Consider the following 57671-nt stretch of genomic DNA (forward strand, 5'->3'; position numbering starts at 1 on the left):
AGCATATACGTACATCTCCATCCGCGTATTACGTCAATTAAGATACGTATATACTAATGTTTATTTTGTCTAAGTGCTGACAAACGTTTTCCGCCTTTCACAGGAAACGTTTTCTTTACGGTGAGAGGAAAAAAGCGACACGGATCAAAGAACACTAATATTTTGTGATGGGCGTCATGTTTATGGATAAGTGATCACAAAAATGATAATGACATTGTGCTGTTTTCGTGAAACATTCGTTATGGAAAAACATAAAAAACTCAATGGGATTTGCCTCGATAACACTGCCCGTTGGTTACCTGTGTAAGCATATTTGCCATAATTCGCATCATCGACGCTAAACATGGTACATATTAATACCTGGCAACCACCACTCTGGCATTCTACTTTATAAACCGGAAACCGCCTCATCATCAATCTGCGGTTAAAAAGCGCCTGGCCTTTATCACCGAGCCCCTCGCCGGCCAGTCGTTCCGCCAACACCGGCCTATGCGATAAATAATGCAGCTCGAAACGAAAACCGGGAGCCTGATCCTGACTTCACTGCCCCCCTCCCGCAAAGTGAGTGGATACGTTACCGTCTTGATGGCGAGGCATTAGACGCATTTGCTGTGCCGGGAACGACTACCGGCTAACCGTTGGTTATATAAGTCAAAGATGATGCTCCACATATTTTCCTCCCCAATATCGCCTCAAGGTATAACACCGCAACAAAAAAATTATTCCCTCACAGCGGATTGTATCCATTAGCTTTTCGGTTCATTTGTTCCGAATGATTAATGGCGAGTGGTACCGTGCGGGTTGCTCAATGCCGATGCCTGGACTAAGCCTGGAGAAGTTTTAACCTGTCGATTCAACTTACCGGGAGATTCTTCATGAGCAAACTTGGGATTAATGGATTTGGTCGTATTGGACGTTTGGTGCTGCGTCGGTTACTGGAGGTCAATAGTTCATTAGAGGTCGTGGCCATTAACGACCTCACCTCACCGAAAGTGCTGGCCTATCTGTTAAAGCATGATTCTAACTACGGCCCTTTCCCATGGAGCATTGATTTTACTGAAGATGCTCTGATTGTTAATGGCAAAAAAATTACCGTTTATGCCGAAAAAGAGGCTCAGCATATACCGTGGAAATCGGTGGGCGCCGACGTTATCGTCGAATGTACCGGCTTCTATACGTCAGCAGAGAAAGCACAGGCGCACCTGACCGCCGGGGCGAAAAAAGTGTTGATTTCCGCGCCAGCAGGCAATATGAAAACTATCGTGTATAACGTTAACGATGACACACTGGCCGCAGACGATACGATTATTTCCGTCGCCTCCTGCACCACCAACTGCCTGGCCCCGATGGCAAAGGTGCTCAACGACGCTTTCGGTATTAAAGTGGGAACCATGACCACCATCCACGCCTATACCGGTACCCAGTCGCTGGTTGATGGCCCGCGCGGAAAAGATTTGCGCGCCTCGCGCGCGGCGGCGGAAAATATCATTCCGCATACCACTGGCGCGGCGAAGGCAATCGGCCTGGTCATCCCGGAGCTTAGCGGCAAGCTGAAAGGCCATGCCCAGCGCGTACCGACCAAAACAGGCTCAGTCACCGAGCTGGTATCGGTGCTGGAGAAAAAGGTCACGGCCGAAGAGGTCAATCAGGCGATGAAAAATGCGGCGACCAACAATGAATCGTTCGGCTATACCGAAGAAGAGATCGTCTCGTCGGATGTTATTGGCTGCCATTTCGGGTCAATTTATGACGCCACCCAACTGGAGGTTGCAGAAGTCGGCGACCTCCAGCTTGTGAAGACAGTCGCCTGGTATGATAACGAGTATGGCTTTGTCACTCAGTTGATTCGCGTACTGGATAAGTTCGCGAAATAACATCACAGCGGATAGCGCCAGCTATCCGCTATTGTCCACGCAATTACGCCTGCAAATAGACCACCTGGGTTTGCAGATACTCATTCAGACCGTGCCGCCCGTCAGCGCCGCCAATCCCTGATTTGCGCCAACCGGCGTGGAAGCCCTGCATCGCTTCAAAGTTCTCGCGGTTAATATAGGTTTCGCCAAACTTCAGCCCTTTTATCGCCTTCATGGCGACATTCAGATCGCGGGTATAGATTGACGATGTCAGGCCATAGTCGCTGTCGTTCGCCATCGCCAGCGCCTCTTCGAGCGTGTCAAACGCGATCACCGGCAATACCGGCCCAAACGTCTCTTCATGAACAATATCCATCTCCTGGCGCACATCCAGCAGCAGCGTCGGCGGATAAAAATAGCCCTTACCTGCCACGGCCTTGCCGCCAAGCACCACCCGCGCCCCCTGAGCGACCGCCTTCGCGACCTTCTGCTCAACGCGATCCAGCGCAGCAGCGTTAATCAACGGCCCCATGGCGATATCGTCTCGTAAAGCCGGATCGCCGAACTGTACCTCTTTTAATGCCTCACCCAACCGGTTAACAAAACGATCGTAAACGCCTTTTTGCACATAGACGCGCTCGACGCAGTTACATACCTGCCCGCTATTGATAACCCGTGAATCCACCACCGCTTTTACCGCCAGTTCAATATCCGCGTCATCCATCACAATCGCGGGCGCTTTTCCGCCGAGCTCCAGGCACACTTTGGTGATATTTTTCGCCGCTGCCGCCATAATTTTCTCGCCAGCAGCTACGCTACCGGTCATGCTCACCATCGCGACTTTCGGGTTCCCCGCCAGTTCCTGTCCAACCGTCTCACCGCGGCCCAGCACCAGGTTAAACACCCCTTTCGGCAAGCCGATGTCATGCACGATTTGCGCGAAGGCGATAGCGTTATTCGGCGTGAACTCGCTCGGTTTAATCACGATGGTATTGCCGGTAATCAGTGCGGGAGCCAGTTTGCGGGCAATCAGGAAAAACGGGAAGTTCCACGGCAGAATCCCTGTCGTCACGCCCAGTGCGCGTTTGAAAAGCAAAATATTTTCGCCCGGACGATCGCTCTGGATGATCTCCCCTTCATAGCGCCGCGCCCATTCGGCCATATAGTCGAGATAATCGGCAGTAAATGAGACTTCAACCGCCGCCAGTTGCTGAATTTTCCCGCCCTCGGCAACAATCAGCGCAGCGATCTCATCAGCCTGTTCACGAATACCGGCAGCGATTTTGCGCAACCATCCCGCTCGCTCAATGGCAGGCAGAGCTTCCCAGGCTGGCTGTGCTCGCTCAGCAGCCAGAATCGCGCGTTGCGCATCTTCCGCGCTGCCATCGGGGATCCGCGAAAGCAACGCTTCGGTCGCCGGATTGATGACATCAATCCATGCATCAGCGCGGCCAGGTTCAAACTGACCATCAATGTACATAGGGTGTTGAACGGGTGCTGTCATGATCTGCTCCTGTGGCATTATTGTTTTTAGCAAGTGAATTTAATGTTAAAAACTATCGCCTGACAGGCAAAGAGACAGTTCGACGACTTGCTTTTGTGAGACATTTCATAAAAACAAGCAAACCAGAGGCTGAAAAGCGCGTTATTGAATAACACGCAGTGCCCGTTTGCGAGGGTCCTGGTGGAAACGGGCAAATAGCAAATGCGGCTGGATGATGGAATGCGTTCACATGGTCGCGTTTGAGGAAAGACAAGGCGTATCCTCGAATAGTGTGCGCCTTTTTCTCTCCACGACTGTTTCTTGTTCAGATTGCCGGGAAACAGATAACGTCTGAACCGCATTAGCACCGTTCAGAAAAAATCCCTTCGCCGTTTAACCCAACTGGCGCGCACTCAGCGCATCGGATAACAGACTGTCGTCGCGCAGCGTCTGCCACGCCTGAACAATATGCGGAGGAATATCAACATGGACGATAAACCCCTTACCCAGCGGACCATAACCCTGCGGATCATCCGTCAAACGCGGTAGCTCGCCAAGAATCAGCGACAGATAGCGACCAACCGGCCACAGCCCCTTATTCTCACCGCTGAAAGTTAATCCACTTTCACCATTGCACAATATCGGTGAACAGCCCGGCGCGCTGTACCACCGTGGCGCGGCCTCCTCTCCTTGCCAGACGCGGGCAAACGTCGCCATCGTCCTGCGCTGCATTGTCGGATCCTGAATGACAACGCCCGTACCATGAGCTACGCCCCTCTGCTCCAGCATATATCGGGTAAAGCGCGCGTTCTCTCCGCAGTGGGTGGACTGGTCTTCCACCACAATTCGCTCCAGCGGAATATGCCAGAAGCGATGAGCGATATCGGCAAGAATACACGCCTCAGCGCGACCTGATACCGGTAACTGACAGTAGCGTGGATCATTTAACACTGCGTTATATAAAAAAGCGGTGGAGTGACCGATACCGCCGCTGATCAGCAGTGGAACAGCGCTACGTGCTGCCAGTTGGCAGGCAAAATCAATGGTCGGGATCACCGCATTGCCTGCCAGCACAACCACTTCTATTTGCGCCTCCTGAGGCAAATCATCCTGCGCCAGCCACGCCCCAAGCTGGTTTGCCGCCATTAATGTCGCCTCAGGCAAGGCTGGAAAATATTCTGACATTCCTTCTCCTGTTTCCTTCATTTCACGCTTCAGTGAGCGAATATCATCATAAACCGCCGAAGACATTTGAGATCATAAACGGCAAATCGACGAAGAATACGTTCACCTCTCCTTTTGCAACATAGTCAATACACACAGATAGCATTTTATTCACTTTTTGAAGGAGCTCAATATTCTGATAAATAGGTGAAAATCATCTCTGTATCGGTTTTAAGGCCGCAAAATGCATATTCACCCACAAAAACACTGCTCTTATGATTTGTTATGCATAAACAACCTCGCTCTCACGTAACGGCGGTATATTCTGCATTTTCGTCAAATTCCATTCTATTAAATTGGTGATAACCTTCCGTTTACAGAGTTTATGTCTATCTCTTTCCGCGACCAACAATATAATTACCACAGTAAAACAGGACTCTTATGGAAAAGTTATCTTACGCTTCTGAAAGTAGTACATCGCCCTGGACCACCTACCTGCGCCAAATCGATCGCGTCGCGCCCTACCTGGGCGATCTCGCATACTGGATTGAAACGCTGCGCCACCCTAAACGTGCGCTAATTGTTGATATACCAGTACAAATGGATGACGGAACCATCCGTCATTTCGAAGGTTATCGCGTCCAGCACAATCTATCGCGTGGGCCGGGTAAAGGGGGGATTCGCTACCATCCGGATGTGGATCTGAATGAGGTGATGGCGCTTTCCGCCTGGATGACCATCAAGTGCGCGGCTGTCAATATTCCTTATGGTGGTGCGAAAGGCGGTATCCGCGTCGATCCGTTCTCATTATCAGAAGGTGAACTGGAACGTCTTACCCGCCGCTATACCAGCGAGATCGGCATCATCATCGGCCCGCAAAAAGATATCCCGGCGCCAGATGTCGGCACCAACGGCAAAGTAATGGCCTGGATGATGGATACTTACTCCATGAATCACGGTACCACCATCACTGGCGTGGTGACGGGTAAACCTATCCATCTCGGTGGCTCCCTCGGCCGGGAAAAAGCCACCGGTCGCGGCGTATTCGTCACCGGACGTGAAGTCGCGCGCCGCAGCGGTATCGAAATTGAAGGCGCGAAAGTGGCGCTGCAAGGTTTTGGTAACGTCGGTAGTGAAGCCGCTCGTCTGTTTGCTGACGTCGGCGCACGCATCGTCGTCATTCAGGACCATACGGCGACACTGTTTAACGAGGGTGGCATTGATATGACCGCGTTGACCGCCTGGCAGGCTGAGAACAAGCAAATTGCCGGTTTCCCGGGGGCACGTGAAATTGCGAAAGAAGCGTTCTGGACCACGCCAATGGATATTCTGATCCCGGCGGCGCTGGAAGGCCAGATCACGCGTGAACGGGCGGAAATCATTAGCTGTAAACTGGTGCTCGAAGGCGCCAACGGCCCGACCTATCCGGAAGCCGATGACGTACTGGCTGAGCGCGGCATCGTGGTGGTGCCGGACGTAATCTGTAATGCCGGTGGCGTGACCGTCAGCTACTTCGAATGGGTGCAGGATATGGCCAGCTTCTTCTGGAGCGAAGAGGAGATCAACGCCAAAATGGACCGCATCATGACCGACGCTATCGTTCACGTGTACGAAAAAGCGGTTGAAAAAGCGTGCTCTTTACGTACCGCCGCCTATATTGTGGCCTGCGAACGGATCCTGATGGCGCGTAAAGATCGCGGCATTTATCCTGGATAACATTCCCATGATGAAGCTGATGACAAAACCGCATTAAATATTATGCCGCATTTCCGCCAGATAGCGGACCACCATTCAGTACGCGCTCCCCCGGTAAGCACGATTGACTGCGCCACCGGGGGAAACCGCAGCTTACGCCGTAATCTGATCCATCGCCTGCAACACGCGCTTGTCAGAAATCGGGTACGGCGTGCCGAGCTGTTGTGCAAAGTAGCTGACGCGCAGCTCCTCAATCATCCAGCGGATTTCTTTGACGTCGTCGTCATCACGGCGGGCTGGCGGCAGCTTGTTAATCCACTGCTGCCAGGCCTGCTGCACGCTTTCAATTTTCAGCATCTGCGCCCTGTCACGGTGCGGATCGACCGCCAGTTTCTCCAGCCGTTTTTCAATCGCCTGCAAATAGCGCAGCGTATCGCCGAGGCGCTTAAAGCCGTTACCGGTGACAAAACCGCGATACACCAGCCCGCCCATTTGCGCTTTGATATCAGACAGCCCCAGCGCCATCGTCATATCCACGCGTCCTTTCAGACGTTTGTTGATCGTGAACACGGCGGTCAGGATCTGCTCGACCTGCTTCGCGATATCGACAACGGTGTCGTTCAGCTCGGCGCGCACCTTCTCATGCAGCGCGGCAAAAGCCTCTTCCGTCCATACCGGGCCGCCATTGGCGTCAATCAGCTTGTCCACGCCGCAGGAGATGCAGTCGTCAATCAACTCCAGCACTTTGCCATACGGGTTAAAGTACAGACCGAGCTTGGCTTTGTTCGGCAGTTTTTCGTGCAGATACTTAATCGGCGACGGAATATTCAGCAGCAGCAAGCGGCGTAAACCGCACCACATTGCCTGTTGCTGCTCCAGCGGATTGTCAAACAGCCTGATGGCGACGCTATCACGCTCGTCTACCAGCGCTGGCCACGCCTTCACTTTGTAATTGCCGCGTTTCTGCTCATAGCTTTCCGGCAACTGACCGAAACTCCAGATGTGCAGCCCACTCTGCTCGATGCCGTCATCAGCCACCGCCGAGAGCGTCTCCTGGACTTTCCCTTTCAGCGTATCCTTCAGATCGTGCAGAGAACGTCCTTCCTGCAACTTCTTGTTTTTGTCATCCACCACGCGGAAAGTGATCTTCAGATGATCGGGCACCTGATCCCAGTGCCAGTCTTCGCGATCTACCGTCACGCCGGTCATCCGCCGCAATTCGCGCTCCAGCGCATCCAGCAACGGTAGCTCCAGCGGCGTTACGCGACCCAAAAACGCTTCAGCATAGTTTGGCGCCGGAACAAAGTTCCGTCGTACCGGTTTCGGCAGCGATTTAATCAGCGCAATCACCAGCTCACGGCGCAGACCTGGAATTTGCCATTCAAACCCGGACTCTTCCACCTGGTTTAACAACGGAAGCGGGATATGGACGGTGACGCCGTCGGCGTCGGCGCCCGGTTCAAACTGATAGCTCAGCCGCAGCTTAAGATTTCCCTGGTGCCAGAAGTTCGGGTAATCCAGCTTGCTGATTTTTTCCGCGCCCTCTTTGATGAGCATACTCTTTTCAAAGTTGAGCAGATCCGGCGTTTCGCGGCTGACTTTTTTCCACCAGTTGTCGAAGTGACGCGCGGAGATCACGTCATGACTGATGCGCTGGTCGTAGAACTCAAACAGCGTCTCATCATCGACCAGAATGTCGCGACGGCGCGATTTGTGCTCCAGTTCTTCCACTTCCGCACGCAGCTTCAGGTTGTCGCGGAAGAAGGCGTGGCGCGTCTGCCAGTCGCCCTCTACCAGCGCATGACGAATAAACAACTCGCGACACAGCGCCGGGTCGATCTGGCTGTAATTCACCTTACGCGCGGCCACTATCGGCAGACCGTACACGGTCACTTTCTCCGTCGCCATCACCGCGCCCTGCGCCCGTTCCCAGTGCGGTTCGCTGTAAGAACGCTTAATCAGATGCTGGGCAACCGGTTCCACCCACTCGGGATCGATGCGCGCCGCAATGCGCCCCCACAGGCAGCTGGTTTCCACCAGTTCTGCGACCATCGCCCACTTCGGCGGCTTCTTAAACAAACCGGAACCCGGGAAGATGGAGAAACGGGCATTGCGCGCGCCGGTATACTCCTGCTTGTCGGCATCTTTCATCCCGATATGCGACAGCAGCCCGGTCAGCAGCGCGATATGCACTTCACGGTATTGCGCCGGTTCGCTGTTTACCGGAATACCCAGTTCTTTCACCACCTGGCGCAATTGGGTGTAGATATCCTGCCATTCGCGCACGCGCAGATAGTTCAGGTAATCAGTGCGGCACAGGCGGCGGAACTGGTTCGACGACAGCGCTTTCTGCTGCTCGCCGAGGTAATTCCACAGATTCACAAAGGCGAGGAAGTCAGACTCTTTATCATGGAAACGACGGTGTTTCTCATCGGATGCCTGCTGTTTATCCATCGGGCGCTCACGCGGGTCCTGAATAGACAGCGCGGAGGTGATGATCATCGCCTCACGCACGCAGCCGTGTTTCTGCGCTTCCAGCACCATCCGCGCCAGACGCGGGTCTACCGGCAGCTGCGACAACTGGCGTCCTGAAGGCGTCAGTTTATAAGCCGTTTGCTGCTCATCGGTCGTAATCGCCCCAAGCTCTTCCAGCAGACGCACGCCGTCCTGAATGTTGCGTTTATCCGGCGCTTCAACAAACGGGAATGCGGCGATATCGCCCAGCCCCAGCGCCGTCATTTGCAAAATAACCGAAGCCAGGTTGGTACGCAGAATCTCCGGGTCGGTAAATTCCGGGCGCGACAGGAAGTCATCTTCCGAATACAGGCGGATGCAGATCCCTTCCGACACACGTCCACAGCGGCCTTTACGCTGGTTAGCGGAAGCCTGTGAAACCGGTTCAATCGGCAGCCGCTGCACTTTGGTACGGTAGCTGTAGCGACTGATGCGCGCAGTGCCGGGATCGATAACGTACTTAATGCCCGGTACGGTCAGCGAGGTTTCCGCCACGTTAGTCGCCAGCACGATACGACGCCCGCTATGGGCCTGGAACACGCGGTTCTGTTCGCTGTTGGACAACCGCGCATACAGCGGCAGCACTTCCGTATGGCGCAAGTTCAGTTTATTGAGCGCATCGGCGGTATCGCGGATTTCACGCTCGCCGCTCATAAAGATCAGGATATCGCCGGGACTTTCACGCCCCAGTTCATCCACCGCGTCAAAAATCGCCTGAAGCTGATCGCGCTCAGTATCGTCCGCTTCTTCGACAATCGGACGATAGCGCACTTCAACCGGGTACGTTCTGCCGGAAACTTCAATGATCGGCGCATGGTTAAAATGACGCGAGAAGCGCTCCGGGTCGATGGTCGCGGAGGTGATGATGATTTTCAGATCCGGGCGACGCGGCAACAGCTCTTTCAGGTAGCCAAGCAGAAAGTCGATATTCAGGCTGCGCTCATGCGCTTCATCAATGATGATGGTGTCGTACTGCATCAGCAGCCTGTCCTGCTGGATTTCCGCCAGCAGGATACCGTCCGTCATCAGCTTGACCATCGTGTTGTCGCTGACGCGATCGCTGAAACGGACTTTATAACCGATGCAGCCGCCCGGTTCCGTTTGCAACTCTTCGGCAATACGGTTGGCAACGGTTCGCGCCGCCAGACGACGCGGCTGCGTATGGCCGATCAGCCCTTTAATACCGCGCCCCAGCTCCATACAAATTTTCGGCAGCTGCGTGGTTTTACCCGAGCCGGTCTCCCCCGCCACAATCACCACCTGGTGGTCGCGCACGGCTTCGAGAATTTCTTGTTTTTTCTGGCTAACCGGCAGGTTTTGCGGATAGGTGATATCCGGCCGGGCGGCTTCGCGCAGCAGGACTCTCCCTGCCGCATGGTTAATTTCTTGCGCCATCTCCTGAAGAATCGCCTGTTGGGCTTCAGGATTTTTAACCTTCTTCACCCCATGCAGGCGACGAGCAAAGCGTGACTTATCGCGCAACATCAGGCCATCAAGCTGCTTCTGGATCTGTAAGAAGGTGAATTTTTGTTGTTCGGTCATAGCGTTATCGGGCAGTATGCCGCCGGAAAAAATCTCTTTTAAAATAGTGCGCCAGCGTACCATATCCGCGCATTTTGTGCCTTATTCAAAAATATTGAATAGTGAGTTCGATTTATTGCGCTTTCTCTGTGGCATGATTGTGAATACAGTGTCAACAAGCACCAGGGCATCGGCCCGTCTATCACATTAAAAAGGAAACACCCATGAGCAAAGTATTAGTTCTGAAATCCAGTATTCTGGCAGGGTACTCTCAGTCTGGTCAGTTGTCTGACTATTTTGTTGAACAATGGCGTGAAAAGCATGCACAGGACGTTATCACCGTACGTGACCTGGCTGCAAACCCGATTCCGGTACTGGATGGTGAACTGGTGGGTGCTCTGCGTCCGAGCGATGCGCCGCTGACTCCGCGTCAGCAGGAAGCGCTGGCGCTTTCTGACGAACTGATCGCTGAACTGCAGGCGAACGATGTGATTGTTATCGCTGCGCCGATGTACAACTTCAACATCCCGACTCAGTTGAAAAACTATTTCGACCTGGTGGCGCGCGCTGGCGTGACCTTCCGCTACACTGAAGCCGGCCCGGAAGGTCTGGTGAAAGGCAAACGCGCGGTGGTGGTCACCAGCCGCGGCGGTATCCATAAAGATACCCCAACCGATCTGGTCACGCCGTATCTGTCCACCTTCCTCGGCTTTATCGGTATCACCGACGTGAACTTCGTATTTGCGGAAGGCATCGCCTACGGCCCGGAAGTGGCGGCTAAAGCGCAGTCTGATGCGAAAGCGGCTATCGATAGCGTGGTTGCAGCATAAGATTTTCACTCCCACCGCCCGGTGGGAGTTCCCTCCCCCAGTTCATCACGCCTTTACGTGTCACCTCGTAAAATCAACACTCGCTCCCACACGATAAAATTGCAACTTATACCATAGCGGCACTCCCCAAACCCGCACACATGCCGGTCACGGATGGCAAAATTTACCGTTGTTGAAAAACCATGGACAGGTACCATGTACACATACTGGTGTACATGGTACCTTAGTAAGGAGGGTTCTCGTGTGCCATGCCATTGAATTTATCGAAACGTCACTATTTACCCGCCAGATAAAACAGCTTGCCACCGATGATGAGCTGCGGGCACTACAGAGAACGCTCATCGGCGCCCCGGATACTGGCGATATCATCCAGAATACTGGTGGGCTACGAAAAATGAGAATGGCGACAGGTTTACAGGGAAAACGCGGCGGCATACGGGTGATTTATTTCCGGGCAACCCGCGAGATTATCTATCTGGTTCTGGCCTACCCGAAAAGCACCAAGGATAGCCTGACCGCAGTTGAAAAAGCCGAACTCAAAAAGTTGACCAGGCGACTAAAAAATGAGGTTTAAAATGGGTTATTTTGACGAGCTTAAAGCGTCTCTTGAAGAGGCCGTCGATATCAAAAACGGAAATAAAACACCTGCCCGGGTCGCTCGCTATGAGGTCGCTGATGTAAAGGCGATCAGAGCGCAGCTTAACATTTCCCAGGCTGAAATGGCGAAAGCGCTGGGAACCAGCGTGGATACCATTAAAAGCTGGGAGTCCAGGCGACGCAATCCGACAGGTCTGGCGGCAAAAGTGCTAGCGGTTATTCAGGACAACCCTGCGTTCTTTCACGAACTGGCCGGGCACTAATCGCTGAAGCCGACGCAGAGACCGCAACCGTTCCCCGCATTTGACAGTATGAACAGTTGCAGCGTCGAACGGTATTGAAGCCATCGCTGAGCTCAACGACGAATGCCACAGCGACGCCGGGCTGACAATTTTTCTGTCATAACCTCCCGCAACCGGATTTGAAAACAGCGTTCGGACGTAAGTTCTGTTGGGTCGCCATCGCGAAGCAGCGGCAGTAGCAGGCGGAACAGGCTGATAAATGTTTCATACATTGCATTCTGCTTCGTAAGATGCCAGCACTCTTCAATGCGGGCGCACAGTACCGCCAGAATATTTTTTGCATTCCGGATTGTCTGTTTTGCCCGGTGACGGCTAACGCCTTACCGGGCCTACTGGGCAGATGTCGCGCCACCCGCCAGACTTGTCGCCACTACCGCGGCCAGACCTGCGGAAATTCATCGGCGATCAGCGGCTCGCCGTCGCGTAAAGTCAGCCCCGGAAAGGGCGGCGATGTCACCCCGCCGCGGTCGGCAAAAGTGGCGTCGTCCCCTACCCAGCGCGCGGAAAAGACCCGTCGCGAACGAGCGGTTGAATTGCCGTTTGCACCGTGCAGCGTGCGGAAATGAAACGCCACCGCATCGCCTGGCTCCAGCGCCCAACTGACGATATCGTAATCTTCCTGATGGGCATCGATATCCGGCAGTTCTTTAAAGCGCGTGTGGGAATAGAGCTTTGAACCGTTAAACCGCGTCGGGCTGAACGCCTCATCCCACAGATGCGAACCGCGAATGCAGCGCAGCGAAATCTCCTCCGCCACCGGATCGAGCGGGATCCAGAAGCTCACGTTCTGCCGCCCCTCCACGCAGTAATAGGGCTGATCGTGGTGCCATGGCGTCACCGTGCTGCCGCCGGGTTGTTTAACCAGCGTGTGTTCGTGGAAAAACCTCGCCGTCCGGGAACGCATCAGCGCCGCGGCGATTTCCGCCGCCGGAGAGTGAAACACAAAATCAGTAAACTCAGGGATCCGCGCCCAGTTGCAATAGTCCTGAAAAAACGGCGCCGAACCGTCCTTCGGGATTACCGTTCGCGCATGACCATATTCGCTGGGGTTCGCCATCAGTTCGGCGACGCCGTTCGACAGGCTCTCGACCCACGGCGTAAATACGCCTTTCAGTAACACCACGCCATCCGATTGCCAGAGGTCGATAGTCTGTTGATCAATACACGCAGAGTGCTGGTTTTGCATAGTCGCCATCCTGTGTTGATAAATCAGGTGAGAGAATCGTGAGGGTCGGCACGCATCCACGCGCACAGGTTTTTCAGCATAGCCATGCAACTTTCAGCCTGTGCGATACTGAGATACTCGTCCGCCTTGTGGCCCTGTTCCATACTGCCCGGCCCGCAAATGAGCGTCGCGACGCCCGCCTCATCAAACAGGCCGCCTTCGGTACCGTAGGCCACCGTCGTGAAAGCGTCGTTACCGCACCATTGCGCCAGCCAGCGGGCAAAGTCTGACTGCGGATCGCTCAGCAGTCCCGGATAGTGGCTCAGCGGCTGGAAACGAATATCGCTGTTCAGGGCCACCTTACGCATCGCGGGAAGTAGCTGTTCGCTGGCATAAGCGTGCAACGCGTCGGTCACCCTCTGCGGATGCGTACCGGGTAAATAACGAATTTCAAAGTCGAACCAGCAGGACTGCGGAACGATATTCAGCGCCGCGCCGCCGTGGATAGTTCCCACCTGCAGCGTGCCTGATGGCGGAGAAAAACGGCTGTCCTGCTGCCGGGCGAGGCTTTCGCCCAGCGTATCCAGCCGGCTAATCAGCTTCGCCGCATAGCTAATCGCGTTGACCCCTTCCGGGGCGTAAGCCGAATGACAGGCATGGCCTTCCACGCAGCAGCGCATGGCGAGCTTGCCTTTATGACCATAGACCGGGCGCATTTCGGTCGGTTCGCCAATAATACACAGCGCCGGTTTTTCCGCCGATGCGCGTAAAAAATCCACCAGACTGCGCACGCCCAGACAGCCAACTTCTTCGTCATAGGAAAACGCCAGGTGCAGCGGCATCCGCAGCGGCGCGGCGAGAAAGGCGTCCAGCGACGTCAGCACGCAGGCGATAAACCCTTTCATGTCGGCGCTACCCCGTCCGTAGTAACGCCCGTCACGCTCGGTAAGCGCAAACGGCGGCACCGTCCACGCCTGGCCATCCACCGGCACCACATCGGTATGACCGGAAAGCATCACACCGCCAGAACCCGACGGGCCAACGCGGGCATACAGGTTCGCCTTGCGCCCTTCGTCATCGTAAAACAGCTGCGACGTCACGCCACGTTCGCGCAAAAAATCGGCGATAAAGGCGATCAGCGCCAGATTCGATTCGCGGCTGGTGGTATCAAACGCCAGCAAGCGTCCGAGGATCTCACGCAGGCGACTACTCATCGCCCGGTACGCCATAAGATGGCGCTTCGCGTGGGTCCAGAGCGCGGGTAATATAAGCTTCCATTTGCGGTTCATACGCCACCCACAGCGCCGCCAGTTCCGCCACCGGATTCTCTTCAGCCCAGTCCACGCGTAAATCCACAACCGGCCAGGCGTAATCTTCCACAATCTTCAGCGCTGCGGAGTGTTCCGGCCCGGCTTCGCCCCCCGCATCAATTCCCGCCTGCAAAGCGGCAATCAACCGGCTGGCCAGTTCGCCCGTTGCGCTTTCAAATGCTGTCGTCATGGCACGAACGACCTGCGGATTCGCCAGCATATTGCCCGCCGCCACGCAGTTCTCGCCCTGCGCGACCTGCCATGTTCCCAGCGTATGCTCGCCGCTGAAAACGGCGCTTTCGCCGCTGGCGTCGATCACCGTAACCTGGCGATAGTCGCTGAACCGATCGTCGCCTAACGCTTGCTTCAGCGCCTGTTCAGAAGAGCGCCCCGCTTCCAGCCCGGCGAGGATCTGCGGGCCAAGCGCGGGCAGCGTAATGTTCTGGCTGGACACCGCGCCTATGCCCGCCAGCAGCCACGGGCAGCGGGCGCCGACGGCAATGCTGGATGAGCTAATCGCGATACCCAGTTGACCTGACTCCGGGCACAGCGCAGAGATAGAAATAGTCATTACGCCCCCTTCTCATTCCAGTCATCGGGGATCACCGCCGTGACATCAATTTCCATCAGCCACTGCGGCTGGGCGAGGGCCGATACCACCACGCCGGTCGATATCGGAAACACCCCTTTTAGCCATTTACCCACTTCCTGATACACCGGTTCGCGATAGCGCGGGTCAATCAGGTAGGTGGTGGTTTTGACGATATGCGTCAAGTCGCTTCCGGCTTCTTCCAGCAACTGCTTGACGTTTTTCATCGCCTGTTCCGCCTGGGCGCGAGGGTCGCCGAGCCCGACCAGATTGCCGGCAAAATCGGTGCCCACCTGGCCGCGCAGGTAAACGGTATTTCCTGCGCGTACTGCCTGGCACAGATCGTTGTTGAGCGTCTGATTCGGGTAAGTTTCTTTGGTGTTGAACATCCGGATACGGGTATGTGTTGGCATATTTTGCGTCCTCAAATCAGGCGTTAGACCAAGGTTGGTAATGTTGATACTGGCGCTGAATGGCAATTTGGTCGGCAATATATTTCGCATCGTGCCAGACGCCCCAGATAAAGGTTGAACCGCGACGGGAAAGCCACGGCAGCCCGAGGAAATAAACACCGGGTTCGCTGGAGACGCCGCGATGATGCTGCGGACGCTGTTGTTCATTGAAGGCGTTCACTTTCAGCCAGCGATAATCGGTGGTGTAACCGGTTGCCCAGATGATGCAGCTCACACCCGCTTTTGCCAGGTCGAGTTCGGATAACGGCCGGGTGAGGCTATCGGGATCGGGCAGGAAGAAGCGCGCTTCCGGCTCTTCCGGTAACGACAGACCGTTGCGGGCGATATAATCATCCGCCGCATCGAGTAGCGCCAGATAGGAGGCGTCGCCCTGGCGAATGTTGTCCGCCAGATCGTCACGGAACAGGGCTTTGCCCTCCTTGAAGGCCTGAGTTTGCCCGACCAGCGTAATTCCCTGGTGCGCCAGTTGGCGAAAGTCAACGGTATTGCCGCCATGTGCGCCGCTGACCGCAATCGTCACATGCTCCTTGCCGGGCTGATTCGCCGCCGCATCCCACAGCCCTAATACCCCCAACCACCAACAAAAATCGCGCTGACGGTAGCGGCGCGGCGGCCGGTCATGCGCGCCGACGGAGAGCCATACCTCACGCCCCGCCCGCCGGAGTTCATCGGCGATTTGTACCCCGGAAGAGCCCGCGCCGACCACCAGCACACCGCCTTCCGGGATCTGCTGCGGGTTGAAATAGTGTGCGGAATGAATTTGATGTACCGCGCTATCCTGCGGCGCGATAGCCGGGATCACCGGGCGCTGGAACGGTCCGGTGGCGGCGACAATACGCTGCGCTTCGATTGTTCCCTGCGAGGTTTCCACACGAAAGCCCGGACGTCCATTTAAGCGTTCTGCGCTAAAGACTTCGACGCCGGTCTGGATCGGGGCGTTAAACGTGTTGGCGTAAGCAACAAAATAGTCGGCGATCTGCTCTTTGGCGACAAAGCTGTCGGCGTCACAGCCGGGAAACGTCATGCCAGGAAATCGATCGTGCCAGGCCGGGCCATTGGCGACCAGCGAATCCCAGCGGCCGCTGCGCCAGGCCTCAGCGATGCGTTTTTTTTCCAGCACCAAATGGGGAATACCGTGATGCGTCAGATGCTCGCTCATGGCGACGCCTGCCTGTCCCGCCCCCACCACCAGGGTATCGATTTCTGTAATCTGCTCTGTCATGTGTGTGTCCTTCAAGCACGGTTGTCCGACTAAGGCGTCGGAATTGACAGAACTCAGGTTAAGTAAGTGTGATGAAATGGTAAAATATTATAAAACGATCGTCTGAATAGAAATTTATGAGGCTAAATAAGACAACAAAAAATAACGTCAGACTCAGATACACTCAATTATCAGGACTGATGCGGCGTTAATTCAATGCTGCGACAATAATCCATAAATAGCTGCGTCGGGCGCGTGGGTTCATTATTCGCAAGATGCGCCATAATTAATGTTGACGCGGGCATATCATCCGCAATATCCACTTGCACCAGTCTTTCGCCATCATAGGTCATATCACACAGCGGACGGGTGACCAGTACCGAAAAGCCCAATCCCTGACCGACCATGCAACGCACCATTTCAATTGACGGTGAACTATAGGCGACTTCCGGGTGATAACCTTTCTCTTTAAATATGGAGACAAAATAGTTTTTACTGGGTACCGCATCGAGCAAAATCATCGGTTCCCGGCTTAATTCCTGTAACGTGACGCTTTTTTTCTGCGCCAGCGGATGAGACGCGGGTAACAAAGCATAGGGCTTATGCGGGGCATTAAGCAGTTCTTTGTGAATAGAGTGGCCTAATTCCAGATCATAAACCAGCGCCAGATCGAACCGGCCCCGATGCAAACCGTGCATCAGCTCATGCTGTTCGCCATCGTACAGTTGCAGGTTGATTCCGGGATACATTTTTTTAAACCCCGCCACCAGTTTCGGCATATACAGCGGTGCGACGGATTCGAAACAGCCGACGGCAATCGTCCCGGAGACCAGATCCTTATCCGCTCGCGAATTCTGTTCAAACTCATAGGACAACCGCAGCAGTTCTTTCGCTTTATCGTAGAAGCGCCGGCCGCTTGAGGTCAGCGAGACCCCCTGCGCATGGTGGCGGATAAATAGCTGTTGATCGAAGGTGCTTTCAAGGTTTTTGATCGCAATTGAGATCGACGGCTGGGCAATATGCAGCTGACGAGAAGCCTCGGCGATACTCTCCGTTTCCACCACGGTAACGAAATATTTAAGCTGTTTGAGCGTAAATCGGTTCATAGCCTCACCATTGATAAAATATGGCCTTAGCCCCAAAGGGCTTAGTTTTTCGATAAGCAACCTGCAAGCATCGTGCCATGCAATTTTCGCGTTAAAAAATGCATGAACAGTCACTAACGCTATTTATTCGCCCGTTGTTCCTCAGATGAAATGTGCCCACTTGCACCACCACAAGCCACGATGCACCTTATTTGTTCACGCCACGCCCCAATATTGCGCAAATCACCATTCCATCGTTAATTATGTTTAAAAATAACAGCAATTGTTTTTAAGTTGTTTTAGTGGTGTTTCGTATTAATTGCGTTAAATTCCCTACAGTTAATATCGCTGTATAGTTTTTTTAAACTTAAAGGCCAAAAATTTACTAATTGCCTACAGGAGAAAACTGCCAGCATAGTGTTATTGCAAGATGACCTTCGGCGCTGCCCCCTTTTAGCACATTATTCGCGTAGCGGGAGCGTCGTAATTTCCGTTAATTATGGCGAGTGAAATAGCCCATGACGTTTAACTGGAACTATATGTTTAGCCTGCTCAGCGATGTCGACTTTTGGCAGGCCACCTGGACCGTCATCAAATTAAGTTTGCTGACCTGGGCTTTCAGTATTGTGCTGGGATTTATTCTGGCGCTGGCTAAACAATCTCCGCGCAAGCTGCTTAATGCCCCTGCCCGCCTCTATATCTGGCTGTTCCGCAGCATGCCGCTACTGGTGCTGTTGATTTTTGTCTACAACATGCCGCAGGCGTTGCCGTCATTCGCCCCGGTGCTGAACGACCCGTTCTGGGCCGGGCTGCTGGCGATGGTGCTGAGCGAAGCCGCCTATATTGCGGAAATTCATCGCGGCGGACTGCTGTCAATTCCAAAGGGACAGAGCGAAGCCGCCCGGGCGCTCGGACTGCGCTATGCCGGCATCCAGTGGCGAGTGGTGATCCCGCAGGCGCTGCGCGTCGCGCTGCCTGCTCTGGCTAATGAGTATATCGCCATCGTCAAGCTCAGTTCGCTGGTATCGGTTATCTCCCTGACGGAGATCTTAATGGTCGGCCAGCGTCTCTATTCGCAGAACTTCCTGGTGATGGAGACCATGGCGGCGGTGGCGTTTTACTACATCCTGATCGTTACCGTCTTCGATTTCCTGCTTAAGCGCCTGGAAAGCTGGCTTGATGTTACCCAGCGTAAAACCACGCGCCCGGTGGATGCGGAAATGCTGCAACTGGCGACGGCCCGACGTCCGGCAATGGCGCGCAGCGTTAGCGTCCCACAGGCACCGGCGCTACAGGCCTCCAGGCTGCACAAAGCCTATAACAATGTCGAAGTGCTGGGCGCGGTCAGTCTGCAAATTCAGGCGGGCGAAGTGGTCTCCGTTATCGGCCCTTCCGGTTCCGGAAAAACAACGTTAATTCGCCTGCTGAATGGCCTTGAGCAGATAGATAACGGTGAGATCAACATTAACGGTCAACCGTTTATTCATCTGGATCGCCACGGGCAGCAGAAACCGCGCTTTATGGAGAACGCCGAACATCGCCAGAACATCGGTATGGTATTCCAGAGCTTCAACCTGTTCCCGCATCTGACGGTGTTCGGCAACCTGTTGCTGGCGCCTCGCTATCACCATCTGGCCAGCGAAGCGGAGCTCAAACAGCACGCCTGCGAGCTGCTGCATAAAGTCGGTATGCTGGAGCATGCGTGGAAGTATCCGCATCAGCTTTCCGGCGGCCAGCAGCAGCGGGTAGCAATTGCCCGCGCCTTAATGATGCGTCCGCAAATTATGCTGTTTGATGAACCCACTTCGGCGCTGGACCCGGAAAAAGTTAACGAGGTTCTGCAGGTTATCGAATCGCTCGCCCATGAAGGCATCACCATGGTTATCGTCACCCATGAGATGAATTTCGCCTTCAAAGTTTCCGACCGGATTGTATTTATGGAAAAAGGACGCGTGGTCTGCGACGACACGCCCCAGGCATTGCGCGACGGTCAGCATCCGCGCGTGGATGCTTTCCTGAAAGATGTCTCTTTGGCTTAACGCCTCTGTTACCGAAAGGAGAAAATAATGATCGCCCAGTGGCAAATCGAACAGTTTCATCAGCAAGGTTTTCTGGTTGTCGAAGATGTGTTTTCCGCGGAAGACATCGCGCTGTTACAGGCCGATTTCGACGCCTGGGTCGAAGAGAGTCGGCAACATAGCGAAGCCTGGGGCGAGACCCTGGACGGTCGCCCGCGTTTCGATATTGAAAGCGACCATGCGGCAGATCATCCCTCTCTGCGTCGGGTCAGTTCGCCCACAGAGATTTCTGCCGCCTACCGCCACGCCGCTCTGGAATCAAAAATGGCGGCGATTGCCGGTCAGCTTATCGGCGGCAGCGGCACCCGGTTCCACCACAGCAAGATTAACTCCAAGCTGCCGCACACCGCCACGCAGGTGAAATGGCATCAGGATTTCCTGTTTACCCCGCACAGCAACGACGACATCATCACCGCCCTGCTGATGGTCAGCGACGTGACGCCGGAAAACGGTCCGCTCAATGTGGTGCCCGGTAGTCATCACGGGCCGCTGTGGTCCCACTGGCAAAATGATCGTTTTACCGGTTCCGTGGACGAGACGGTTGAAGCGGCCCACTGTCAGCAGCCTCAGGCCTGTTTTGGTCCATCGGGCTCGGTGTGTTTTATGCACACCCGCCTGCTCCACGCCTCCAGTCCCAATGCAACCGACCTGCCGCGTACGCTGTTTATCAGCGTTTATGCGGCAGAAGATGCTCTGCCGTATGGCGAAAATCCGTTGCCCAGAATTCATACCGGACTGTTGGTTGCGGGTACAGAGAGCGGCCTGGTGCGCAGTACCGTTAATCATTTACGCCTGCCGCAAAAACCACGCGGCGCATCCTTTTTCGTCCAGCAGGCCGGTATCGATCGCGCCAGCATGTAATTTGCCCACTCTTTGGAGGTTGTATGAAACGTTTTAATGCTTTGCGTCCTGCCGCCCTGTTCCTGTGCGCCGCCGGCGCCCTGACGTCTTTTAGCGCGCTGGCCTTCCAGCAGCCGGGGAAAATCACCGCCGGTTCAGATATGACCTTTTTCCCGTATGAATATATGGAAAATAACAAGCCTGCCGGGTTCGATATCGAATTTCTGGCCGGGCTGGCGAAAACCATGGGTCGCGAGGCGGTGAATATTGATACCCGTTTTCCGAATTTAATTCCGGGATTACAAGGCGGACGTTTCGATATCACCAACTCGTCGATGTATATCACCGCCGCGCGTCTGAAAGTTATCGACATGGTGCCCTATCTGAAGAGCGGCGAAGCGATCCTCGCCCTGAAAGGCAGCGCCTATCAGCCGAAAACGCCGGAAGAATTTTGCGGCCACAAAATTGGTTCAATGGGCGCCACCTCATGGCTGGCGCAGTTACAAAAGCTGTCGGCGGATTATTGCGTGAAAAAGGGCCTGAAGCCGATTGCGCTCAGCGAATATACCACCGATCCGCAAACGACCCAGGCGCTGCTGTCGCGAGCGGTGGAAGCGCAAATTACCGATGCGGCGGTGGCGCGCGGCGTCATTGATAAACTCGGCGATCGGGTGGTTATCTCCTCTAAGACGCTGATTTATCCGGTGCTTAATGGCTTTGGCGTGAAAAAAGGCAATAGTGAAGTGAAAACGGCGCTGGAGGAAGGGCTGAAAAAATTCAGCGCTACGCCGGAATACGCCGCGCTGCTGAAGAAATATAACTTCCAGGCGCCGACGGCAGAGGATCTGAAAACTCTGATGCCAACAGCGGAGTAATCATATGGCCTGGTCTCATGAAGAACAGATGCGTATCGACCTGGCGGCGACCTTTCGCATTATCGCTCACCTCGGGATGCACGAGGCGGTAGCCAACCACTTTAGCGCGGCGGTGTCGGCGGACGGTAAAAAGTTCCTGCTGAACCCAAAGTGGAAGCATTTTTCACGCATCCGCGCCAGCGATCTGCTGCTGCTGGATGCCGATGATGAAACCTGCGCCCAACGTGCGGATGTCGACGCCACCGCGTGGGCGATTCACGGGCAAATCCATCAGCGGCTGCCGGAAGTACGGGTAGTGTTGCATCTGCATCCGGTTTATACCACCAGCATCGCATGCCTGGCGACGCCGCATATCCCGCCGATCGATCAGAATACGGCGCGCTATTTCAACCGTATCGCCGTCGATACCTTATATGGCGGCATGGCCGATACCACGGCGGAAGGGGCGCGACTGGCCGCGCTGCTGGCCGATAAGCGCCGCCTGCTGATGGGCAATCACGGCGTGCTGGTCACCGCTTCATCTATTGGCGAAGCTTTCGACGATATCTGGACGCTGGAGCGCGCCTGTCAGATTCTGGTGACCGCATGGTCAACGGGACAGCCGCTGAAGATATTGTCTGACGCGGTGGCGGAGAAGACCGCCCGTGACTGGGAAGGCATTGCGGATTTCTCCCGCCAGCACTTCGAGGAGATGAAGCAGATAATGATCGACGCCGATCCGTCATTGCTGGATTAGCATCAGGCAATACCCGCAGTTAAGCCAGTAACTGCGGTTTTTATGCGGGTTCGTCGTTTACCTGAGTACCCAAAATGATGAAGAACCAAGAGAGGCGACATGATTTGACTGAAACACATCAGCCAATGAGCAAAGAACCTCAGACTTTCACCACAAGATCACTCTTTCCGCAGCCATTTGCCGTTGATGCCCTGCACATATTCCCCTGGCTGCGCCCTGGCGACCAGCTTCTGCCCGGCCATTTTCGCTACCTGATCCACCGACAGACTGTTGTCATCCGCCAGTTGCTGATAGCTGTCGCGGCGGGCGGCGTTGATCTGCTTAACCAGCGCCAGGGTTTCTTGATCCTGACGCAGCGGCGCAAGATAGCCGTCGAATGTTTCACCCACCCGCCCCTGTTGCCGCGCTTCGCTCAGGGTCAGCGCCAGCGCCTGAGTGCTGAACAGCGCACACGCCAGTATTGCGATTATCAGTCCTGTTCTCATCATCGCCTCAGAATAGATCGCTCCGCGATTTGAGCAAATTCTCAACGTCCTTATCCACCTTAATATGAATTTCATGCTCAATTTTAACATTCATGTTAATGGTGATTGGCTCCTTTGATGCCGCGATTTCAATGCGCGGCGTACAGCCCGCCAGCAGCATGATTGCCAGAAAAGCGGTGAGTAGTTTGATCATTACTGGTGTTCCTTACAGGTGTGACTGTCCTGACAGCGCGGTACGGGCAGCCTGGCGTTCTGTTCAAGCCACGCCTGCAGATTGTCGCCAAAACGCAGGCTGCGCCACAGGTCAAACATATTCTCTTCATGGGAATAGTTTAAGCGCACCGTATTGCTTTTGCCCTCTGCCCGGCTGGTGCCGCTAATCGTCGCCTTCAGCGTCAACATACCGAGATTATCAAGATTAATGCGCGTCCACGAGTTGGCCACTTCCATATAACGCAGCCAGTTAATCGCCGCCCCGGCGGAGACATTGTCAGCCACCAGCGCATCGGCGGTGTCTTTATCCAGGCGGATGGTCATCGGGCCGGGATTATGGAACCAGCCATCTTTAATAATCCATTTATCATTATCCAGCCACAGCGGCAGCGCACCGTTAAACGGCCCGGAGATGGCGAGCTGCTTCACTTTAAGCGCGCTGATTAACTCGCTGCTGGAGATATTTTGCAGACGCAGCAGCGCCGGATCGTGCTGCGGCATCCGCAATTGCTGCATCGTCAGCTTGCCGCCGAGAATATCAACGCTGACATTGCTTAATTGCAGGGGAGCGTCCTCGCGCCAGGGATAGGCGCCCTGAAGGTCCGCGGTCAGATTGCGGGCGGTAAACTGGTTGATGATATCGCCAATACGCAACGATACCGGACGGCGGGTGCCAAGTTGCCAGGTACCGTCGCTAAAGCGGAACGGCAGCACAAAATCGACGCCATTAATCTGGCTATCCGGCATCCAGGCGCTACCGCCTTTGAGCACCCCGTGGCCACCTGCTTCAAACCCCTGATCGGCGGCGGCGGAAAACGCCACCTGAGCATAAAGGGTGCCTTCCCGCAGGTTCATTTTCCACTCCGGCGGCACCAGCGGCTGGAAGACGGTTAATGACTGTCTCGGCCACCACGCCTCGCCGCGCAGGCGTTCGCCGTCCCAGCGTCCGGCGACGCGCACGGGACCAATGTTTTGCGCCTGCAGAGAACCGCGAAACTGAAACCCGGTGGGATCGCGACCATTGATTTGAAATTTAAGCGTCGAGGGCGGTAGCTCGCTGCCGCCGCTGAAGGTGGTTTTTCCGGCATCCAGCGATAGCACGCCAGTCAGTTTTGGATGCTGCGCATCACGCAGCCACTGAATCGGCTCATCCAGCGTCAGACGCGGGGAACTCACCAGCATGGTGCCATATTGTAGCTTATCAAAGCCGGTCGACAGACTATTGAGTACGATAGCGCTGTCGGCCCATTGACCTGCCCCTTTGACATCCCAGCGCGCCTGCATTGGCGTAAAATACCCTTCCCCCCAGTAACGCCACTGCCAGCGGCCACGATCGAGCATAAAATTGTCCGCCTGACCGTCAAGATGCAGCGTAAAGCCGCCCATTTTCTGTTCATGGGCGCGCAGGATGGCCTGCAAACGGCCATCCACGCCCTCGCGGGTAACGTTGACGCCCGCCAGCGGCCAGCGGATTTCATCAATATTGAGCGAATCAATGACGCTTCCCCGTGAGCGCAGCAGCGCGCCAGGGTGGAAAGCAAGCTCTGGCGCCGTCAGCGGGCCGCTCAGATGCGCGGGCAGCCTGGCATAAAAAATCAGATCGCCGAATTTAGCGTCCCCGGTTATCTGTAGCGGCATGTCGCTACCGTCCATACTGAGTTTACCGGGGCCAATATTGAGCACCACATTGCCTTTACCCGCTTTCCCCTGCGTGAGCACGTTAAGCCGCCCGCTCACCTGCATCTGCTCGGTTCCCTGCTGCCAGTTGCCAACAGAAAACGCGACACGCCCGCTCAGAGTGTTACCCGCATAGTCGGTATGCCAGCGCCCATCGCTGATAGCGATACGATCCGGGGTAATTTCCCACGGCAGGTCGAGCATGGGCTCCACCTCACCGCGCCGCGTCACCAGCAACTGCCCACGATTCGCCTGCCACATCAGTTCGGCATCCACCAGACCAGGGTTTTGCGGAAACGCGAACGTACTGAATAACTGGCCATCGACCGGAAAACCGTTCGGTATCAGCGGCATATGGAACTCACCCACCAGCTTTACCGGCGCCTGATCGTCCACCAGCCGCGCGGAGAAATCGCTGACGGTGAGTGTCTGACCGCGCAGTCGCGCCTGGAGAGAAAGCGCTTTTCCGCTATAACCGATATCCTGTTGATGTGGTGTGAGCGACATCACCAGCCGCCCCTGCCATTTCTCCCACGGCGACAAGCGCAAATTTTCAATCGTCAGCCAGCTGTAGGGCAGCATCGATTGCCATTCGGCGAGGGTTTTCGGCGCGTCGGACGTCACTTCGCTTTCCGGCAGTTTATTCAGACAAGCGCTATTAATATCCAGTTCAGCGATATGTAAACGCCAGCGGCTGGGACGGGAAAGTTCGGCATTAGCAACGTGAGCAATTTCGCAGTCGCCAACCAGATAACGCAAATCAGGAATACGCAGCGAGGAGCGCGTCAGGCGCGGGCTTTCGTCAAAAGCGATCCGGGTTCCCGCGGGCAACCAGATGCCCGCCAGGGTGGGCACCCAATGGGTGAGCGTCAACAGCAAAGCCAGTGGCAGCAATACAAGTGCGAGTAACAGCGCGATGGCGGCTTTATATTTACCCTTCATGGGCAGCTAATATCCTGATTAGAAATAAGTAAAAGCCGAGAGGCCGTCATTGTGGCACGTTCGACCTGTGAGTTAAAGTTTCCATCCCATTTAAGCGTAGTCTCCCCCATATGATTCTCCAGCAGCTTATTGAGCCGGGGTTTAGTGTTCTCCTGCGACACTCGTTAATCCTGCGGTCATAAACGGATTGTGCTGTGGCGTTGATTATTTCACTGATGGCGTACGCTCAGGATCATTATTCACTGGTCTTACTGATGGTTTTCCTGCTGACCTTGAGTAAATCCTGTGCCGCCATTTCGCTGCTGATTCCTGGCACCTCCGGTCTGCTGTTGCTCGGCACGCTGGCCTCCGCCAGCGTAGGGCATTTCGTATTAATGTGGCTTAGCGCCAGCCTCGGCGCAATCGGTGGATTCTGGCTCTCATGGTTGCTGGGGCGCCGCTATCGGCACCATGTGTATCGTATCCGCTGGCTCAGCGCCGGACGTCTCGCGCGCGCGCAGTTCTTTCTATGTCGCCACGGTGCCTGGGCGGTTTTTTTTAGCCGTTTTCTCTCCCCGCTGCGGGCAACTGTCCCGGTGGTGACCGGCGCCAGCGGAACGCCACTGCGACACTTTCAGATCGCTAACGTCAGTTCCGGATTGCTCTGGCCGCTAATCCTGCTGGCGCCGGGAGCATTGAGCCTCGGCTTTTACTGAACATCTTGTCTTTTAACGCGATTTCTTAACCCCTCGTTATGCTCTAGAATTATCACTATAAGCGGATGATTAAACTTATTTTTAATATTTGTACGTATATTTTAATTATGCTACCGTGACGGTATTATCACTGGAGAAAAATATTATGAAAATTGCGGTATACAGTACGAAGCAATACGATAAGAAATACCTGCAGCAGGTTAATGAAGCATACGGCTTTGAACTCGATTTTTTTGACTTTCTGCTAACCGAAAAGACCGCTAAGACCGCCAACGGCTGCGAAGCCGTGTGCATCTTCGTTAACGATGACGGTAGCCGCCCGGTACTTGAAGAACTGAAGGCGCACGGCGTGAAGTTCATTGCGCTGCGTTGCGCTGGCTTCAACAACGTCGATCTTGATGCCGCTAAAGAACTCGGCTTCCGCGTGGTACGTGTACCGGCCTATTCACCGGAAGCGGTCGCGGAACACGCCATCGGCATGATGATGTCGCTGAATCGCCGCATCCACCGCGCCTACCAGCGTACCCGCGACGCCAACTTCTCCCTTGAAGGGTTAACCGGTTTCACCATGCACGGTAAAACCGCGGGGGTTATCGGTACCGGTAAAATCGGCGTTGCCACGCTGCGTATTCTTAAAGGTTTTGGCATGCGGCTGCTGGCTTTTGACCCGTACCCAAGCGCCGCGGCGCTGGATTTGGGGGTCGAGTACGTCGATCTTGACACGCTCTACAAAGCGTCCGATGTTATCTCCCTGCACTGCCCGCTGACCGATGAAAACTATCATCTGCTGAATAAAGCCGCCTTCGAGCGAATGAAAGACGGGGTGATGATCATCAACACCAGCCGTGGCGCGCTGATCGATTCGCAGGCGGCGATTGATGCCCTGAAGCACCAGAAAATTGGCGCACTGGGAATGGATGTGTATGAGAACGAACGCGATCTGTTCTTTGAAGATAAGTCCAACGACGTGATTCAGGACGATGTGTTCCGCCGCCTCTCCGCCTGCCACAACGTGCTGTTTACCGGCCACCAGGCGTTCCTGACTGCGGAGGCGTTGATCAGTATTTCACAAACAACGCTTGATAACCTGCGCCAGGTGGAGGCCGGTGAAACCTGCCCTAACGCGCTGGTTTAATTTTCCTTTTCTTTTTGTGCTCCCGCTTCACAGGGGGCACATTCAGATATTCCCCACAGAAATGGTCTGCAGTACAGTTACAATCCCTTTATCTTATTGATGCTATAAATATTTCTGGAGAATAAATGAACAAGTTTGCTGCACTGCTGGCGACGGGAGTGTTACTGTCGGGCTGCGTTTATAACAATAAAGTGTCAACCCACGCAGAACAGCTTCAGCACCATCGTTTTGTGCTGACCAGCATCAACGGTCAGCCGCTGAAAGCCGCCGATAAGCCTCTGGAGCTGAGCTTTGGCGAAAAGATGCCAATAACAGGCAAAATGTACGTTTCAGGCAATATGTGCAACCGCTTTAGCGGCACGGGTAAAGTCTCTGACGGCGAGCTGAAGGTGGAAGAACTGGCGATGACCCGCATGCTCTGCACGGACCCGCAGTTGAATACGCTGGATGCGACGCTGAGCAAAATGCTGCGCGAAGGCGCACAGGTCGACCTGACGGAAACGCAGCTGACGCTGGCGACCGCTGACCAGACGCTGGTGTATAAACTCGCCGACCTGGTGAATTAATAGCTTCCGCAGTTGCCGCCTGCCAGCGCTTGTTCGCTGCAACGCTTGCCATTAGGCAATGCGCACATGCCAATAAGCGAACCATCAAGCTGGCGGGCCACCGATACTGCCCCCCCGATCATCGCGCAGTTTGCCTGACCAGTGCTGCTCATCGCGGCACGCATCCCTGGCGACACGTGCGCCGCCGTCGCCTGCTGTACAGGCTCGCTGCTACAGGCCGACAGTAATAACGCGGCACATCCCACTAAAAACGCTGCTCGCATCTTCCCCCCTCAGAGACATCTGAAAATGAACAAACCCAAGAATAATAGGCAGCTCAGCGCGCCGCGTCGAGAGGCGAATCGGGTATTTATGCGCCTCATTAACATTTTCTGGCAATTTTTTTGCGCAGAATTGATCTGACGAACTGTGGCGAAGGTTTAGGTTTGCCTTATTCGCGCCCCCCGGCCAGCGGCGAAGGGAAAGGGTCACGACGCCCTGATATATTTCCACGACCGATCGCGTTTATCCCGTTTCCCGATGAATAGATTGAAGCATCTGACACCCTCTGGTTAGCTGATTTCGCCACTAACCGGGCAAAAATTGATCTCATCATTGATGGAGCGCAGATGAAGGACACAAATGCGAAAATGGTTAGCGGGTCAGTTTGCTAAAATAACCCTTATATAATTACAGGACTTGCGGCGTTTTGCCGGGTCGCTTCTTTATTTTGCGCAATGTAAGGGTGTCTTCTTATGATCACTATCGACGGTAATGGCGCGGTCGCGTCAGTTGCGTTTCGCACCAGTGAAGTTATCGCCATCTACCCGATTACGCCCAGTTCGACGATGGCGGAACAGGCGGACGCCTGGGCTGGCGATGGGCTGAAAAATGTCTGGGGCGATGTCCCCCGCGTCGTCGAAATGCAGTCCGAAGCCGGAGCAATCGGCGCGGTTCACGGCGCGCTGCAAACCGGCGCCCTGTCGACTTCCTTTACGTCATCCCAGGGGTTATTGCTGATGATCCCGACGCTGTACAAACTGGCGGGCCAGTTGATGCCGTTTGTGCTGCACGTCGCTGCCCGAACCGTAGCCACCCACGCGCTCTCTATCTTCGGCGATCACTCCGACGTGATGGCCGTACGTCAGACCGGCTGCGCGATGCTCTGCGCCAGCAGCGTGCAGGAAGCGCAGGATTTTGCGCTGATTTCGCATATCGCCACGCTGCAAAGCCGGGTGCCATTCATTCATTTCTTTGATGGCTTCCGCACCTCGCACGAAATCAACAAAATCGCTCCGCTGGCAGACGATACCATTCGTAGCCTGCTGCCGCAGGATAAGATCGATGAACATCGCCAGCGCGCCCTGAACCCGGAACATCCGGTGATCCGCGGCACCTCGGCCAACCCGGATACCTATTTCCAGTCCCGCGAAGCGACGAATCCGTGGTACAACGCGGTCTATGAGTGTGTCGAAACCGCAATGGACGATTTTGCCGCCGCCACCGGACGCCAGTACAAACCCTTTGAGTTTTACGGTCATCCGCAGGCGGAACGCGTTATCGTGATTATGGGCTCCGCGATCGGCACCTGCGAGGAAGTGGTGGATGAACTGCTGCACCGCGGGGAAAAAGTCGGCGTGCTGAAAGTTCGCCTCTATCGCCCCTTCTCCGCGGCCCATCTGCTGCAGGCCCTGCCGGAAACCGCCCGCGCGGTGGCGGTGCTGGACCGTACCAAGGAACCTGGCGCTCAGGCCGAACCGCTCTATCTCGACGTGATGACCGCGCTGGCGGAAGCCTTCAACCGCGGCGAACGCGAAACCCTGCCGCGCACTATTGGTGGCCGCTACGGTCTCTCTTCAAAAGAGTTCGGTCCGGCGTGCGTGCTGGCGATTTTCAACGAACTGAGCGCCGCTAAACCCAAACCGCGCTTTACCGTCGGTATCTACGACGACGTTACCAACCTTTCCCTGCCGTTGCTGGAAAATACCCTGCCATCAGAAGCGAAGCTGGAAGCCCTGTTCTACGGTCTTGGCAGCGACGGTAGCGTCTCGGCGACCAAAAACAATATCAAGATTATCGGCAACTCGACACCGTGGTTCTCACAGGGCTATTTCGTCTATGATTCAAAAAAGGCCGGCGGGCTGACGGTTTCACACCTGCGCGTCAGCGAAAAACCCATTCGCTCTTCTTATCTGATTTCCCAGGCTGATTTCGTCGGCTGTCATCAGTTGCAGTTTATCGACAAATATCAGATGGTCGAACGACTGAAGCCAGGCGGTATTTTCCTGCTCAACACGCCTTACGGCACCGATGAAGTCTGGTCGCGTCTGCCGCGGGACGTGCAGGCGATACTGAACCAGAAAAAAGCGCGGTTCTATATCGTCAATGCGGCGAAGATCGCCCGCGACTGCAGTCTTGGCGCGCGCATCAACACCGTCATGCAAATGGCATTCTTCCATCTGACGCAAATTTTGCCGGGTGATAGCGCCCTCGCGGCGCTGCAGGGGGCGATTGCCAAAAGTTACAGCAATAAAGGTCAGGAACTGGTGGAGCGTAACTGGCAGGCGCTGGCGCTGGCCCGCGAGTCTCTGGCGGAAGTGCCGCTCCAGCCGATCAATGCCAGCAGCCCAGACCGTCCGCCGGTGGTGTCCGACGCGGCGCCGGATTTCGTCAAAACCGTGACCGCGGCAATGCTGGCGGGGCTTGGCGATACGCTGCCGGTTTCCGCGCTGCCGCCGGACGGCACCTGGCCGATGGGGACCACGCGTTGGGAAAAACGCAATATCGCCGAAGCGATCCCGATCTGGAAGGAAGAACTTTGCACCCAGTGCAACCACTGCGTCGCCGCCTGCCCGCATTCGGCAATTCGCGCGAAAGTGGTCTCGCCGGAGGCAATGGAACATGCGCCGACCAGCCTGCACTCACTGGATGTCAAATCCCGCGATATGCGCGGGCAAAAATACGTTTTGCAGGTCGCGCCGGAAGATTGCACCGGCTGTAACCTGTGCGTTGAAGTTTGCCCGGCGAAAGACAGGCAAAACCCGGAAATCAAGGCCATTAATATGATGTCGCGCCTTGAACACGTTGAAGAAGAGAAAGTGAATTATGACTACTTCCTCCATCTGCCGGAAATGGATCGCAGCAAGCTGGAACGTATCGATATCCGCACCTCGCAGCTGATCACTCCGCTCTTTGAATATTCAGGGGCCTGTTCCGGCTGTGGCGAAACGCCGTATATCAAGCTGCTGACTCAGCTTTATGGCGACCGGATGCTGATTGCCAACGCCACAGGCTGTTCATCGATTTACGGCGGCAACCTGCCCTCCACGCCATACGCCACCGATGCCAATGGCCGTGGCCCGGCATGGGCAAACTCGTTGTTCGAGGATAACGCCGAATTCGGCCTTGGTTTCCGTCTCACCGTCGATCAACACCGTCAGCGCGTCATGCGTCTGCTGTCGCAGTTCGCTAATAAACTTCCGGCTGAGCTGAATGACGCATTGCATGCCGAAGCAACGCCTGAAATGCGCCGCGAGCAGGTGGCCGAGTTGCGCAAGGTACTGGCAAATGAAGAAGGTGCGAAGGAGCTGTTAACCGACGCCGACGCGCTGGTGGAAAAATCCATCTGGCTGATTGGCGGCGACGGCTGGGCCTATGATATTGGCTTTGGCGGTCTCGACCATGTGCTGAGCCTCAACGAAAACGTCAATATCCTGGTGCTCGATACCCAGTGCTACTCCAACACCGGCGGCCAGGCGTCAAAAGCCACGCCGCTGGGCGCGGTGACTAAGTTTGGCGAACACGGCAAGCGCAAAGCGCGCAAAGATCTGGGCGTCAGCATGATGATGTACGGTCACGTTTACGTGGCACAAATTTCGCTGGGCGCGCAGCTGAATCAGACGGTGAAAGCGATTCAGGAAGCGGAAGCTTATCCGGGACCATCGCTGATTATCGCCTACAGTCCTTGCGAAGAGCATGGTTACGACCTGGCCCTGAGCCACGATCAGATGCGTCAGTTAACCGCTACCGGATTCTGGCCGCTGTACCGCTTCGACCCACGTCGTGCCGATGAAGGTAAGCTCCCGCTGGCGCTGGATTCCCGTCCGCCGTCAGATGCGCTGGCTGAGACGCTACTGCATGAGCAGCGTTTCCGTCGTCTGAACGCCCAGCAGCCGGAAGTGGCCGAGCAACTGTGGAAAGATGCGACGCTGGATCTGCAAAAACGCTATGACTTCCTCACCCAACTGGCCGGTAAGGCGGAAAAATCAGCGGCTGAAAGTTAATACGCTGGTGTTTCGCTGTCCATAATAAGCGCCCGGCCCGTTCAAAGCGCAAGGTGTTTGATGGGCTAAGGCAGCAAGTGAAATCCCCCTGATGAATCAGGTTCTGGGTCTCCTCCGTGTATGCCGGAGGAGACTTATTTTTCATGCCCTTAAGCACCATATTCAAAACAAAACAATATATCTGTTACCTTAAAATAATCGTCCGATGAATGATATATTGCTTCCAGGAACTGACGTAGCCGTAGAGGACGCCTGCCATGCACCATCATCCCGTAAAATCATCCCGAATCACCTCCATCGCTTATGACGACACATCAGGTACGCTTGAAATCCGTTTTCGCGATAACAAAACGCTACAGTATATCGGCGTGCCACCGCGTATTTACCGCGATTTTCTGCAGGTTGTTTCTAAGGGTCGTTTTTACGATGGCGTGATTAAAGGTAAATATACCGAGCGCCGCCGCGCCTGATGGCAAAAGTGTGAGTATGCTCAATGTACAATAATTGCCTGGATGGCCTACACTTTTAGTGGTTACATTAACAGGAGGTTTTATGAACAGAATGATTCTTGTGCCCATCGATGTTTCCGATACAGAACTAACTGACCGCGTTATCAAGCACGTTGAGTCTGAAGCCAGAATCGATGATGCCGAGGTCCATTTCCTGACCGTCATTCCCTCCCTTCCCTATTACGCTTCGCTGGGAATGGCCTATACCGCAGAGCTACCGGCGATGGATGATCTGAGAGCCGAGTCGGAAGCGCGGCTGAAAGAGATCGTGTCAAAGTTTAATATCCCTGAAGATCGCGTTCACTTTCACGTTTCAGAGGGCTCGCCGAAAGATAAAATCCTCACGCTGGCGAAATCACTTCCGGCAGACCTGGTCATTATTTCTTCGCATCGTCCGGATATTACGACCTATCTGCTCGGTTCTAATGCCGCCGCCGTGGTACGCCACGCCGAATGCTCAGTGCTGGTTGTGCGCTGATCGCCATTAGCCCACAGGACTGCCCCCTAAAAGTTGCACATCCAACTGAGTCAGGAGCAGTCTTTATGGCACTATCAAAATACGCCCTGACGAGAACGCTGGAAGTTGTCAGCGACTATCAAGCCAACGTGTTACTTTTTCGGGTAAGTCTGGTGAAATCTCAAACCGGGTTTGCGCTGCCCACGGGGGCGAGTTCCGCCCGCAGATCAAGACTGGAGTGAATCGGATCTCGCAGCAGAAAGTTTCAGCGCAATGCCTGGAGGCATGGGGCGCGCGGGAAACGGCCCATGCCATTCGCAGCCAAGAGAGAGCATGTCTCTTCATAATGACGGTGAACCGCACCGGCCACTGAATCAAACGGGCGAAAACAAGAAATACGCTATTTTTGCCAAAATCATCGATTAACGGAACCGATCGCTGCGTCAAAAAACCGGGTAAATGGCCTGTAACCATGAACCGACCAGCATCGACCGTCTCTGCCGCCATCCGCGAACTGGAAGCCCGGCTTGATGCCCGCCTGTTTCACCGGACCACTCGTCAGGTGTCGCTGACCTCTGACGGGGAAACATTTTATACACGCTGTCAGGTTGTCGTTCAGGACGTCGAGGAGGCAGAGAACCTGTTCAGGCGAACCCGTGCTCAGGTTACGGGGAAAATTCGAGTTGATGTTCCCGGTCGGGTCGGGAGAGGTATCATTATTCCCGCGCTGCCCGATTTTTTTTCCCGCTACCCGGCCATTCAGGTAGAGCCAGGCGTGACAGACCGTAGCGTCAATCTCGCCGAAGAGGGCACGGACTGCGCCGTACGTGTCGGTGTGCTAAATGATTCGGGTATGGTGGCCAGGAGGGTTGGATATCTCAGCATAATCAACGTGGCGTCACCGGCCTATATCACCCGTTACGGTATGCCGTTATCTCCGCAGGAACTGAGCAGGCATATTGCGGTTGGGTATTCTTCTCCCACAACAGGTCGCCGGGAACGTTGGGAGTGGGAGCGCGATGGTGAGATACTCAGCACCGAGGTTGATTCGCTGTTGACGGTAAATAATGCCGAAGCGTACATCGCGGCCTGCGTGGCTGGCATGGGGCTGATCCAGATCCCCGAGTACGACGTACACGACATGCTGACCGCCGGTACATTGCACACGGTGATGCCGGATTTTCTGCCGCGCCCGCTGCCGGTTAATATTCTGTACTCACACAGAAGGCATCTTTCGCGCCCGCTGCGATTATTTATCGAATGGCTGATGCCGCTGCTGCAGGAAAAAATGCACTTAATCCCGTTTAATAACTAAAGAGCAGGTTTATCGATGCGTTCCTGATTCGCCCACACCAATACTGGTTATTTATACGGAATCAGCGCAATCATTTTCTCCTGCGCTGATTTATAACACGCAGAATTTCGTGGGGCTGGCGGGTAGCGAAGCGCTCATCCTCAACGAATTGACCAGACGAGCGCACCGGGTTGCCTATGGCAGACCTGCCGGTAAAGTCGATGGTGGCGCTGTCCATGCTATTCATGTCATGGCACAGAGCAACTCAGCGTGTCACTCAATCGATAAACAAATCACCAGGGCGTTTATCAGGACAACTCTGAAAGATGACCGGAAAACCACGAACGTCTGGTTTATCAACCAAGCCACCAATACAATCATTCATGGTGTCTGTTCTGCCCGAATGGCACCAGCCTGCCCGGCAGCTCTTGCATACGGCTGTCGGGCGGGACGCTAAATTAATGTGTTCTGAATCACATTTCCGGTGTAGTTTAGTGGAATATTCTTACTCACTGGGCCGTCAGATAATGAAAATCCTCATAACGATCCCAATCATACTGATCTTATTGGTTTTTATTACCAACATCTTTTTAAAGAGTCCGTCACCCAATAACGTCAGAAATAAATGTATGTGGTTTGATGGCGTCATACTGACGTGTATAAAACACCGCGTGATGAGTGATGACATGTAGATGTCTCCGTCACATCTGCGACGCCCCCTGCCGAATATTGATCGCATAAGCGTTTATCGGGAAATAGTTGTAAACCGTTTTATCTCTGTACCAATCATGTCTGTAACCTGTATCCGTTATCGCGCCGCTCCCCGGTCGCGGAACGGAAAAAGGCAAAATCTCATCGCATATCGGCAATAGAGGGGAAGACGCCGCAAAACGCGCTGGCATTCACCGCAGGAATCCGTACCATACGCGGCATACTTTTGCCTGCTGGCTCCTGACGGCTGGCGCAAACCCGTCTTTTATAGACAATCAGATGGGGCATGAAAACGCGCAAATGGTGTACGACGTTTATAGTACATGGATAGAAAAGATGAACGGCGACCAGGTTTCTATGCTGAATTCCCGGCCTGGGCTCTAACACATTTTGCCCCCTATATGCCCTTTTTCGATTTTGAGAATGTTAATAATGCAAGAAAATCATAACTTTACAAAGAAAGAGAAATACAATATCGATAAGTTGCAGAAGCGCCTGCGCCGCAATGTAGGCGAAGCGATCGCCGATTTTAATATGATTGAAGAAGGCGACCGCATTATGGTTTGCCTCTCCGGCGGTAAAGACAGCTACACCATGCTGGAGATTTTGCGCAGTTTGCAAAAAAGCGCGCCGGTCTCTTTTTCGCTGGTAGCGGTCAACCTCGATCAAAAGCAACCGGGCTTCCCGGCGCATATCCTGCCAGCATATCTTGAGCAACTGGGCGTTGAATATAAGATTGTTGAAGAGAACACCTACGGCATTGTTAAAGAAAAAATCCCGGAAGGTAAAACCACCTGTTCACTCTGTTCTCGTCTGCGTCGCGGCATTCTTTATCGCACGGCAACGGAACTGGGAGCGACGAAAATCGCCCTGGGACATCACCGCGACGACATTCTGCAGACCCTGTTTCTGAATATGTTCTACGGCGGGAAGATGAAAGGTATGCCGCCGAAGCTAATGAGCGACGATGGTAAACATATCGTTATTCGTCCGCTGGCCTACTGCCGCGAAAAAGATATTGAGCGTTTCTCTCAGGCCAAAGCGTTCCCAATCATTCCATGCAACCTGTGCGGCTCACAGCCTAACCTCCAGCGTCAGGTGATTGCCGATATGCTGCGCGACTGGGATAAACGCTATCCGGGCCGCATCGAAACCATGTTCAGCGCAATGCAGAACGTGGTGCCGTCGCATCTGAGCGACGTCAATCTGTTCGACTTTAAAGGTATTCACCACGGATCCGCAGTAGTCAACGGCGGCGACCTGGCGTTCGATCGCGAAGAGATCCCGCTGCAGCCTGCAGGCTGGCAGCCGGATGAAGATGAAGCGCAACTGAATGAACTACGCCTGAACGTTGTCGAAGTGAAATAACCGCCCCGCGTCTCAGATCGTCACCTGAGACGCGCTTTCTTCGCTTATTTCAGTAAGCGAACCCGGCAGGCTTTACCTTTAATTTTCCCGTTTTGCAGCAGCTTAAACGCCTTATGCGCCACCGGCTGACGCACGGCGACATAGACATGCGCCGGATGGACGTTGATCTTACCGATGTCTGCGCCATCAAGGCCGATATCGCCGGTTAACGCGCCCAGCACATCGCCCGCGCGCATTTTAGCCTTCTTACCGCCATCAATACACAGCGTAGCCATCTCTGCCTGCAGCGGCACAATGTTGCTGCTCGTCGGGCCGTTTATCCAGTTCAGCTTCAGTTGCAACATTTCCGCAAGAATATTCGCCCGCTGCGCCTCTTCCGGCGCGCAAAGGCTGATAGCCAGCCCACTTTCGCCGGCGCGAGCGGTACGGCCAATGCGGTGTACGTGAACTTCCGGGTCCCAGGCCAGCTCATAATTCACCACCAGCTCCAGCGACTTGATATCCAGCCCGCGAGCGGCGACGTCTGTCGCCACCAGCACCCGCGAACTGCCGTTGGCGAAACGCACCAGCGTCTGATCGCGATCGCGTTGTTCAAGATCGCCATGCAGCGATAACGCACTCTGCCCGGCAGCGTTCAGCGCGTCGCAGACGGCCTGACAATCTTTTTTGGTGTTACAGAACACCACGCACGAGGTGGGCTGATGCTGGCTCAGTAACTTTTGCAGCAGCGCGATTTTACCGTATTGCGTGGTTTCGAAGAACTGCTGTTCGATAGCCGGCAGCGCATCAACGGCATCAATTTCAATGGATTGCGGGTTGTTCTGCACCCGGCCGCTAATAGCCGCGATAGCCTCCGGCCAGGTCGCGGAAAACAACAGCGTCTGACGTGAAACCGGCGCAAAACGGATCACTTCATCAATGGCGTCGCTAAATCCCATATCCAGCATCCGGTCCGCTTCATCCATCACCAGCGTTTGTAGGGCATCCAGCGATACGGTGCCCTTTTGCAGGTGATCGAGTAAGCGCCCCGGCGTAGCGACAATAATATGCGGCGCATGCTGGAGCGAATCGCGCTGAGCGCCAAAAGGCTGACCGCCGCACAACGTCAAAATTTTAATGTTTGCCAGGAAGCGCGCCAGACGACGAAGTTCTCCGGCCACCTGATCCGCCAGTTCACGGGTCGGACACAGCACCAGCGCCTGGGTTCGAAACAACGATGGGTCAACGTGCTGGAGTAATCCGAGGCCAAATGCCGCCGTTTTACCGCTGCCGGTTTTCGCCTGCACGCGCACATCTTTACCCGCGAGGATAGCCGGTAAGGCCGCCGCCTGAACCGGGGTCATCGACAGATATCCCAGTTCATTCAGGTTAGCTAGCTGGGCGGCGGGCAAAACATTCAGAGTTGAAAAAGCGGTCACAATAATTTCTCGCATTACGTTAAAGGGCGGACAATCCGCAGGCGCGTATCCTCGCAGATCTCCGCCGCCGATGCGACAACTTAATCGGTTCATCGTCTGGCGGCGGATCCGGTAGCGGATGCGGCCGCGGCCGGGGATCTGGCACAGGAATCGGCTCATTCGGTTCAGGGGGGACAGGTATTGAGTTTAGCGACTGATAGCACATATTGACTCCGGTGATGGGCGGGTACACCCATTAAGCGTAGAAGCTGACAAAGAGGGCGCAAAAAAAAGCCGACTTAATAAAGTCGGCGTCGTACGAATCAATTGTGCTATGCAGTAATTCAAAAAAGGAAGTAAGACAATATGGAGCGCAACGCCCATCGCTTGACGTTGCATTCACCTGCGTTAAGGATATTGCCCTGAACAGGGGGAGAGTTTATTGATTTCGCTCAAACATTACCGGGTTTTCAGCATCATCATTATGATAAAAGGCGATTCTTTACAACCATTTACTACGATGCAACCACCATGTAACACCCCCAATGAGAACAACTAACATTACGCAGAAAACCAGGAACCCCATATGCCAGCTGTTACCCGGGATCCCGCCGAGGTTAACGCCAAACAGTCCGGTTAAAAAAGTGCTCGGCAGAAAGACCATTGCCATCAGCGACATCGTATACGTTCTGCGTGATAGCGATTCTTGCATAATTTGCGCGATCTCATCGCTCATCACCGCCGTGCGGGAAATACAGCTATCAATTTCATCCAGCCCACGCCCCAGACGCTCGGCAATATCCTGCATCCGCCGCCGATGGTCGTCTGTCATCCACGGCAAACGTTCACTGGCCAGACGGGCATAAACATCACGCTGCGGCGCCATATAGCGGCGCATAACGATAAGCTGCTTGCGCAACAGCGCCAGAAAGCCGCGGGGCGGTATCTGCTGGTCCAGTAAATCATCTTCCAGATCGATAATCCGGTCATGAAGTTGCTCAATAAACTCGCTGGCGTGATCGGTCAGCGCATCACAGACTTCCACCAGCCATCTACCGCCGTCTACCGGACCATTCCCCTCACGCAAGTCACCAAGTACATCGTCCAGCGCCAGAACTTTACGCTGCCGGGTTGTGACGATTAAACGCTCGTCCATATACAGGCGCATCGCCACCAGTTGGTCCGGGCGCTCATCAGTGCTGCCGTTGATACAGCGCAGCGTAATTAGTGCCCCATCGCCAATCCGCGTCACGCGGGGGCGCGTGCTTTCTCCGGCCAGCGCACCGCGCACATTATTGGGCAGCAGCGACGTCGACGCCAGCCATTGCGCGCTGTCAACATGGGTATAGTTAAGATGCAGCCAGCAAGGATGTTCCTTATCAATAATGTCGCTGTCCGCCAGCGGCTTCACGCCGCCCTGCCCGTCCAGCACCCAGGCAAAAATGGCATCCGGCACCTGGAGTTGCGAGCCCTTAATTGCGTCCACTGAACCTCCGTTAACTTATGCTGATTTCCGTAGTCTAGCCCTACACAACGGTTACGCAAGAGTTAGTCGCGACATGCCACTGAATTCACTGATGAAAAAGCATAGAGAATGGGGAAAAAACCTATTGGCGGGCTAACGTCCACAGGAAACCGAATCACTGCGGCCCTGCGGGTAACAACCCGACGAGCGTGATCAGCGCTTCGACGATAGCATGAATCGTAGATAGCAACGCTTTACAGCTTCACCCGCAACAAATCACTCAACCGGGTGGTGTAGGCTGGCGACAGCCTGTGCCGCTTCATCTCCCAGCGACGCGCGATTCCTTGCCCGGCAAACCAAAGCTGACCTTTCTCTCGTTGATTGACGGAATCCAGCACCGTCATAAGTGCTTCACTATTAGCATGTGGTTGATAGTCATCAAACAATCCGAACTGCGCCACGCCCTGGCTAAAGAAGTCCCCCAGCATCACCCCGCACTTTTGATACCGGTATCCCTCCCGCCAGATTGTATCCAGGCATTTTATCGCCGCCTTGATAATATCCCGGCTATCCCGGGTCGGGATCGGGATGTTGGTACCGGCGTTTTGGCCGTAGCAGGCTTCATTACCCGCAAACGGACTGGTTTTCACAAAGGCGGAAACATAGCGACAATATTGATGCTCTGCGCGCAGCTTCTCGGCGGCGCGCGCCGCGTGGCTGCATATGGCTTCCCGCATCAGTTCGTATTCAGTCACCTTATGACTAAATGAACGCGAGCAGATAATTTGCTGTTTACTCGGGATAAATTCTTCCAGTGCAAGGCAGGGTTCGCCGCACAGTTCTCGTACAGTACGCTCCAGCACGACGCTGAAATGCTTTCTGATCAGTGCAGTTGGCGTTCCGGCAAGCTCAAGCGCGGTGTTAATCCCCATCGCATTGAGTTTTTTCGCGGTGCGGCGGCCAACGCCCCAGATGTCACCGACGTCAACCCGCGCCAGCAGTTTCCGCTGCCTGACCGGCAAAGAGAGATCGACAACACCCGAGAATGTTGACCATCTTTTTGCCGCATAATTGGCCAGTTTGGCCAGCGTCTTCGTCGGCCCGATCCCCACGCCCACCGTCAGGCCGGTGCACTGGAGCAATGTACTTCGCACATGGCGACCGAATGCTTCAAGCTCCTCAGAACGGTGCATTCCGCTAAGATTCACAAAGGCTTCATCAATGGAATATTGATAAACCGCAGGAGCCAGCTCTTCAAGAAGCGTCATCACCCGTTGGGACATATCACCGTACAGCGCATAATTGCTGCTGAATACCGCCACCTGATGGCGTTCAAACTGCGATTTCACCTTGAAATATGGCGCGCCCATCGGGATCTCCAGCAATTTAGCCTCATCATTTCTGGCGATCACGCAGCCGTCATTGTTGCTTAACACCACCACCGGACGCCCGCGTAAATCCGGGCGAAAAACCATCTCGCAGCTGGCATAGAATGAATTGACATCCACCAGGGCAAACATTAACGAAACCTGTTGATACTGAAAGTGACAACACCAAAAATCTCCAGATCTTCGCCGTCATTGTGTAGCACAATCGGCGGAAAATCGGGATTCATCGGCAGCAGTTGCATGATGGGATGAGTGCACAAACGCTTAACCGTATATTCACCGGCCAGTGAAGCAATGATGATATCGCCATGCTTCGCTTTCAGACTGCGATCTACCACCAGCAGCGAGCCTTCATAAATACCGGCGTCAACCATCGACATGCCTGTCGCCATGACAAAATAGGTTGCCGCAGGATGACGGACACACAGCTCGTTGAGGTCAATCCCCTTCTCAATGTAATCCTGCGCCGGACTGGGAAATCCACACTGAACAAGGTCGCTAAACAGCGGAATCGACATGACCTGGCGCAATTCAACCGGTTTGTAGAACATCATAATAAACTCACTTGCAATGACACTGTGTTTTTATACAGTATCAATATTTACCAGGAATTTATCAACCCACCTGTCGCCCCCTGGCGTGAAGGCATTGAAGTTGTGGGGAATTTAGTCTGTCGTGAGCGCCGCTGGCGGCCCAATGGCTCCAGACAGAAGGTTCGTGCTCCCGGCACTTACCGATGGTCGACCATTGTACGCTGGAAATTTCCGCTCATTGAGAGGAGGATAGAATCCGTTAGTCCGCTCTGTGATCACAACCTGTGGGTGCCCGCCCGGCATACCGCGAAGAACCCATAGCAATAACGGAGATTGCCTACGGCGGAAAAGCCAATAAGAACTCGCTGTCGCACGGCTGTAATACAAACGTTGTAAGATAGGGTTCGGAGGCCATCAGTGCAAAAGCAAAAACGAGGTGAAGAGATGGAAACAGTAAAAGCCAACAATCTGGAACAGGCAAAGCAGCTTCTGCAGTCCGGCGAGGCCATAAAAATCGAACTGGATTTCGAACTTGATTCGGATACGTTTTTTAAGTTTGCCGTCGAATACTGTGTCAATGGGGCGAAGCTCACGCGCGTTGGCGATCGCTTCGTTATTTCACGTAAAAAAAAGTAATCGGCGAATCATCCCCAACCATTCACAGCATCACGCACGTTTGCGTTTTTTAGCTTCTGTGATGGCGACGGTCAGAATAAAATGGACGCAAGAAATTAACCTGTAAAATTGACATGTCGCGCATTTTCGTTAACGGTAGAGGAATAATGTAGCCTCGGTATCTCACCGAGGGTTAAATCGTGAAAAAATTATTAATATGTTGCTTGTTCGGCGCAACAGCAGGAATTATTGCCAGAAAAATGCAAAAAATCGCCGATAACCAGGCATTAGACCTCTTAATCAGCGCCGTTGGTGTTGAAAACTTCTTTAGCGTCGCGCCTGCCTATGATGGTGTTCTGGTCGCTCCGCATATTCAGTATAAGATTGAAGAGTTTATTAACGCGTTGAAATCCGGGCAAGAAATCGCTGTTATTGAAAGTTTGCCTTATGCTTCATTTGACGGCGAAAAGATTCTCAACTTTGCGATGAATACGATGCCTCAATCTCTGGCGTAGTCAGACTGCTGCCCTAAAGAACCCGCGAAATCACGGGTTCTTTCATGACGGCTTATCTGAACGGCGCGTCCAGGGGCACTTCAGCGTCAGGCTCGTGAGTGATGCGGTTGCGAAGATCGCGACGAATCATCTCAATTGCCCAGAACCAAAAGATATGTCCCACCAGTTCCGAAATATACTCATCCGCCGGAATATTCAATAATGAAGGCGTCAGGCCCAGTAACGGAAAAGAGATCCAGTGAACGGCGATAGTGGCGACAATACCTGCCCATACCCCCTGCCATAATTTAACCTTCGGGAAAACTTCGGCAACAACGCAATAGCCGACGGCAAATACCAGAGAGAATATAATATGCGTGACCATCACCGGATTGATAATGTGCTCGGAAAAAGTATACACCGTATGGGTGGGGTCTATTCCCAGGTAGTCGCGCAGGAAAAGATAAGGGGGATTAAATTCATCCCTGCCGCCGGAGAAAGTACGCGGCGGCAAAGGAACTTCTGCCCCCCATTTCACAAACGCCGACATAATCCCTGCAATCACCCCAACAAATAGCGCTACGCCATAACGACGCCGACCGGGTTTTGTTTGTACAAAAAAATCTTTAATCGCCATAAAATTCACCACCAATACATTACATTTATTTTCCGTATGTAATATTTAATGCATTGATGATTATCGATGTTGATCAGGATCACAGTTTTATGGAACTAGCGTGACTTTTGCTCTCTATTTTATTGATTTCCTGCGACATTGACAAATAACCGTACCTGGTCTTTTGTTTCTGCATATCAACAGCCTTGATATGCGCAGATATCACACCTTCGTCGTCAAACGGGCGTGATATTCCCGGATCAATCCATTGCGCTTGTCATCAGTTCTTTTGCCGAATGCAGCCGGATATAAGCCACCCACGCCGCCAGCAACGTGAATGCCCCGGCAAACAGGAAGCAGGCCGCATAGCCAAAATGTTGAGCAACAACGCCACCGATAACGCCAGCCAGAATGGCGATTGCCGCGTCAGTACATTGAAAGAGGGTGAAGTCGACACCGGCCTGCAAAGGTGATGAAAGCGACATCAGCGTGGCGTAAAGACAGACCAGCGCGCAGGCCAGCGAAATGGACTGGACAATGACCAGACACTGGAGAATCGGCAGCAGCAGATGACCCGGCGCCATCATGAGCGTCATCACCACCGCCAGCAGCGCGATCCCCTGGACGCCATAAGCCGTCAACAGCGCTCTGCCGGGTGAGGTGTATTTCATCAGCAATCCGCCGGCCAGCGTTCCTGCTATGCCCGCCGCAATATTGCCGCCGCTGAACAGCGCGCCCAACGCGGACATGCTCAACCCATGATCCAACAACAGCGGCGCCAGAAGAGGCAGCACAAACCGCATGCCTGAATTCAGCATCAATACCAGCAGTAAGCCCAGGCGCGCCTGCTTCCTCCTTAGCGCATAACCTAACGCCGGAACATGCGGGATAGTCGCTGTTCGCGTCGGCTCCGTAATCCGCCATAGCGGGAATGACAGCGCCATAATCAACATCGCCATCATCAGCATGGCGACAGGCCAGCCGGATGCCGCCGACAGCATCAGGAACACCCCGCCGCCGCACATCATTCCCAGATAGCTGCCGCCGACCTGCACGCTGTTTCCCCAGCCGTAACCCGCGCGGGTCAGTTGATCGACGCAAAAGCCGTCGCTGGCGATATCAATGGTGGAGGCGACCGTACCTGCCACCATAAACAGAACAAATAACGCGACGATTTGCGTATCGGGAAATCCCCCTTCTCGCCCAAACCAGCCAATCGCTGCGGCAATCGCCAGGATCGCCGCTAACGCGACCTGACCACGCAGGATTAACATGCGGGAACGGCGTTCCGGGCTACCGGGCGGAAGCCGCCAGCGTTCGATCCACGGCGCCCAAATAAACTTCAGCGCCCAGGGCAGCATAAACAGGGTTGTCGCACCGGCAAGCGCCAGCGATCCGCCAGCAGCGCGCACCAGCGCGGGTAAGGACTGCATAGACAGCGCCGATACCAGGCTCTGCGTCACATAGACGCCGGCAATAGCAAAAATCACCCGCCCGGTCGTCAACATCAGCGGTTTCACATTCGACTGAACATCACTCATACACCCACTCTCCAGACGCGGAAACCCCGTCGTCGCGCCACGCGCGCGCGGCAATTTGCGCCTGCCACAGCGCCTGATAACGTCCATGATGAGAGAGCAATTGCGCATGAGTACCCTGCTCAACCACCTGTCCCTCTTCCATCACCAGAATGTTTCCGGCCCCGGCGATGGTGGATAAACGGTGAGCAATGATAATCACCGTCCGGTTGTGAACCAGGTTATCGATCGCTTTTTGCACCGCCAGCTCGCTTTCAATATCCAGCGCGGCGGTCGGTTCATCGAGAATGACGACCGGCGCGTTTTTCAATAACGCTCTGGCAATGGAAATCCGCTGGCGCTCGCCGCCCGATAGCTGGCCGCCCATCTCTCCCATTGGCGTCAGCCAGCCTTGCGGAAGACGGGAAATAAACTCAAGGCACTGCGCCGCGCGGGCGGCCTCTTCCACCTCCTGTCGCGTCGCCTGTGGGCGCGCGATACGGATATTCGCCAGCAGCGTGTCATCAAACAGCCAGACATCCTGGAAAACAACAGAAATCAGGCTATTGAGCTGTTCCGGCGTCAGGCGGCGAATATCGACGCCGCCAATAGAAATCTGCCCTTGCTGCGGATCGGCATAGCGCATTAACAGTTTGGTGACCGTGGTTTTGCCTGCGCCGGAGGCGCCCACCAGCGCGCTCATACTGGCTGCCGGGAACGTCAAAGAAACATGATTAAGCGCGTGACCGTCGCCTTCTTCGTAGCGATAGCTGACGTTGTCAAAGCGGATATCATAACGTTCCGGCATCTCGCTTTGCTCTGCGACGGGAAGCGGTGCTATCGCCATAAACTGCTCAATCCGTTGCAGGGCGCTGGCGATCAGTTCCACAACCGAGGTGTAGCTGATAAACATCGCCATCGGTTCTGCAAAGCGCATAATCATCGCGACGGCGGCAATCAGAAAGGCGAGGTTCAGAGTGCCCGTCACCACCCAGACGATCCCGGATAACACCACCACCTGTAGGCCCAACTCCACGACGCTGGCGATCAGCATCGTCGCGCCAGCGCCCTGACGGTGAGTGCGGGTCTGTAAGTTTTCCAGCGCATTGAAATGCGCCAGCAGCGCCCGGCTTTTATCGGCATCGCTGCCGCAGGTGCGCAATACCATCATCCCCTGAGCAAATTCAACGATATCGCCGCTCAGACGCTGGTGCGCTTCCCCCAGCGTCTGCATTTGTCGCCGCATCGCCGGGCGGCGCCAGTAATAAAACGGCACCAGCAGAGGGAAGATCAGCAACATCACCAGCCCCAGCCGCCAGTCTATCCACAATGTCGCCAGCGACGCCGTCAGCGGCGTGACAATAGTGAGCAGCAAAATATTGGCTATCGCGATAACATAATTGAGGTTTTCATCCACGCTGCCCAACAGCAAGGCATTCATTTCGCCCGCCCTGCCGCGCTGGAGCTTCTCCAGCGGCACGCGGCGTAACTGCTCGCCAAGTCGCAGGCGCAACTCATGGGTGGCCTGCGCCAGATGACCACGGTATTCAAAGCCCAGGCCATACCAGCGTAGCGCCAGCGTCACAATCGCGGCAACGCTGAAGGCCACAGCCCAGTTAAGAAGTTGCGGCGCGTCTCCCCGTAACAGCGCATCAATGATCGGATAAAGACAGGCAAAGGCGATCCCCTGCATGAATGCCGCCAGCAACAGCGCCAGCATACTGCGCCGCAGCATCCTGGCCTGACTGCCAACGCTGGAGATAAGCTGGCGCCAGATGACGCGCCAGGCCAGATTATCCGCAGGATTACTTGTCTTCACTTTCCACCACCTCTTCCTGTGTTCCACCCGGCACCCAATGCTGCGCCTGCTGATAGTGTTGCCAGAGCCGTTGATACAGGCCACCCTGCGCCAACAGTTGCGTATGGTTCCCCATTTCCCTGAGCTGTCCGTCGGAAAACAGCAATATCACATCGGCCTGAGTCACCATTGAGAGACGATGCGCGACCATGATGACCGTCCGGCCGCGCATGGCCGCCGCGAGCGCCTTGATAAGCGCCGCTTCGTTTTCCGGGTCAGCAAACGCCGTTGCCTCATCAAGCACCAGGATGGGGCGATCCTGCAAAAGCGCCCTGGCGATAGTAATGCGCTGCCGCTGGCCGCCGGAGAGAAATACCCCGCGCTCCCCGACTCGCGTGTTGTAACCTTCTGGCAGCGCGCTAATAAAATCATGGGCCTGCGCCACTCTGGCCGCCGCTATTACCGCCTCCAGCGGCGTATCCGGCGCGCCCAGCCGAATGTTATTGGCTATGGTGTCGGCAAAAAGGAAGTTGTCCTGAAACACAAACGAGAGTTGCTTCATCAGGGTGTCCGTCTGCATATCGCGCAGATCCACGCCGCCAATACGGATATGGCCTTTGTCCGGGTCGGCGTAACGCAGCAGCAAGCGCGCCACGGTGCTTTTTCCGGCGCCGCTTGGCCCGACCAGCGCCACAATTTGCCCGGCAGGCACATGAAAGCTCACCTCCTGCAACGCGGCGCCAGCACGCGCTTGCGGATAATGAAAGCTCACCTGCTCAAAGGTAATGCTCGCCTCTTGCGGCTGCTGGTCAGACAGCGGCAGCGATAACTCCGGCATCGCGAGAACCTGATAAATACGCTGAATGCTTAAACGCGTTTGCGCGACCAGGTTATTGAGCATCATCATTGGCATTACGGCTTCGGCCATTCCGCTGCCCAGCAGTAAAACGGCCACCCACGCGATAAAATCGAGACTGCCATAGTGCAACAGGCCGTATCCCGACCAGATCAGGACAAACAGGGTCGGGAGAGGATTCAGAATCGAGAAGGAAAAACGCGCTGAAAAACCGGCTTTGCGATACCAGGTTTTGAGCACATCGACCCACTCTTCAAGGGCGCGTTGATAGCGCAAAAAACTGGTGCTGCCGCTATCAAACGTTCTCACCACGGGCATGGCCTGCACGAACTCAATAACCGCCGCACTGACCTGCTCGCGCGCCTTATGATAACGCTGAGCCATATCTTCCGAACGCTGGCGGGCGAGCACGAGAACAACCGATCCAAACGCCAGTACCCCCAGCGTCGCGATTGCCAGCCGCCAGTCCAGCCAGAACAAGATAACGATTGTCGCCAGCGGCATGACTATCGCGCGGGCATAGAGCGGCGTGCTGTCGGCCACAAAGATATGTAACGACTTCACGTCATCCAGCATCACTTTCGCCACTGACCCGCTACCCATTTGCTGTAACACACCAGGCGGAAGCTGCAATGCTTTACGGGCTAACCTGCTGCGCAGAATGTTCTCCAGATGAAAAGCCGCGTAATGAGAGGTATTGAACGCCTGCAAGCGCAGAACAAAAGTTAAGACCACGCAGCCGATCACGCCGCCCAGCGGCCAGGCCGGAATAGCGTCAGGCGTCGCGCGAATGTCACGCAGGCTCCACGCCAGAAAAAGGAGCGCCCCCAGGCTGGTTAATGCCGCCAGCCCCGCCAGCGCCATCGCTAAAATAACCTTCCTGCGAACCGGTGTAATCACCTGCCAGAGAGGAAATCGGGACAGCGATTCAGTATTGGATGATTGAGATGACATGGGAGTAACTGAATTTCCTGATGAATTTTTACGGACGCCAAAAACAACAATTCAGGGTGGCGTTCTGAGAATTAATGTGAATAATAACCATTATCAATAACTCATCTACCCCATTCGGTTCTATTTATACCCTAAATAGTTCGAGTTGCAGGAAGGCGGCAAGCGAGGGAAGCCCCAGGAGCTTACAGAAGTAAGTGACTGGGGTGAGTGGCAAATCTGTCTGGAACAGATTTGAACGCCGCTTGCGGCGGCCCGTAAGGGCGAGGCCCAGGGATGGGCCGAGTAACCCGTAGCCAACGCACATGCAACTTGAAATATGACGGGTATATGCCCGCATTGGTCTAAGCCACAGGGAGATAACCAGGTCATGACGGAGTCACCGCAAACGCAATCTGAAATCTCTGTTCACCAGTTGGTGGTCGGGAAACCTGCAAACGATGGCAATATTCCTGCTCAGTGTGAACTGCTGCGCTGTTCGTTGCAGGAAGGTATGGATATTTTGCTCTGGAGGGGCCATTTTGCGCGGCCTGAGACGTTGCAGCTACACGACGATCTGGGCAGGATTAACTTCTCGTGCATCCTGGAAGGCACATCGCGCTTTGCGATTCAGGGACTCCGGCGCCATACCGACTGGGAGCTTGCGCGCAATCGCCATTACATTACCCATACGCCAGACTGCCGCGGCAGCGCCGCCTATTGTGGCCGATTCGAGAGCATTACCCTCTCCTTCAGCCCTGAAACTCTCGCGCTATGGGTACCGGATATGAGTCCGGTTATTAAAAATAAGATCGACTCCCGCTGCTGTTGCCAACAGCAGCGTTGTAATGCTGAAACCCACTTAACGGCTCAGGCCTTGCGTCACGCGCTGATGCGCATGCACGGCGGCTTCAGCCATGAACAAAAGCCGTCGACGCTATGGTTGCAGGGGCAAAGTCTGGTCATGCTCAGTCTGGTGCTGGATGAACATCGCGAAGACGCCAGTTGCCTCTCCTGCCACGTCAACCCGATGGAACGCCAGAAACTGCTACGGGCGAAGGATCTACTGCTGGCCGATCTGACACAAGCGCCGGGCGTCGCGGAGCTGGCCAGAGAGTCCGGTCTGAGCGTTCTCAAAATTAAGCGAGGCTTCCACGTTCTGTTCAACAACAGCGTCTATGGCCTGTTTCAGGCTGAACGCATGCAGGAAGCCAGAAGACGCCTGGCCAACGGCAATACCACCGTCATGACGGTGGCGGCCGATCTGGGCTATGCCAACGCCAGCCATTTCTCTGCCGCTTTTCAGAAACAGTTTGGCGTAACCCCTTCGGCCTTTAAACGCATGATCTAACAAGGTCATGCCTCATATGATTTCCACATCCGGGCAACTGTCGTTATTCCCGCCCCCTGACCCGAAACGGGCATAAATAATCCCGTTTCGGGTAGCCGCTCAATTAGAAATAGTTATCATTTTCAATTCACCATTATCGCTATTTTTGGCGTTTCGCCGTTTTACAGGGACTCACAGCAATGAAAATGACACGGCTTTCACCTCTGGTGCTGGGGGGATTATTGCTCCCCGCCATGGCTAATGCCCAGACTTCACAGCAAGACGAAAGCACGCTGGTGGTCACCGCCAGTAAACAATCTTCCCGCTCGGCATCCGCCAACAATGTCTCCTCTACCGTGGTCAGCGCGCCGGAATTAAGCGATGCAGGCGTCACTGCCAGCGGCAAACTCCCCAGAGTGTTGCCTGGTCTGAATATTGAAAATAGCGGTAACATGCTTTTTTCGGCCATCTCGCTACGCGGCGTTTCGTCGGCAGAGGACTTCTATAACCCGGCGGTCACCCTGTATGTCGATGGCGTTCCCCAGCTTGCCACCAACACCCTCCAGACGCTTGCCGATGTGCAACGCGTGGAGCTACTGCGCGGCCCGCAGGGAACCTTATATGGCAAAAGCGCACAGGGCGGGATCATCAATATCGTCACCCGGCAGCCGGACAGCACCCCGCGCGGCTATATTGAAGGCGGCGTCAGCAGCCGGGATAGCTATCGGGGTAAGTTCAATCTCAGCGGCCCCCTTCAGGATGGCCTGCTGTACGGCAGCGTCATCCTGTTACGCCAGGTTGATGACGGCGACATGATTAACCCCGCGACGGGAAGCGATGATTTAGGCGGCACCCGCGCCAGCGCAGGAAATGTGAAACTGCGTCTCGCCCCGGACAATCGGCCCTGGGAAATGGGCTTTTCCGCCTCACGCGAATGTACTCGCGCCACCCAGGATGCTTATGTGGCATGGAGTGATATTAAAAGTCGTAAGTTATTGATCAGCGATGGTTCACCGGATCCGTATATGCGGCGCTGCACTGACAGCCAGACCCTGAGTGGCAAATACACTACCGATGACTGGGTTTTCAACCTGATCGGCGCCTGGCAGCAGCAGCACTATTCGCGCACCTTCCCTTCCGGTTCGCTAATTGTTCATATCCCTCAGCGCTGGAATCAGGATGTGCAGGAGTTACGCGCCGCAACCCTGGGCGATGCACGTACCGTTGATATGGTATTTGGGCTCTATCGGCAGAATACCCGCGAGAAGTTAAATTCCGCCTATGATATGCCGACAGGACCTTATTTAAGCAGTACCGGTTATACCACCGCTGAAACGCTGGCCGCATACAGTGACCTGACCTGGCATGTAACCGATCGTTTTGATATCGGCGGCGGCGTGCGCTTCTCACACGATAAGGCCAGTACGCAATACCACGGCAACATGGCCGGTAGCCCGTTTGGCGATAGCGGAAAAAGCGACGACGATCGGCTACTCGGGCAGCTATCCGCCGGCTATATGCTGACCGACGACTGGCGGGTCTATACCCGCGTCGCCCAGGGATATAAACCTTCAGGATACAATATTGTGCCGACGCCAGGCCTTGCCGCCAGACCTTTTGTCGCGGAAAAGTCCATCAACTATGAGCTTGGCACCCGCTACGAAACCGCGGATGTCACGCTACAGGCCGCGACGTTTTATACCCGTACCAAAGACATGCAGCTCTACTCTGGCCCGGTCGGGATGCAGACATTAAGCAATGCGGGTAAAGCCGACGCCACCGGCGTGGAGCTGGAAGTGAAATGGCGGTTTGCGCCAGGCTGGTCATGGGATATTAATGGCAACGCGATCCGTTCCGAGTTCACCAATGACAGTGAGTTGTATCGCGGCAAGCGGGTGCCGTTTGTCCCCCGTTATGGTGCGGGAAGCCGTGTGAGCGGCTTAATTGATACCCGCTATGGCGCACTGCTGCCGCGACTGGCAATCAATCTCGTCGGGCCGCATTATTTCGATGGCGCCAACCAGTTGCGGCAAGGCACTTACGCAACACTGGACGGTAGCCTCGGCTGGCAGGCGACTGAGCGGATGAATATTTCCGTCTATGTCGATAATCTGTTCGATCGTCGTTACCGTACCTATGGCTACATGAACGGCAGCAGCGCGGTCGCGCAGGTCAATATGGGCCGTACCGTGGGGATTAATACGCGAATTGATCTTTTCTGAGGACGCAGAACCGGCGGTTCTGGCGAACATGGCGATTTTTCGTTTTCGCCCATTTGATTCCGTGGCCTGTTCCGTTCGCTGTAAGTACGAGGATATTCTTCATATTCATTGCATGTGAACGTCCTGGGAGGCGTTTTGCTCGCCCCCCAGGACGCCGGAATTCCCCTGAGAAGTCTTACATCAGAGGCGCAACCAAACCGGGAAAGCCTTAGAATGTCACGTTAATTTTGCCCCAGAATGTTCTGCCCGGCTCATTAACGGAAGTATTTGCGGAATAACCAAAACTGCTGTTACCCGCCAGGTTCAGATGTTCACTGTAGGTCTTATCAAACAGGTTATCGACACCGGCGCTGACCTTAACGTATTTATTCACACGATAGGCGGCGTTAGCGGAAAAGACGGCAAAACCGGGACTGCTGTCAAAATCCTTTCCAACGACGTTCCCTTCATTGATCGCAACGCGATGCTGACTGCTGACCAGCCTTAACAGACCGGTACTACTCCAGTCGCCTTTCTCCCACGTCAGGCCAAAGCGTGCTTCCAGTGGCGGAATTTGCGGCAGGGGTTGGTGATCATCGGTATTTTGCGCCCATGAATAAGCGAGGCTGGCATCGGTTTTCCATGTATCGGTAAGCTGATAACTGAAACCCGCCTCGCCCCCCATGATAGTGGCGTTGACATTATCAACCTGACTGACTCGCGCGTTATTGCGATCGTAACGGAAGAGAATGAAATCGTTAACCCGTCCGACATAGGCGGAAATCCAGCTATTAACACGCTGACCTTTGTATTGTGCGCCAATATCAATCTGCGTTGTTTTTTCTGTTTTCACCTTGTCAAAAACGTCGGTGGAGCCATCCGGCCCATAGGTTGGCGAGAATAGCTCCCAGTAATCGGGAAAACGTTCGGTATATCCAAGACCGGCGTAAAACATAATGGGTAAGTCTGCAAGATTATGCTCCAGGCGAACAAATCCTGCGGGCAGAGTATCTGTACGCTCAGATGCGCCCTCATCGGTAAAGTTGTCGACAATCACCCTGTCCAGGCGAGCACCGCTGACTACTTTGCTTTGTGCGGTCGCGTTCCAGGTCAGTTCACCGAACACACCGTAATCATGAAAACGCGCATCTTTGGACCAGACCTCATCAGATTTACGACGATGGGTATTAAATTGAGAATCTGCGCCGCTCCGCAGCTCAAAATCAGACCATAGCCAGGTTCCCATCATGCGGCCACCCACGGTACGTCGATCCAGCTCCATCGCCATCGGCATGCTCATTGACGCGCCGGAATTCATTGAAGAGCCCATGGAGTTCGCCATGCCGCCCATGCCCCCGGACATACTGTTGCCTGGCGAACGCAGGGAGTAATTATCCATAACATGATCGGCATAGTTATAGTAAACATTGGCTTCGAACTTATCAAAAACGTCACCAATGTTGGATTTTTCAAAACGCATCCCAAGACTTTCTCTTTTGAACCGGGAACCGTCCATACTGCGTCCAGCATAGCGAGCTTCTCCGTCGCCTTTTCCTGCCGTCAGCTCCAGCAAGGTATCTTTGTCAGGCGTCCAGCCGAGCGCTATATCAGCATTCCATTTATCCCATTTTGACGGAACACGATCGCCATTACCGTCCTTGTAGTCGTTTGAACGGGACTTATTCCCCATAAGCCTCAGGTACCCCTCCTCGCTGCCAACGCTGATATCCGCATTTTCATCCCAGCGATTATTCGAGCCGGTAAGCAAACTGGCCGTTCCCTGAATACCCGGTTTATCAAAACGGGGCGGCTCCCGGTCAAAGCGAATCGTTCCCGCTGAGTTACCCGGCCCCCAAAGCACCGTTTCCGGCCCTTTAATCAGTGTCAGAAGATCAAAACTTTCCGGAGAAATATATGAACTGGGCGCATCCATTCTGGCCGGACATGCCCCCAACATTTCGCCATTATTCGTCAGGATACGCAGACGAGAGCCAAACATACCGCGAAATACGGGATCGCCATTGGTGCCGCCATTACGAATCTGGGAAAAACCGGGAATGGTTTTCAGATAATCGGAACCATCGCTCGCCGGTACTGGCTGACGCGGGGTTTTGGGAGAGGTGACGATTTCAAGAGGTGAGGAAACGGGGGCGGTCACAACCATGACAGCATCATCCTGCACCGTCGAGTGATTGTGTTGTTCATCGGCAGATGCACTGCTTGTCATAAATGTCAGCAGTACCAGTGAAGCGAGCGTCGTGTGCGCAAAATTATATGATTTCATTTTTTGCCTTACTGTTTTTCGGGCGTAACTCATCCTGCCAGCGCTGAAACGGGCAGACAGAGACGCAAATTTTTGTGATTTATTACATCGCAGACAGAAAAACAGAAGGCGGCGCACGCGCGCATTGTGGCGCCCAGGCGCGGAAGACCGGCGTAAAAACGATTTGTAAAACCGGAGCCCGGCGTGGGCAAAACAACATCAGCCAGAGCAGTACGGTCAGTAAAAACGCGACAAAAGGCAAATGAATCAGGAGCAGACAATATCCACAGGCAATCTCTTCCATCGGAGACATCACCTGACCCGAACTCATGAGATGATCCATTGCGGCGCTTTTATCGCAGGTCGCTGACGGGACCACGCCGTGATGCATTTCTGGCATATTCATTGCCATGCCGCGCTCTACCTCAGGCACGCCGCGCATCCCGGCAACGAGCGTTTGCTGACAGACATTACGGTGTACTAACGCTTTGGAAATCACAGGCGCAACAAACAACATGGCTACTGAAAACAGAGCCAACCACGCTGCAATGGAGAGAAAATGAGTGCGCCCGAGCAAAATGTTACCGGATAATGATTTCGTTAATGCAAGTGTATCTCATTTAGTTTTCAGATGTTACAAAAAAAGCAGGCCAGGCGGCACCATGAAAAACCATGCGCCTGGCGGGGGCTCTCGTACCGAACTATAGAATGACACCATAACGATGTGATAATTATATACTCGTCATACTTCAAGTTGCATGTGTGTTGGCTGCGGGTTACTCGGCCCATCCCTGGGCCTCGCCCTTACGGGCCGCCGCAAGCGGCGTTCAAATCTGTTCCAGACAGATTTGTCACTCACCCCAGTCACATAGCTATCTATGTTCCTGGGGATTTGCTCTCTTGCCGCCTTCCTGCAACTCGAATTATTTAGAGTATAGATATTTATAATATCACATTAACTTACCGTTATTTTTACCGTCACTGGCATTGACTGCCCTGCTTAAATCCATGATATGAAGTCAGCGCAACGTCATATTGTAGTGATAGGCAGATAGCAGTCTGTAAAGTTATTCTACCGTCTTTTTAATCAAACGAAGGCGAACTACACATTCTGGTTGCTTATCCCGAATTAACGTTTCGTCATTCTTCACGGTGAGAAATAGATATTTTTTCTCCGTGTCGAACGCCAGACTATTAGGATGAGGGGAAATTTGTAGTGTCTGCACTCTCGTATAATTGCGAGTATCAAAGACAGTAAGCGTTCCTTCCCCCTTATCGACGCGTATCCCTCTCCGGTTCGCAACATAAAGTCGTTCTTGCTCATCATCCCATACCAGACCGATAGGTATTTCATCCGTCGCCATCCAGGCGATAATTTCAGCCGTATCCGCATTGAGCACAAAAACTTCATGCCCCTGACTGCGCGAAATGTAGTCCCGTTCAAGATGGTTGTTCCGCCAGTCTCGGCGATCGATTCCCTGATCCACACCAAACAGTCTGTTCTGACGGCGGTCATAAACCATATTCAGTAACTGATCGGCCGCCACCTCATGGCAATGAACGATGCTCAGCGTGTCCGGATCGACAACGAAAAGCTGTCCCTGCATATTCGACACAAACACTCTTCTCCCCTGGCGATCCAGCGTGATGCCTACGACGTTATAGCGAAAGCCCGGCAGCACTTTTTCCAGCCTGCGCTCGCGGGTATCGATAACAAATAAAACGCTGTCGATCCCGAGCCCCAGTCCCGGCAGAAATAGCCGCTCCGTGACCGGATCAAACACCAGTTCGCGAAGCTTCCAGGGATAGCCCTCACTGACGCCAAAGCGCGCCAGTTCGCGCATCAAAAACGCCAGCCGCGCGCCGGAAATGCCCTCCTGCTGGTAACGTTGCTCAAAAACGACCTCTTCCATCAGCGGGATGGTGGCGATAAGCCGGTTCTTGCAGATATCCACCACCGCCACCGAGCCATTAAAACCCTGCGTGAGATAAAGCAAGCCGCGCTTATCGTCCAGCGCCACGCCGAATCCTTTTACCGGCAATGCGATCTCCGCTTCCACGCTGAGCGTCTGCGGATTAATGCGCAGCACCCGCGACTGCGTTTCATCTTCCCAGTCCGGCGCGCTGACAAACAACGCCTGTTGCGCGTCGCTGAAGACCAGCTCAACCACCGTCGTCGCAGGATAGATACGTTGAATATCGCTAAGCTGAATGTGGTCCATTGGGTTCATAAATGTTGTAGTCCTTCCTGTTGGGCGATGTCCATCTTCTCGCGCAGGGATGCCATCGTTACGTCCGGGCCGCCCACCGAGTCGGCCATAAGAGCGCATTCACTAAACGCCCGGTATCGATGCGGCTATCGAGCGTCCAGGCAAAGCAACGCAGGCTTTCGCCATGCTGCTGCTGTTGATGCTCAAACCAGATCTGTTCTTCAGCCTCGCTGGCCTTTTCCGTACGCTGCGTGCCGGACTGATAAAAAATCGTACTCATGAACCCCTCTCAGGCGAACTGCCCGCCTCGCCAGATCGTGTTGATATTTGGGGGAGCCGAACCTCCCCCACGCTTTTCGCCTCAGAAATCCAGTTGCACGGCAACGCCGACAAGACGTGGGCGCTGCAACACCGCCGTCGAAACATCGTTGTCGATCACCATAATTCGCTTGTCAGAATCAAACAGGTTTTGCGCAAAGACGCTGACGCGGCCATGGGTGAAGGTATAAGCCACCTGCATATTCGCTATCCATGACGAGGGAATTTCGCCCCGGGTATCGTTGTCATACTGGGAATAATAGGTATCGGTAAAGCGAACGTCTCCGCTCAATTCCAGTCCGGGCATCAGCATATATTTCGCGCCGAGGTTTGCCGTTAATGACGGTGCTCGCGGTAATTCATGTCCGTCTATTCCGCTGCTGGAGAATTTTTTAATCCTGGTTTTTAAAACCCCAACGGAGCTGTTCAGTTCAAAATCCAGCGTTGGTTTCCAGATAGCGCCCAGTTCCGCGCCGTACGTTTCGACTTTATCCGCATTTCTGATCACCATCGAACTGCTGTTGGAATTAAGATAATACGGTAACTGCATATCTTTATAATCGTTGTAAAACAGGTTGCTGGTTAATTCCAGATTCCAGTCACTGATCCCGTGACGGCTGTATAATTCATAGCTCCAGACATATTCAGGATCGTAGGTATAGTTAATTAACGGCGCGACAAAGGTCATTCCCGCCCCGCCGGCGTTATATCCTCGCGACACCTTCATGCCTAACGTCTGTTGCGGTAACGGTTTCCAGGCAATATCAAGTTTCGGCAGGAAAACGTCCCAGGTTTCATCAAAATCCACCTTCCGGGTCGCACCGCCTTTGCGCTGACGATGCTCGCGCTCGACGCGGCTTGCGGCGGTGATATCCACCTCTGAGGTCACGGCCCAGGTCAGTTCACCAAACGCCGAGTAGGTTTCCGTTTTATCCTTGAACTTGCTGCCGCCAAACAGGTTCACAAACTCATCCTGCGAGGCGTGGAAATAACGCGCACCCACCAGTCCGCGCAGGGTATCGCCTGTGACGCCAAAGCGGGCCAGCGGCTCGGTCTGAAACTCTTTCCCGTCAATATTGGCCCACGGCAAGCTTTCTACGGTGCGACGGTGGTTG

General features: G+C 54.4%; 50 protein-coding genes and 3 pseudogenes (2 of these 53 running past the window's edge). 23 read left to right on the plus strand and 30 right to left on the minus strand.

The window, feature by feature from the left end; translation table 11 throughout:
- Positions 1–5: the 5' end (the start) of a PTS sugar transporter subunit IIA gene (locus ABK821_RS05825; RefSeq protein WP_138362746.1), read on the minus strand. It extends 457 nt beyond the left edge of the window; only the first 5 of its 462 coding nucleotides appear in the window; it begins with the start codon at positions 3–5; its stop codon lies off the left edge, out of view.
- Positions 6–875: 870 nt separating this feature from the next.
- On the opposite strand from ABK821_RS05825, the gene gap reads away from it, so the two are divergent.
- Complete coding sequence (gap, locus tag ABK821_RS05830; RefSeq protein ID WP_138362745.1) at positions 876–1874, plus strand: type I glyceraldehyde-3-phosphate dehydrogenase; 999 nt, start codon at positions 876–878, stop codon at positions 1872–1874.
- 43 nt (positions 1875–1917) lie between these two features.
- Here the strand turns inward: gap and aldA are convergent, their stop codons facing one another.
- Positions 1918–3357, minus strand: coding sequence for an aldehyde dehydrogenase (gene aldA / locus ABK821_RS05835; protein ID WP_343178522.1), 1440 nt, complete (start codon positions 3355–3357; stop codon positions 1918–1920).
- Between the two features lie 372 nt (positions 3358–3729).
- Positions 3730–4521, minus strand: a complete 792-nt coding sequence (locus ABK821_RS05840; RefSeq protein ID WP_343178521.1) for a YdcF family protein — start codon at positions 4519–4521, stop codon at positions 3730–3732.
- A gap of 420 nt (positions 4522–4941) precedes the next feature.
- Here ABK821_RS05840 and ABK821_RS05845 point away from each other — a divergent pair, with 420 nt between their 5' ends.
- On the plus strand, positions 4942–6216 hold the full coding sequence (locus ABK821_RS05845; RefSeq protein ID WP_395033850.1) for a Glu/Leu/Phe/Val dehydrogenase: 1275 nt from the start codon (positions 4942–4944) through the stop codon (positions 6214–6216).
- 132 nt (positions 6217–6348) lie between these two features.
- On the opposite strand, the gene hrpA is transcribed toward ABK821_RS05845, so the two are convergent.
- Positions 6349–10251, minus strand: coding sequence for an ATP-dependent RNA helicase HrpA (gene hrpA, locus ABK821_RS05850; protein ID WP_343178533.1), 3903 nt, complete (start codon positions 10249–10251; stop codon positions 6349–6351).
- Positions 10252–10454: 203 nt separating this feature from the next.
- Between hrpA and azoR the strand changes: the two genes are divergently transcribed.
- The 3 genes from azoR to nadS all read left to right on the plus strand — a co-directional run bounded on the left by azoR (position 10455) and on the right by nadS (position 11920).
- Positions 10455–11060: an FMN-dependent NADH-azoreductase gene (gene azoR, locus ABK821_RS05855; RefSeq protein ID WP_138362741.1), complete on the plus strand. Its 606-nt coding sequence runs from the start codon at positions 10455–10457 to the stop codon at positions 11058–11060.
- A 241-nt stretch (positions 11061–11301) separates the two neighbouring features.
- Complete coding sequence (locus tag ABK821_RS05860) at positions 11302–11634, plus strand: type II toxin-antitoxin system RelE/ParE family toxin (RefSeq protein ID WP_142502025.1); 333 nt, start codon at positions 11302–11304, stop codon at positions 11632–11634.
- 1 nt (position 11635) lies between these two features.
- The gene (nadS, locus tag ABK821_RS05865) at positions 11636–11920 is read left to right on the plus strand and encodes a NadS family protein (protein ID WP_138362802.1); all 285 of its coding nucleotides are present in this window, start codon (positions 11636–11638) and stop codon (positions 11918–11920) included.
- On the opposite strand, the pseudogene ABK821_RS05870 reads toward nadS, so the two are convergent.
- The 8 genes and pseudogenes from ABK821_RS05870 to ABK821_RS05905 all read right to left on the minus strand — a co-directional run.
- Positions 11895–12029 (minus strand): annotated as a pseudogene (locus tag ABK821_RS05870) (GFA family protein); the annotation flags it as partial. The gene nadS and the pseudogene ABK821_RS05870 sit on opposite strands and share 26 nt — an antisense overlap.
- Positions 12030–12069: 40 nt before the next feature.
- Positions 12070–12225: pseudogene (locus ABK821_RS05875) on the minus strand (phenylacetic acid degradation operon negative regulatory protein PaaX); the annotation flags it as partial.
- A gap of 104 nt (positions 12226–12329) precedes the next feature.
- Positions 12330–13145 (minus strand): phytanoyl-CoA dioxygenase family protein, encoded by an 816-nt coding sequence (locus ABK821_RS05880; protein ID WP_138362739.1) that lies wholly within the window; start codon positions 13143–13145, stop codon positions 12330–12332.
- 23 nt (positions 13146–13168) lie between these two features.
- Positions 13169–14338, minus strand: a complete 1170-nt coding sequence (gene argE, locus ABK821_RS05885) for an acetylornithine deacetylase (protein ID WP_343178519.1) — start codon at positions 14336–14338, stop codon at positions 13169–13171.
- Entirely contained in the window at positions 14331–15005 is a 675-nt protein-coding gene (locus ABK821_RS05890; protein ID WP_343178518.1) for a DUF1028 domain-containing protein, read from the minus strand. Before ABK821_RS05890 ends, argE begins: the two co-directional genes overlap by 8 nt.
- Positions 15005–15436: a RidA family protein gene (locus ABK821_RS05895; protein ID WP_343178517.1), complete on the minus strand. Its 432-nt coding sequence runs from the start codon at positions 15434–15436 to the stop codon at positions 15005–15007. Before ABK821_RS05895 ends, ABK821_RS05890 begins: the two co-directional genes overlap by 1 nt.
- Before the next feature lie 16 nt (positions 15437–15452).
- Positions 15453–16718, minus strand: coding sequence for an NAD(P)/FAD-dependent oxidoreductase (locus tag ABK821_RS05900; protein WP_343178516.1), 1266 nt, complete (start codon positions 16716–16718; stop codon positions 15453–15455).
- Positions 16719–16888: 170 nt separating this feature from the next.
- Positions 16889–17803 (minus strand): LysR family transcriptional regulator, encoded by a 915-nt coding sequence (locus ABK821_RS05905; protein WP_138362734.1) that lies wholly within the window; start codon positions 17801–17803, stop codon positions 16889–16891.
- A 497-nt stretch (positions 17804–18300) separates the two neighbouring features.
- On the opposite strand from ABK821_RS05905, the gene ABK821_RS05910 reads away from it, so the two are divergent.
- Genes ABK821_RS05910 through ABK821_RS05925 form a run of 4 tightly spaced genes read left to right on the plus strand, consistent with a single transcriptional unit; the run spans position 18301 to position 22311 of the window.
- Positions 18301–19821 carry an amino acid ABC transporter permease/ATP-binding protein gene (locus ABK821_RS05910; RefSeq protein ID WP_142502029.1) on the plus strand — a complete coding sequence of 507 codons (1521 nt, stop codon included), beginning with the start codon at positions 18301–18303 and terminating at the stop codon, positions 19819–19821.
- Positions 19822–19848: 27 nt separating this feature from the next.
- Complete coding sequence (locus tag ABK821_RS05915) at positions 19849–20721, plus strand: phytanoyl-CoA dioxygenase family protein (protein WP_343178515.1); 873 nt, start codon at positions 19849–19851, stop codon at positions 20719–20721.
- Between the two features lie 23 nt (positions 20722–20744).
- On the plus strand, positions 20745–21575 hold the full coding sequence (locus ABK821_RS05920; protein WP_138362731.1) for a transporter substrate-binding domain-containing protein: 831 nt from the start codon (positions 20745–20747) through the stop codon (positions 21573–21575).
- Positions 21576–21579: 4 nt separating this feature from the next.
- Positions 21580–22311 (plus strand): class II aldolase and adducin N-terminal domain-containing protein, encoded by a 732-nt coding sequence (locus ABK821_RS05925; protein ID WP_142502030.1) that lies wholly within the window; start codon positions 21580–21582, stop codon positions 22309–22311.
- Positions 22312–22469: 158 nt separating this feature from the next.
- On the opposite strand, the gene ABK821_RS05930 is transcribed toward ABK821_RS05925, so the two are convergent.
- Genes ABK821_RS05930 through ABK821_RS05940 form a run of 3 tightly spaced genes read right to left on the minus strand, consistent with a single transcriptional unit; the run spans position 22470 to position 25628 of the window.
- The gene (locus ABK821_RS05930) at positions 22470–22796 is read right to left on the minus strand and encodes a YdbL family protein (RefSeq protein ID WP_142502421.1); all 327 of its coding nucleotides are present in this window, start codon (positions 22794–22796) and stop codon (positions 22470–22472) included.
- A 7-nt stretch (positions 22797–22803) separates the two neighbouring features.
- On the minus strand, positions 22804–22989 hold the full coding sequence (locus ABK821_RS05935) for a YnbE family lipoprotein (RefSeq protein WP_138362729.1): 186 nt from the start codon (positions 22987–22989) through the stop codon (positions 22804–22806).
- Complete coding sequence (locus tag ABK821_RS05940) at positions 22989–25628, minus strand: YdbH family protein (protein WP_343178514.1); 2640 nt, start codon at positions 25626–25628, stop codon at positions 22989–22991. The genes ABK821_RS05935 and ABK821_RS05940 overlap by 1 nt, the downstream gene beginning before the upstream one ends.
- A gap of 194 nt (positions 25629–25822) precedes the next feature.
- Between ABK821_RS05940 and ABK821_RS05945 the strand changes: the two genes are divergently transcribed.
- The 3 genes from ABK821_RS05945 to hslJ all read left to right on the plus strand — a co-directional run bounded on the left by ABK821_RS05945 (position 25823) and on the right by hslJ (position 28024).
- Entirely contained in the window at positions 25823–26323 is a 501-nt protein-coding gene (locus ABK821_RS05945; protein ID WP_343178513.1) for a VTT domain-containing protein, read from the plus strand.
- Between the two features lie 145 nt (positions 26324–26468).
- Positions 26469–27458 carry a 2-hydroxyacid dehydrogenase gene (locus ABK821_RS05950; RefSeq protein WP_138362726.1) on the plus strand — a complete coding sequence of 330 codons (990 nt, stop codon included), beginning with the start codon at positions 26469–26471 and terminating at the stop codon, positions 27456–27458.
- Between the two features lie 125 nt (positions 27459–27583).
- On the plus strand, positions 27584–28024 hold the full coding sequence (gene hslJ / locus ABK821_RS05955) for a heat shock protein HslJ (RefSeq protein WP_138362725.1): 441 nt from the start codon (positions 27584–27586) through the stop codon (positions 28022–28024).
- Here the strand turns inward: hslJ and ABK821_RS05960 are convergent.
- A complete protein-coding gene (locus ABK821_RS05960; RefSeq protein WP_138362724.1) occupies positions 28021–28287 on the minus strand; it encodes a DUF333 domain-containing protein in 267 nt (88 codons plus the stop codon). The genes hslJ and ABK821_RS05960 overlap by 4 nt on opposite strands.
- 471 nt (positions 28288–28758) lie before the next feature.
- On the opposite strand from ABK821_RS05960, the gene nifJ reads away from it, so the two are divergent.
- The 7 genes and pseudogenes from nifJ to ttcA all read left to right on the plus strand — a co-directional run bounded on the left by nifJ (position 28759) and on the right by ttcA (position 36625).
- Positions 28759–32286, plus strand: a complete 3528-nt coding sequence (gene nifJ, locus ABK821_RS05965; RefSeq protein WP_343178512.1) for a pyruvate:ferredoxin (flavodoxin) oxidoreductase — start codon at positions 28759–28761, stop codon at positions 32284–32286.
- A gap of 257 nt (positions 32287–32543) precedes the next feature.
- Entirely contained in the window at positions 32544–32756 is a 213-nt protein-coding gene (locus ABK821_RS05970) for a KTSC domain-containing protein (RefSeq protein ID WP_138362722.1), read from the plus strand.
- A gap of 82 nt (positions 32757–32838) precedes the next feature.
- Positions 32839–33273 (plus strand): universal stress protein UspF, encoded by a 435-nt coding sequence (uspF, locus tag ABK821_RS05975; RefSeq protein ID WP_343178511.1) that lies wholly within the window; start codon positions 32839–32841, stop codon positions 33271–33273.
- A gap of 65 nt (positions 33274–33338) precedes the next feature.
- Positions 33339–33494 (plus strand): hypothetical protein, encoded by a 156-nt coding sequence (locus ABK821_RS05980; protein ID WP_185929242.1) that lies wholly within the window; start codon positions 33339–33341, stop codon positions 33492–33494.
- A gap of 230 nt (positions 33495–33724) precedes the next feature.
- Complete coding sequence (locus ABK821_RS05985) at positions 33725–34567, plus strand: LysR family transcriptional regulator (protein ID WP_343178510.1); 843 nt, start codon at positions 33725–33727, stop codon at positions 34565–34567.
- Positions 34568–35353: 786 nt separating this feature from the next.
- Positions 35354–35641, plus strand: a pseudogene (locus ABK821_RS05990) (tyrosine-type recombinase/integrase); the annotation flags it as partial.
- A 48-nt stretch (positions 35642–35689) separates the two neighbouring features.
- Positions 35690–36625 (plus strand): tRNA 2-thiocytidine(32) synthetase TtcA, encoded by a 936-nt coding sequence (gene ttcA / locus ABK821_RS05995; protein ID WP_138362719.1) that lies wholly within the window; start codon positions 35690–35692, stop codon positions 36623–36625.
- Positions 36626–36669: 44 nt separating this feature from the next.
- Here the strand turns inward: ttcA and dbpA are convergent, their stop codons facing one another.
- The 5 genes from dbpA to umuD all read right to left on the minus strand — a co-directional run bounded on the left by dbpA (position 36670) and on the right by umuD (position 41429).
- Complete coding sequence (gene dbpA / locus ABK821_RS06000; protein ID WP_343178509.1) at positions 36670–38043, minus strand: ATP-dependent RNA helicase DbpA; 1374 nt, start codon at positions 38041–38043, stop codon at positions 36670–36672.
- A 19-nt stretch (positions 38044–38062) separates the two neighbouring features.
- On the minus strand, positions 38063–38248 hold the full coding sequence (locus ABK821_RS06005; RefSeq protein ID WP_343178508.1) for a hypothetical protein: 186 nt from the start codon (positions 38246–38248) through the stop codon (positions 38063–38065).
- A gap of 276 nt (positions 38249–38524) precedes the next feature.
- Positions 38525–39508 (minus strand): zinc transporter ZntB, encoded by a 984-nt coding sequence (zntB, locus tag ABK821_RS06010; protein WP_138362717.1) that lies wholly within the window; start codon positions 39506–39508, stop codon positions 38525–38527.
- A gap of 233 nt (positions 39509–39741) precedes the next feature.
- Positions 39742–41007, minus strand: a complete 1266-nt coding sequence (gene umuC, locus ABK821_RS06015) for a translesion error-prone DNA polymerase V subunit UmuC (protein ID WP_343178507.1) — start codon at positions 41005–41007, stop codon at positions 39742–39744.
- Positions 41007–41429, minus strand: a complete 423-nt coding sequence (umuD, locus tag ABK821_RS06020) for a translesion error-prone DNA polymerase V autoproteolytic subunit (protein ID WP_138362715.1) — start codon at positions 41427–41429, stop codon at positions 41007–41009. The genes umuC and umuD overlap by 1 nt, the downstream gene beginning before the upstream one ends.
- Before the next feature lie 423 nt (positions 41430–41852).
- On the opposite strand from umuD, the gene ABK821_RS06025 reads away from it, so the two are divergent.
- Entirely contained in the window at positions 41853–42044 is a 192-nt protein-coding gene (locus tag ABK821_RS06025) for a hypothetical protein (RefSeq protein WP_142502039.1), read from the plus strand.
- Positions 42045–42223: 179 nt separating this feature from the next.
- Positions 42224–42538: a PTS sugar transporter subunit IIB gene (locus ABK821_RS06030; RefSeq protein WP_142502040.1), complete on the plus strand. Its 315-nt coding sequence runs from the start codon at positions 42224–42226 to the stop codon at positions 42536–42538.
- A 52-nt stretch (positions 42539–42590) separates the two neighbouring features.
- On the opposite strand, the gene ABK821_RS06035 is transcribed toward ABK821_RS06030, so the two are convergent.
- From ABK821_RS06035 to ybtP, 4 genes are all read right to left on the minus strand, one after another.
- Positions 42591–43154 (minus strand): DUF1440 domain-containing protein, encoded by a 564-nt coding sequence (locus ABK821_RS06035; protein ID WP_138362712.1) that lies wholly within the window; start codon positions 43152–43154, stop codon positions 42591–42593.
- A gap of 239 nt (positions 43155–43393) precedes the next feature.
- Positions 43394–44674 (minus strand): yersiniabactin-associated zinc MFS transporter YbtX, encoded by a 1281-nt coding sequence (gene ybtX, locus ABK821_RS06040; RefSeq protein ID WP_343178506.1) that lies wholly within the window; start codon positions 44672–44674, stop codon positions 43394–43396.
- A complete protein-coding gene (ybtQ, locus tag ABK821_RS06045) occupies positions 44667–46469 on the minus strand; it encodes a yersiniabactin ABC transporter ATP-binding/permease protein YbtQ (protein ID WP_343178505.1) in 1803 nt (600 codons plus the stop codon). The genes ybtX and ybtQ overlap by 8 nt, the downstream gene beginning before the upstream one ends.
- Positions 46456–48168 (minus strand): yersiniabactin ABC transporter ATP-binding/permease protein YbtP, encoded by a 1713-nt coding sequence (ybtP, locus tag ABK821_RS06050; protein WP_343178532.1) that lies wholly within the window; start codon positions 48166–48168, stop codon positions 46456–46458. Before ybtP ends, ybtQ begins: the two co-directional genes overlap by 14 nt.
- A gap of 457 nt (positions 48169–48625) precedes the next feature.
- On the opposite strand from ybtP, the gene ybtA reads away from it, so the two are divergent.
- Positions 48626–49585, plus strand: a complete 960-nt coding sequence (ybtA, locus tag ABK821_RS06055; protein ID WP_343178504.1) for a yersiniabactin transcriptional regulator YbtA — start codon at positions 48626–48628, stop codon at positions 49583–49585.
- Between the two features lie 179 nt (positions 49586–49764).
- Positions 49765–51786, plus strand: coding sequence for a TonB-dependent receptor (locus tag ABK821_RS06060; RefSeq protein WP_343178503.1), 2022 nt, complete (start codon positions 49765–49767; stop codon positions 51784–51786).
- A 208-nt stretch (positions 51787–51994) separates the two neighbouring features.
- Here ABK821_RS06060 and ABK821_RS06065 read toward each other — a convergent pair whose 3' ends face one another.
- From ABK821_RS06065 to ABK821_RS06085, 5 genes are all read right to left on the minus strand, one after another.
- Positions 51995–53992, minus strand: a complete 1998-nt coding sequence (locus ABK821_RS06065; RefSeq protein WP_395033867.1) for a TonB-dependent copper receptor — start codon at positions 53990–53992, stop codon at positions 51995–51997.
- 139 nt (positions 53993–54131) lie between these two features.
- Complete coding sequence (locus ABK821_RS06070; protein ID WP_241675660.1) at positions 54132–54605, minus strand: DUF2946 domain-containing protein; 474 nt, start codon at positions 54603–54605, stop codon at positions 54132–54134.
- Between the two features lie 490 nt (positions 54606–55095).
- Positions 55096–56259 carry a YncE family protein gene (locus tag ABK821_RS06075; protein WP_395033853.1) on the minus strand — a complete coding sequence of 388 codons (1164 nt, stop codon included), beginning with the start codon at positions 56257–56259 and terminating at the stop codon, positions 55096–55098.
- Between the two features lie 58 nt (positions 56260–56317).
- On the minus strand, positions 56318–56518 hold the full coding sequence (locus ABK821_RS06080) for a hypothetical protein (protein ID WP_343178501.1): 201 nt from the start codon (positions 56516–56518) through the stop codon (positions 56318–56320).
- A gap of 81 nt (positions 56519–56599) precedes the next feature.
- Positions 56600–57671, minus strand: partial view of a TonB-dependent receptor domain-containing protein gene (locus tag ABK821_RS06085; protein WP_343178500.1) — the 3' portion only. 1025 nt of this gene lie beyond the right edge of the window; 1072 of the gene's 2097 nt are visible here — the last part of the coding sequence; the start codon falls outside the window, past its right edge — the gene reads right to left on this strand; the stop codon is at positions 56600–56602.

Source organism: Klebsiella sp. KE9456, from assembly GCF_043832615.1.
Classification (GTDB): domain Bacteria; phylum Pseudomonadota; class Gammaproteobacteria; order Enterobacterales; family Enterobacteriaceae; genus Klebsiella; species Klebsiella indica.

What these genes read in the sequence shown, in the direction of transcription:
- gap (WP_138362745.1), top strand. Translation starts at nt 876, where the DNA reads ATGAGCAAACTTGGGATTAATGGATTTGGTCGTATTGGACGTTTGGTG.
- aldA (WP_343178522.1), bottom strand. Translation starts at nt 3,357, where the DNA reads ATGACAGCACCCGTTCAACACCCTATGTACATTGATGGTCAGTTTGAA.
- ABK821_RS05840 (WP_343178521.1), bottom strand. Translation starts at nt 4,521, where the DNA reads ATGTCAGAATATTTTCCAGCCTTGCCTGAGGCGACATTAATGGCGGCA.
- ABK821_RS05845 (WP_395033850.1), top strand. Translation starts at nt 4,942, where the DNA reads ATGGAAAAGTTATCTTACGCTTCTGAAAGTAGTACATCGCCCTGGACC.
- hrpA (WP_343178533.1), bottom strand. Translation starts at nt 10,251, where the DNA reads ATGACCGAACAACAAAAATTCACCTTCTTACAGATCCAGAAGCAGCTT.
- azoR (WP_138362741.1), top strand. Translation starts at nt 10,455, where the DNA reads ATGAGCAAAGTATTAGTTCTGAAATCCAGTATTCTGGCAGGGTACTCT.
- nadS (WP_138362802.1), top strand. Translation starts at nt 11,636, where the DNA reads ATGGGTTATTTTGACGAGCTTAAAGCGTCTCTTGAAGAGGCCGTCGAT.
- ABK821_RS05880 (WP_138362739.1), bottom strand. Translation starts at nt 13,145, where the DNA reads ATGCAAAACCAGCACTCTGCGTGTATTGATCAACAGACTATCGACCTC.
- argE (WP_343178519.1), bottom strand. Translation starts at nt 14,338, where the DNA reads ATGAGTAGTCGCCTGCGTGAGATCCTCGGACGCTTGCTGGCGTTTGAT.
- ABK821_RS05890 (WP_343178518.1), bottom strand. Translation starts at nt 15,005, where the DNA reads ATGACTATTTCTATCTCTGCGCTGTGCCCGGAGTCAGGTCAACTGGGT.
- ABK821_RS05895 (WP_343178517.1), bottom strand. Translation starts at nt 15,436, where the DNA reads ATGCCAACACATACCCGTATCCGGATGTTCAACACCAAAGAAACTTAC.
- ABK821_RS05900 (WP_343178516.1), bottom strand. Translation starts at nt 16,718, where the DNA reads ATGACAGAGCAGATTACAGAAATCGATACCCTGGTGGTGGGGGCGGGA.
- ABK821_RS05905 (WP_138362734.1), bottom strand. Translation starts at nt 17,803, where the DNA reads ATGAACCGATTTACGCTCAAACAGCTTAAATATTTCGTTACCGTGGTG.
- ABK821_RS05910 (WP_142502029.1), top strand. Translation starts at nt 18,301, where the DNA reads ATGACGTTTAACTGGAACTATATGTTTAGCCTGCTCAGCGATGTCGAC.
- ABK821_RS05915 (WP_343178515.1), top strand. Translation starts at nt 19,849, where the DNA reads ATGATCGCCCAGTGGCAAATCGAACAGTTTCATCAGCAAGGTTTTCTG.
- ABK821_RS05920 (WP_138362731.1), top strand. Translation starts at nt 20,745, where the DNA reads ATGAAACGTTTTAATGCTTTGCGTCCTGCCGCCCTGTTCCTGTGCGCC.
- ABK821_RS05925 (WP_142502030.1), top strand. Translation starts at nt 21,580, where the DNA reads ATGGCCTGGTCTCATGAAGAACAGATGCGTATCGACCTGGCGGCGACC.
- ABK821_RS05930 (WP_142502421.1), bottom strand. Translation starts at nt 22,796, where the DNA reads ATGAGAACAGGACTGATAATCGCAATACTGGCGTGTGCGCTGTTCAGC.
- ABK821_RS05935 (WP_138362729.1), bottom strand. Translation starts at nt 22,989, where the DNA reads ATGATCAAACTACTCACCGCTTTTCTGGCAATCATGCTGCTGGCGGGC.
- ABK821_RS05940 (WP_343178514.1), bottom strand. Translation starts at nt 25,628, where the DNA reads ATGAAGGGTAAATATAAAGCCGCCATCGCGCTGTTACTCGCACTTGTA.
- ABK821_RS05950 (WP_138362726.1), top strand. Translation starts at nt 26,469, where the DNA reads ATGAAAATTGCGGTATACAGTACGAAGCAATACGATAAGAAATACCTG.
- hslJ (WP_138362725.1), top strand. Translation starts at nt 27,584, where the DNA reads ATGAACAAGTTTGCTGCACTGCTGGCGACGGGAGTGTTACTGTCGGGC.
- ABK821_RS05960 (WP_138362724.1), bottom strand. Translation starts at nt 28,287, where the DNA reads ATGCGAGCAGCGTTTTTAGTGGGATGTGCCGCGTTATTACTGTCGGCC.
- nifJ (WP_343178512.1), top strand. Translation starts at nt 28,759, where the DNA reads ATGATCACTATCGACGGTAATGGCGCGGTCGCGTCAGTTGCGTTTCGC.
- ABK821_RS05970 (WP_138362722.1), top strand. Translation starts at nt 32,544, where the DNA reads ATGCACCATCATCCCGTAAAATCATCCCGAATCACCTCCATCGCTTAT.
- uspF (WP_343178511.1), top strand. Translation starts at nt 32,839, where the DNA reads ATGAACAGAATGATTCTTGTGCCCATCGATGTTTCCGATACAGAACTA.
- ABK821_RS05980 (WP_185929242.1), top strand. Translation starts at nt 33,339, where the DNA reads ATGGCACTATCAAAATACGCCCTGACGAGAACGCTGGAAGTTGTCAGC.
- ABK821_RS05985 (WP_343178510.1), top strand. Translation starts at nt 33,725, where the DNA reads ATGAACCGACCAGCATCGACCGTCTCTGCCGCCATCCGCGAACTGGAA.
- ttcA (WP_138362719.1), top strand. Translation starts at nt 35,690, where the DNA reads ATGCAAGAAAATCATAACTTTACAAAGAAAGAGAAATACAATATCGAT.
- ABK821_RS06005 (WP_343178508.1), bottom strand. Translation starts at nt 38,248, where the DNA reads ATGTGCTATCAGTCGCTAAACTCAATACCTGTCCCCCCTGAACCGAAT.
- umuC (WP_343178507.1), bottom strand. Translation starts at nt 41,007, where the DNA reads ATGTTTGCCCTGGTGGATGTCAATTCATTCTATGCCAGCTGCGAGATG.
- umuD (WP_138362715.1), bottom strand. Translation starts at nt 41,429, where the DNA reads ATGATGTTCTACAAACCGGTTGAATTGCGCCAGGTCATGTCGATTCCG.
- ABK821_RS06025 (WP_142502039.1), top strand. Translation starts at nt 41,853, where the DNA reads ATGGAAACAGTAAAAGCCAACAATCTGGAACAGGCAAAGCAGCTTCTG.
- ABK821_RS06035 (WP_138362712.1), bottom strand. Translation starts at nt 43,154, where the DNA reads ATGGCGATTAAAGATTTTTTTGTACAAACAAAACCCGGTCGGCGTCGT.
- ybtX (WP_343178506.1), bottom strand. Translation starts at nt 44,674, where the DNA reads ATGAGTGATGTTCAGTCGAATGTGAAACCGCTGATGTTGACGACCGGG.
- ybtP (WP_343178532.1), bottom strand. Translation starts at nt 48,168, where the DNA reads ATGGCGCTGGCGGGGCTGGCGGCATTAACCAGCCTGGGGGCGCTCCTT.
- ybtA (WP_343178504.1), top strand. Translation starts at nt 48,626, where the DNA reads ATGACGGAGTCACCGCAAACGCAATCTGAAATCTCTGTTCACCAGTTG.
- ABK821_RS06060 (WP_343178503.1), top strand. Translation starts at nt 49,765, where the DNA reads ATGAAAATGACACGGCTTTCACCTCTGGTGCTGGGGGGATTATTGCTC.
- ABK821_RS06065 (WP_395033867.1), bottom strand. Translation starts at nt 53,992, where the DNA reads ATGACAAGCAGTGCATCTGCCGATGAACAACACAATCACTCGACGGTG.
- ABK821_RS06075 (WP_395033853.1), bottom strand. Translation starts at nt 56,259, where the DNA reads ATGAACCCAATGGACCACATTCAGCTTAGCGATATTCAACGTATCTAT.
- ABK821_RS06080 (WP_343178501.1), bottom strand. Translation starts at nt 56,518, where the DNA reads ATGAGTACGATTTTTTATCAGTCCGGCACGCAGCGTACGGAAAAGGCC.